Below are 56095 nucleotides of genomic sequence, written 5' to 3' on the forward strand. Positions count from 1 at the left end.
CAACAACAGGGGGTAGCCGAGCCGCAGGATCCGGGCGTCCCGTGGACTCGGCCCTGCGGGTCGGCGGAAGAAAATGAAGGCAGCCACTATCCAGAAAGCCCCAATGGCGAGGGTATTGACGAATAGCAGCACTCCGCCGTCGAAGGTCAGCGCCGCGAAGAATTGCAGCAGCAGCTGAAGGATACCGGAGAAAACCAGTGCATCCTGATAGTTGGGTGATACGGGCTGTGGGTGGAGCATCTTGCGCATTGGGTTCTACTCTTCCTCGTCCTCGCCGTCTTCGAATTTCTCATCCGCCCGGATCGCGTCGAGCTTCTCCTGGTAGCTCTTCTCGTCGAAGCCCTTCTTGCGCCGGTACATCGCGTCGGTCTCCTCGCCCAGGCAGGCGGCGATGCGCTCCTTGGCGTCTTGCTCGCTCATTCCGCCCGCAGTGAGGCGTTGCAGGGTCTTCGCGACATAGCGGGTCTGCGGGGCAGCCAGTTGCTGCTCCACCGCTGCGAGAAGGTCTTGGAAAAAGGCGTCGTGGTCCATCCGGCCCGCACAGCCTGTTGCAAGGGATCGGAGAAGTCAGCCGGAATCTGGCAGGCGGGATGCTCGCGGAAAAAGCCTGCCAAGTCTGAAATCACGGTCAAACTCCCGCCATGCCGCGCCTGATCCCCTTGCTCCTCTGCCTGCTCCTCGCTGCCTGTGGCGGCAAGAAGGACAACTCCCTTCGCATCGGCATGGAGCTGACCTATCCGCCCTTTGAGATGAAGGACGCGCAGGGCAATCCCGACGGGGTGGGGGTGAAGATGGCCGAGGCGCTGGCCAAGGAACTCGGCCGCCCGCTCAAGATCGTGCCGATGGAGTTCACCGGGTTGATGCCGGCGCTCCAGTCCGGCAGCGTGGATCTGGTGATTTCCTCGATGACTGCCAGCGAGGAACGCCGCAAGTCGATCGACTTCTCCGAGCCCTATGCCTTCACCGGTCTCTCGATCCTGGTGGGGAAAGACTCCACGATCCAATCGGTGGAGGATCTCAAGAAGGACGGCATCAAGCTTGCCCTGAAGGCCGGCACCACCGCCGAGATCTGGGCCAATGCAAACACCCCCAAGGCCAAGGTCACCACCTTCAGCGAGGAAAGCGCCTGCGTGCAGGAGGTGGCGCAGGGCCGGGCGGATGCTTTCATCTACGATCAGCTTAGTATCTACGCCTACCACAAGAAGAACCCGGACACGACCCGCCCGATCCTGAAGGCCTTCGTGGAAGAGAACTGGGGTGTCGGCATAGCCAAGGGCAATGACGAGTTGAAGGGCAAGGTGAATGCCTTCATTGAGAAGTTCCGCAAGGAGGGCGGCTTCGGGAAGCTCGGCGACCAGTATCTCAAGGACGAGAAGAAGGCGCTCGAGGGAATGGGCGTGCCTTTCATCCTGCGTTGAGCTGAACGGCTATGCGCACGGGAACGCAGCGGATTTGGAACGGCATCGCTGCGCTGCTGATTGCGGCGCTGTTTGCGGGCATCTGCACGCTGGTCTTCACCAAGCTTGGCGGGCGGACGGACTGGTCGAAGCTCTGGGAGTTCCGCGGCCTGTGGTTCAGCGGCTGGTTGTGCACCTTGCTGATCTCGCTCGGGGCTTTGGTCGGCAGTCTGATTGTGGGTCTGCTCCTCATGTTAGGGCAGCGCAGCCCCTTGCCCGCGGTGAAATGGAGCTGCCGCTTCTTCCTGGAGTTTGTCCGGGACACGCCGCTGCTGGTGCAGTTGCTGGTCGGCTATTTCGTGATCTTTGCGCCCTTCCTGTCCCGCACGCTGGATGGCATGGGCTGGAATGAGAAGATTGTCATTGGCATCATCCTGCTCTCGCTCTTTGAGGGAGCCTATCTCGGCGAGATCTTCCGCGGCGGCGTGGAGAGTATTCCGCGCGCGCAGTGGGAATCGGCACGCGCGGTCGGCTTCAACCGCAGCCAAGTCTACCGTCACGTCATCTTCCCGCAAGCGCTGCGCCGCGTGCTGCCGGCGGTGGCAGGGCAATTCGTCTCGCTGATCAAGGATTCCTCGCTGCTCAGCATCATCGGGGTGCAGGAGCTCTTCTACCAGGCCCGAGCTTACGGGACGCGAACCTACTCCGGCCTGGATGCCTACATTCCGCTGGCGCTGGGTTACCTGATCCTCACGGCCCCGGTGGTCTTCCTCGCCCACCGTCTCGAACGCCGCTTCCGCGATGAAACTTGAGATCCACGGCCTGACCAAACGCTTCGGCAGCCATGCCGCGCTCGACCATCTCGACCTCAGTGTCGATGGCGGCCGGGTGATCGTGCTGGTGGGCCCCTCCGGTGGTGGCAAGAGCACCCTGCTGAGAGTGCTGGGCGGCTTGGAAACACCGGACGCGGGCGAGGTGGTTATCCGCGAGAAACCGCTGCCACGCAGCGAGGCAGAGCTGCTCGCTTATCGCCGCCGGAATGGCTTCCTCTTCCAGCAGTTCAATCTCTTCCCTCATCTAACAGCCCTGCGCAATCTGACCCTGCCGTTGGAGGAAGTGCAGCGTCTATCGCCTGCCGATGCCAAGGCCACCGCTGAGGCTGCGCTCGACCGCTTCGGCCTGCTGGCGCACGCCCACAAGCGCCCTGCCGAGCTTTCCGGCGGCCAGCAGCAGCGCGTCGGGATTGCCCGGGCCGTGGCCGCGAAGCCGGAGGTCCTCTTCCTGGATGAGCCGACCTCCGCGCTCGATCCGGAGATGACGGCGGAGGTGTTAGAGCTGATTCAAGAGCTGGCGGAAGGCGGCCAGCGGATCATCCTGAGCACGCACGAGATGGGCTTTGCCCGCGCGGTGGGGGATCTCGTCGCCTTCCTGGCCGCGGGCAAGGTGGTGGAATCCGCGCCGCCTGCGCAGTGGTTCGAGAAGCCGCAGTCCGAGCAAGCGCAGCGCTTTCTCTCGCGGGTGCTAAGATACGTGTAAGTAGTCCGCACACGGCGTGTGTGGACTACTTCGGCAATTCCCCATCCATCGCCAGCAGCCACGGCGTGTATTCCGGCGGGATCGGCGCTTCGAACTTCAACCGCTGCTTGGTTACCGGGTGCTCGAAGCTCAGCCGCCAGGCGTGCAGCATCAGCCGCCCCGGCTTGGCCGTTTGGCGTTCCGGCTTCGCATAGATCGGGTCGCCGATCAGCGGGCAACCGCGGCTCAGGAGGTGCACGCGGATCTGGTGGGTCCTGCCGGTGTGCAGATGGCAGAGCACCAGCGCGCTTCCGGTCGAGCGATCGATCCCCAGCACTTCATAGTCGGTGATCGCCGGCTTGCCCCCCGGCGGATTGACCACCGCCATCTTCTGGCGGTTTACCGGATGGCGGCCGATGTGGGTGAAAATCGTGTCCTTCGCTGGCTCGGGCACGCCTTGCACGGCAGCCAGGTAGAGCTTCTCCATCGTGGTCCGCCCGGAAAACTGCTCCGACAGCGACTGGTGCGCCTGATCGGTCTTGGCCACTACCAGACAACCGGAGGTGTCCTTGTCCAAGCGGTGCACGATTCCCGGCCGCTCCACGCCGCCGATCCCCGAAAGCTGGCCCTTGCAGTGGTGCAGCAGGGCATTGACCAAGGTCCCGTCCGGATTCCCCGCCGCCGGGTGCACCACGATCCCGGATTCCTTGTCCAGCACCACCAGATGCGCGTCCTCAAACAATATGTGCAGCGGGATGTCCTGCGCCTGGGCCTCCGCCGGCACTGCCTCGGGCAGCGCGATACTAAGCAGATCTCCGGTCGCCACCGCATCCCGCGGCTTCGCCGGGTTTCCGTTGCGCAGGATGAACTGCTCGCGGATCAGCTCCTGGATCCGCGAACGCGAAAGGTCCGGCAGGTTCGCCGCCAGCCAAGCATCCAGCCGCATCCCGGCATTGTTTTCCACGCGGAGTTCCATTCGCGGCGGAGCGTCGGGGCAGGCAGGCGAGTTTGTCAACCAAGCCGGGGAGATGCGGCTGCGGAGAGCCCTGCCTGTTGAATTGTCTGGCGGGTTGCCCGGAATTGGCGCTCTTCGCATGAGTGGAAGACTTTCTCAGCGCAATCGACCGCCATGGCTGGGGCTTCCTGCCCGGATACGTGAGCGAAGGAGAGGCTCTCCTGCTACGAGGCGAGTGCGTGGATGCCTCCGAGAAGGGCCAATTCAAGCGGGCGGGCGTGGGCCGAGGCCTGAATCTGGAAGTCCGCGAGGACATCCGCAGGGATCAGGTGATGTGGCTGCAGGCGGGTGAGATGGCCGGGACAGATTCCTATCTGGCGATGCTGGAAGTGCTCCGGCTCGCGTTCAACCAGCGCTTCTACCTCGGCTTATTTGCATTTGAAGGCCATTTTGCCATTTACCCGGCAGGGGCCTTCTACAAGGCCCATCTGGACCGCCACGCCGGAACCAGCGACCGGATCGTGACGGCGATTCTTTACCTCAACCAAGACTGGCAACCCGGTGATGGGGGCGAGCTGAAGCTGTGGACGACGCCGGATGGCCGGGACGGCGCCTTCGTGCTCATCGAGCCGCGGATGGGCACGCTGGTGTGTTTCCTGGCCGGGGATTTCTGGCACGAGGTGCTACCCGCGACGAAGACCCGCATGAGCATCACGGGCTGGTTCCAGCAGCGCTGAGGCTGAGCGGGTTGAAGATTTGGCCTTCACCCGCTCTCCAAGAAGTTCACGGGATTTGAAGTTTCCACCCGGCACGCCCGTAGCTACGCTAGGCCATGCCAGAGGGGGAACCGGAGATCGCATACTGCCACGCCTGTGGACTGTCCATGGACGTGTCGCTGGTCGCCCCCTTCTCGAATGTCGAGTGCCCGTCCTGCCGGAAGCACACGCGGGTGAAGCGCGAGTTCGGGCCCTACACCTTGCTGCGCCGCCATGCAGTCGGCGGGATGAGCGTGGTCTTCATCGGCCAGGACAACACCCTCGACCGCGAGGTGGTGGTCAAGATCCTCAACGAGGAATACGGCGCGGACTCGAAGCGGATCCAGGCTTTCGAAGAAGAGGCCCGGATCACCGCTTCCTTCAGCCACCCGCACGTGGTCCGGGTGTTCACCACTGGCCGGGCCTTCGGGCGCTTCTACATCGCGATGGAGGTGGTCGGCGGGGGCCACATGGAGCATCACATCCGCGAGCGCGGCTCGATCCCGGAGGCGGAGATGCTACCGCTGGCGATCCAGGTGGCGGACGGCCTGAAGGCCGCCCACTCCGCCGGCCTGATCCACCGCGATATCAAGCCCGGCAATGTGCTGCTTGATGTCGCAGGCAATGCCAAGATCGTCGATTTCGGTCTCGCGCTGGTGACCAAGGGCGGCAAGGCCAAGGCCACCGAAATCTGGGCCACGCCCTACTACGTGCCGCCCGAGACCATCGAGGGCCTGCCGGAGGACTTCCGCTCGGATATCTACGCCTTCGGCGCGACCCTCTACCACGCGCTGGCCGGCAAGCCGCCCTGCGACGAGGAGTCGATGGACACCAACAAGCTGCGCGAGGCAAAGCGGCGGGTTCTGCCGCTGGCGAAGATGGCACCATGGATCAGCCTGGATACCTGCGCGGCGGTGGACCGGGCGATGGCCCACGATCCGAACCAGCGCTTCCGCTCTTACAACGACCTGCTTTCCGCCCTGGAGGTAGCGCGCCAGCGCCTCGCCAGCGGGGCTGCGCCGATCACTCCGGCCTCGGTGGCGCGGAATGCCGCCACGCGCCGCCGCGAGAAGATGTCCCTGATTGGCGCCGGTGCCTTGGTGCTGGCGGCCTCGGCTTTTGGAATTTACTGGGTCAACCACAACCGCGAGGTCGAAGTCATTCCCGACGCCAAGCCGCGCGAATCCGCCTTGAGTAAGACCGGCGAGACCGATGCTCCCGATGGCGCGCGTGCCGGGACCTCCTACCGCGAGGCCGGAGAGGCGCTCCGGGCAGGGGACTACGCCAAGGCCCGCAGCCTTTTTGCCACGGTCCGCGATGACCCGCATGCGATGGAGCCCACCGGCTCATGGGCCGCCTGCGAAGCCGTGCTCTGCGACTTCCTTGATGGCTCTTCCAACGAGGCACGCAAGGATGCTCGCGATGCGGTCACCCATGTTTCCAGTGCCAAGGGTGTCGATTCCAAGGTCAGCAACGAGTTGCTGGTGGCACTCGATAAGGTGAAGGAACTCCACCCGGTGCTACACTCGGAGGATAGTCCGCCTCTTACGGGTGCCTCGCTGATGGCCGCATTGCTTCACGGGCTCAAGAATTGGGAGCAAGGAATGCCGGAGGCTGCCCGCCCGCAATTCGAAGCGATCATGGCGGTCCAGGCCAAGGGGGCGGACGCTTGGGTTGAGCCCTACCACAAGATCGTAGCCGGCTATCTCACGGACGCTGAGACCTTGCAGAAGATCTCCGGCGACAAGCTGCCGGACGACGCCCAAACCTGCCGCAGCCTCGCCGATGAACTTCACGCCGTGCATGCCGGGCTGAAGACCAAGGGCCGGGCGCGATTCAACGTGCGGGCCCTGCAGCTCGATCTCGAAAAGCGCGCCCGCCTGCTGGAAGCCGGAGCTTCGGTGGATCACTCAAGCTCGCCGGCGTCCACGGAATAGGCAGCGCAGCGCCCTGTGGCGAGCGGACCCTCCTGTCCGCTCGACGGACGGCCGCCGCAGAAAATGCACGACGAGAGCTAACAAATCGTCATCGTGAGCAGCCGCACCTACATCTGCACCGCCTGTCGCACCGCCCGCCGCGCGGAGGCATGGCACGGGATGCCTTCGCCCTTGCGCTGCTCCCTCTGCCGGGGCTCGCTCTGGGAGCTGAGCCGCAAGTGGCGCATCCCAGCGAAGACCAATGACAAGGGCTGGAGCGAACTCGAGCAAATCGTCGCAGAGGAAACACCGCTGCGCGCCACCCTGCTCCGGGAACGCGGCCACCGCCTATTGCGCCAACTTGACGACAAACTCGGCAAGCTGAGGGTCCAAAATCCGAAGGGCCGGAACGACGCGCGTATCGCCGTCCTGCAGAGCCAGCGCGACAAGGTGCTTGCCGAATACTTCATGTAGCGGCGCGTCTATGACCGTCGCACTTCGGCGGCCGCAAGCCGCATCGTGAGATCCCCGCGGGTCGAGGCGAAGCCGACCTCTAATGTAGCGGCTCGTCTATGATTGTCGCACTTCGGCGGCCACAAGCCGCATCGCGAGATCCCCGTCCATTCTCCCGATCCCGATAGGGATCACAGCTCCAGTAGCCGGGGGTTGAGGCGCAGCCGACACCCCCGGTAAGGCCCCGCAAAGTCCACTCGATCCCGAAGGGATCGTAGCGAGTTTCGATTTACCAAACGCTCCCCGCGAAAGCTCTCAACCGTTGGAGTCAGCTACAGCTTTTCGGAAATGCTCTAGAAGTCGTCGGTCCGCCACTGGCGCGTCTCGTTGTCGAAGATGCATCCACTTCCCAGGATGAAAGGCCGCCAGTATTCAAAATAGAAGTAGCCGCGGTCCCCCCGATAGCTGCCGACACCAGCGAGAAGAGTCGGTGGTTCGGGCGCTCCGATCTCATTCAAGGTCTTGGGATAGCCCCCAGTCTTGGCTCGATATTCGTCCAACCGGGGCACAATACCGTTCACATAAGATTGGACCTCCCATACCCGGTAGTAGCCGAATGCAGTGGAGGAAAGCACGAGGATGATCACCCAGGCAAAGAGGGTCATGCTTGCCCTGAAGGTCTTTTCGAGACCGATCGGCACCTCGCCATCACGCCTGAGCCCGATGATCAGCCACACGGCCATCACCAGCCCGAGTGGCACGGCGAGCGCCATCCCCAGCATCGCGACGAGAAGGGGCCCTTGCCCGGTCGCGGAAAAAGAACCGGCGAGGGCGGCCAGCGCAAAAAGGACGATTCTGGAGTGTCTGGGCAAGCTCTGGCCAGAATGACAGCAAAAGGGCGGATTTCCCACATTTTTTGCCGGGTTCCCGGCGCTTGCCACGGGGGCGGGGATTCCTCAGCATTCCCGAAACATCCCCATGGCCGACTACACCGAAGCCGACATCAAGTCCCTCGATTGGCGCGAGCACATCCGTCTCCGCCCTGGCATGTACATCGGCAAGCTCGGTGACGGCTCTTCGCCGGACGACGGCATCTACATCCTGCTCAAAGAGGTCATCGATAACTCGATCGACGAGCACATCATGGGGCACGGCAAGGAGATCCGCGTCGAGATCGACGAGGAGGGCCGTGTGGAAGTCCGTGACTTCGGTCGCGGCATCCCGCTGGGCAAGCTCTACGACTGCGCCGCTCAGATCAACACCGGTGCCAAGTACGACAGCGAGGCCTTCAAAAAATCCGTCGGCCTGAACGGCGTCGGTATCAAGGCGGTGAACGCGCTCGCGGATTTCTTCGAGATCCAGGCCTGGCGCGATGGCCAGACCAAGGCGCTCGAGTTCTCCAAGGGCATCGTGACCGAGGACATGAAGGCGACGCGCAAGGAGGAGGCTCCTTCGGGCACGCGCCTCGCCTTTGAGATCGACCGCTCGATCTTCCCGGCCAAGGCCAAGTTCAAGGAGGCCATCGTCGAGAAGATGTGCCGCTACTACAGCTACCTGAACCCGGGGCTGACGATCGTCTTCAACGGCAAGAAGTTCAAATCGAAGGACGGCCTGCTCGACCTGCTGCGCGAGGAGATGGAAGGCGAAGCTCTCTACGAGCCCATCCACCTCAAGGGCAACGACATCGAGATCGCCTTCACCCACACCGTGGACAGCGGTGAAGAGTACTACACCTTCGTCAACGGCCAGAACACGACCCAGGGCGGCACGCACTTGCAGGCTTTCCGCGAGGGTTTCGTGAATGCGGTCCGCGGCTTCTATAAGAAGCAGTACGATCCCGCGGATATCCGCGCGGGTATCGAGGCGGCGATCTGCGTCCGCGTGGTGGAGCCGGTCTTCGAATCGCAGACCAAGACCAAGCTGGGCTCCGCCTCGATGGTGCCGGATGGCGAGTCGATCCGCACCTTCGTCAGCAACTTCCTCAAGCAGCACCTCGACAACTACCTGCACAAGCACCCGAAGGTGGCCGAGGCGATCCAGAAGCGGATCCAGGCCGCGGAGCGCGAGCGCAAGGACATGAAGGGCATCCAGAAGATGGCCCGCGACCGCGCCCGCCAGGCGAAGGTCCACAACAAGAAGCTCCGCGATTGCCGCGCGCACCTCGACTCGAAGCACAAGCAGCGTCTCGATAGCACGCTCTTCATCACCGAGGGTGACTCCGCCTCCGGCTCGATCACCAAGAGCCGCGATGTGGAAACACAGGCCGTGTTCTCGCTGCGCGGCAAGCCGCTCAATACCTTCGGCCTCGCCAAGAAGATCGTCTACGAGAACGAGGAGTTTGCACTCTTGCAGGCAGCGCTCGGCATTGAGGACGGCATCGAGGAGCTGCGCTACAATCGCGTCGTCGTCGCCACCGATGCCGACGTGGACGGCATGCACATCCGCCTGCTGCTCCTGACCTTTTTCCTGCAGTTCTTCCCGGAAGTGATCCGCGAGGGCCACCTCTACATCCTGCAGACCCCGCTCTTCCGCGTGCGCAACAAAAAGGAGACCATCTACTGCTACGACGAGGAAGCGAAGGAGAAGGCCCTGGGCAAGCTCGGCAAGAACGCGGAGATCACCCGCTTCAAGGGCCTCGGTGAAATCTCCCCGGACGAGTTCAAGTTCATGATCGGTCCCGACATGAAGCTCGACCACGTCGAGTTCGAGGAAGGGAAGGGGACCAAGGAACTCCTCGCCTTCTACATGGGCAAGAACACGCCGGATCGCCAGGACTTCATCGTCGGCAACCTGCGGGTCAATGTGGACCGGCAGGTGGCCTAGGCGGGGATCGAAAACCGCGTCCTTTTATGACTGAGGTGGTCAATTTGGACGATTGGAATCCCTCGGAGGAGACACTGAGGAAATGGGCTTATGCCGAGAACCTGGCTCTCGCCGACCAGGAGGAGGACCTCATTCTGCAGGAGGAAGCTTACTTGCCGCTCCTCTTGGAGTTGGCTGATGACCCCGCCTGTCCCAAGGCGGACTACATCCTTTCCTGCCTCGACCATTACCTCATGTTCCGGGTTCTCCTCGGTAAGGAGGAATTCGATCTGGCAATCGTAGAGAAGGGGGCGGTGCTAGCGGGGCGCGCCACTAGCGGTTCCATTCGCGATTGGGGGCAGCTTCAACAGCGTCGGCTGGAATACCGCCAGGGCACCGGGCCAGTCAGTCGGGAGACGGCTTTGGTCATGGCTCGTGATCTCCTGATCGGAATCTGCCGCCGTGCGGATCTTTCCCTTGTTGGCGAGCGAGACGACACTTGGGAGATCGAGCTTTCCGTGCCCCCGGAGAATCGTCATCGGGAGCGCCTCTCGATCGACAAGCAGACCGGGCGCTTTTCATTCTCCCGCTACGGTGAGGACTGGGGCTGTTAGAGGCGGGGAGCCCACTTCTCACTGCGCGCCCTTCAGCTTCGGATCATCCAGATCCAGGCGATAGAGGATCTGGTTGTAGTTGTACTTCGGCGTCGGCTGCGGCTTGTCGGCAAACTCCGCCGTGTAGGTCCCCTCGAAGACGATGAAGGAGGCATTCTCCGGCGTCAGCTCGGCATGGATCTTGGGATTGTAGAAGGTGTAGTTGTCATGCGTCAGCACCTTCACCGCCTTGCCCCAGGGGCCGGTGGGTGATTCCGCTTCAGCATACCAGATCTCGCCGTAGGCCGAGGGCTTGCCGAAGGTTTGCGTGAAGATCGAGATCCAGCGCTTGCGGAAGGGATTCCACACCACCGATCCGCGATGCGGCTTCACCTCCGAGCCATCCGCCGCCGAGCGCGGTGCGGTCGGCTCTTCGAGCTTCTCCCACGTGCTCGGATCACTCCATGCCTCATAAGTCGCCGGACAACGCGCGGTGGGGAAGGGATCACCGAACATCAGCCACTTCTTCCCCGCGGGATCGGCCCAGGTGAAAGGATGGCCACGCAGCAGCAACTTCGGCTTTGCTTCATCGCCCGCCTTCCAGATCGCGCGCACTTGCTTGAAGGCTTCTTCCTTCTGCTCCCAGCGGCACAGCCCGACCTCATACTCGTCGAGGTGACCCTTGATCTTCGAATAGAGTGCCACCAGTTGCGGCTTGCCGTCCTTGTCTGGCACACTGGCCATGCCGCCCAGCCAGGTCGGACCATCGCCTTGCATCTTCGCCACACCCCGCGGCTTGCCCTTGTCATCGCGGAAATGCTCATACGGCATCGCGAGCGGCGGCTCGAACTTCTTGATCGGCTGCGCATCCGTGAGCGCCGCCGTGGAATCGAACACGCCCAGCGGATAGCCCGGCAACGTGGTATCGCCCCATAGCCAGAAGAGCTTCGAGCCATGCCGCGCCATCAGCACCGAGTCGCAGCCGAACACTCCCGTCTCCGGCAGCGGCGCGGTGCCGCCGAGCTTCACGCTCTCCGCGAAGAGGCCCGCTCCTGTCAGGCGGCCCAAGCGCTTGGCGATATTGGTCCGCTCCACCTCGATCTTCAATTTCCCGCCAGCCTGCGGCGTCACCCGCACACCCTCGAAGCCGAAGCCGTCCTTCTTCACGCCATAGCCGTGACCCTTCACGTGGAAGAACACCTCGCGGCCTAACAGCTCGTTGTCCTCCAGCGCGATCAAGCCCGCGTTGTCGCTCACGAAACGTTCCTCATGCGTCGTCCGCAACTCCACCAGCGGCACCGGCCAGCCGTTCTCCTTGTCCACGATCTCAATCCGGCAAGGCTCCAAGGCGCTTGCGCAGGCAACACCAGAGAGAAGCAGTAAAACGTGTTTCGTCACGGGCACAGGAACGGCAGTACCCGACTGCTTCAATCACCGGGTTGTGTCAGTCGATCCTCAATCCTTCACGCACCTGAACCCCGTGTGATTCGTCGGCGACTCGCTGTCCTGCGAGTGCCGCGCCGCTGGCCGGTAGCGCATGCAGTAGGAGACGTGGCAGAGGAAGGAGCCGCCCTTGGTCACGTGGTGGACCTTGCCGTCGCCCTTCAAGCCGGTGTCGCGGTTCACCCACTGCACCGGGCCCTGCGGATTGTCCGGATCGCACTGGGTGAAATAAGCGGGATCGTAGAGGTCGTTGCAGATTTCCCAGACATTCCCCGCCATGTCGTAGAGCCCGTAGGCATTGGGTGGGAAACTCTTGGCGGGCGAGGCACCCTTGTAGCCGTCCTCGGCGGTATTCTTGTTGGGGAAGTCACCCTGCCAGGTGTTGGCCATCCACTTGCCGTCCACCTTCAGGTCATCTCCCCAGCAGTAGATCTTGCCCTCCAGTCCGCCACGGGCGGCGAATTCCCACTCCGCTTCGGAGGGCAGCCGCTTGCCGGCCCACTTGGCGTAGGCGCTGGCGTCCTCGTGGGTCACGCAGACCACGGGAAAGTTGTCCTTGCCCTCGATCGAGCTGCCCTTGCCGGCGGGCTGGCGCCAGTTCGCCTGCGGGTCCCACTTCCACCACTCCAGTGCGCGACCGGGGATGTTCGGGTTGCCTTCGATGTGGGCGTCCTCGCGGAAATTGATCGCTCCGTTCGCCAGCTCTCCCGCCGGCAGGCTGGCCCGCGCTTCCTCGGGGAAATCCTCCGGCTTCACGCTGCGCTCGGCGAAAGTCACGTAGTGGGTGGCCTTCACGAAGGCGGCGAACTGCGCATTCGTCACCTCCGTCTCGTCGATCCAGAAGGGCTTCACCGTCACCTTGTGGGCCGGTCCCTCCTCGGGAAAGTCCTTGGTCCCGTAGGGCGTTTCAAAGGTCCCGTCGTGGCCCATGGTATAGCTCCCTCCGGGCAGGTGGACCATCCCGTCCTTCTTCTCCAGCCCGGCGACCGGCGCGGGCAGCCCTGCGGTTTTGGCGGGGGCCGAGTCTGCTGTGGCGGCCTTCTCGCGGCAGGCGGGCAAAAGGGCGAGCAGCGGGAGCAAGAGCAAGGGCAGGCGCTTCATCGATCGATCCATGGCGGGTGACGGGCGAACCGTGGTCCTGAATGAATGTCGTGGCACGCGGTTTTGTTCGGAAAATCCCTGTCAGCGGCAAAACCCCGGGCCCGGATTGCGGTTGTTTGGTAAAGCCCGTGTTTTTCCTTGGTAAAACCTTGCGGTATTCCTCGACCACGGGCCAAGACCGCTGAAAATGGAATTATGGCCCAAGCGATTATCGATCCGGAAGAAGTCCGCCGCTTCGCCGCGGAATTGAAACGCTTCAATAACGAAGTCCGCGAGCGCACCACCTCGCTGATGTCGCGCTTTTCCGCCCTCGGGGACTCGTGGCAGGACCAGGAACACGAGAAATTCTCCGCAGAATTCCTGACCATGATGAAGACGATGAAGCGCTTCGTGGAGCTCTCCGACCAGCACACGCCCTACCTGCTGCGCAAGGCCGAGCGCATCCAGCAGTACCTCGACCAACGCTAACGGACTCTACCACGCCATGGACGGACAGGCACGGGTCGGCTCGATCGACGCAATCCAGGATTTCCGGGCGGTGCTCATCCGCTATGCCGAGCGCGCCCGCCGCGCCCTCGATGACGTGACCGGCGAGGTCAAGCGCACCCGCGGCTGGCTGGAGACCGAGCAGCGCCAGAAGTGGGAGGGGGAGTATCGCCGCCGCACCCGGGCGCTGGAGCAGGCGCAGCAGGAACTCTTCAGCGCCAAGCTGTCCTCCCTGCGAAACGACAAGTCGGCCCAACAGATGGCCGTCAAGAAGGCCGAGCGCGCCCTCGCCGAGGCCGCGGAGAAGCTCAACGTCATCAAGCGCTGGCGGCAGGCCTACGATGCCCGGGTGGAGGCCTTGGCCAAGCAGCTTGAAACCCTGCAGGACATGCTTTCCCGCCAGATGCCGAAGGGTGTCGTCTTCCTCTCGAATTCCGTCCGCAATCTCCAGGATTACGCGGAGGTCAATGCTCCACGCCCCGTGGCCGGCACTGCCACTGAAACTCAATCCGAAACGACCGAGCCATCGTCATGAGCCTGGGTGCCAGCAAGTCCCTTTTGAACGAGTCCACGCGCGAAATGTTCGCCCGTTGGGAGGAGCTTCGTCAGTCTTGGCGTGACTCCAAGTCGGCGGAGTTCGACAAGGAATACCTCGCTCCGCTACCCCAGGCCGTGGCCACTGCCACCCGGGTGATCGAGGAGCTCGATCTCGTGCTTTCCAAGATTCATACCGACTGTGACTGACCCGCTGCACCCCGACCGAATCAGCCAGCAACTGGGACAACTCCAGGAGCGCATCTCCGGCGTGGCCGGACGTGAGGCCGCCCTGAACCGCGCCCACGCCGCCAGCGTCCTTGCCGCCAAGCGCCAGGCTACCGCCGCCCGGGAGGCCGGTGCCGCGACCCGCGAGCAGCGTTTTGCCGCCCTCACGGCCGAGAAGGAAAGTTTCGAGTATGGGGTGAATTCCCGCTACGAGCGGCGTCGCGCCCGCATCAATGCTGCCGCGCAATCCGCGCATAGCGGCTTGGCCCGCCGGGTCCGCGAGGGCAAGGACCGCCAGGTCGGTCAGCGCCAGGGCGAGAGCCATCGCCTCAAAAAGGAAGCCAAGGACATCTTCGAGCGTGCCCGTCAGGATCACCGCGAGTTCTCGGACTTGGTTTCCACCGAGGCCGACGAGGTCCGCCGCCACGCGCGCCGTGCCTTGGGCATGCTCTGGATGTTCCAGCCACTGCTCACCCCGGTCCTGAAGAAGGGCAAGCTTTCCGGTGCCCGCGAGGCGGCGACCACCGGTGACCGTGAGATTCTCAAGCGCGAGGGCTCGGCCCGGGTCGCCGAGGCCCGCGCGGCCGCTGGCTCCCTCCGGGGCAATCCGCTCTACTGGTTCCTGAGCATCCTGCCGCTGCTCGGCTGGTTGTTCGCCATTACCACGCCGCTGGTGCCCGCGCTCCGCGAGAAGCTTTCCTGGATCACTGCGGTCGAGATTGCCGCCGGGTTCCATGTCCTTTCCCTGCTCTTGCTCTGGCCTGCCACCCGGCGTCTGGCCCAACGGCTCCAGGAAGCCCGCAATGACTTCAATGCCGCGATTATCGCTTCCGAAACCGCGGTGGAAAACTTGGGCGCTCAACTGCGCAAGGGCATCTCTGACCAGAGCGAGGCCCTCAGTGAAACCCTGCGCGGCAGCGATGACCAGGCTCAGGAGCTGATGAAGGAGGGCCGCCGCAAGATCGAGGCCCAGGCCGCGCGCCTCCCGGCCAAGGCCGAGGCGCTCTATCAGCGCAACCTGTCCTGGGTGGCCATGGGCATGGAGCATGCCGTCGCGGATCTGGATCAGGCCACTGCCGGCGAGGAAGGCGGCCGCGAGGCTAGCTACGAGCAGCAGATCCAAGAGGCGGATGAGACCCGCCGCGCTGGCTTGGAGAAACTGATCGCGGAATGGAACGAGCACGTGAAGCCGGTGCACCACGAGCTCTCCGGCTTGGGTGCCATCGCGGCGGAACGTTTCCCCGCTTGGGAGGAGAGCTGGGTGGAGACTTGGACTCCGCCGGAATCCTCGCAGGAGGTGATTCCCTTCGGCCGTCTGCAAGTATCCCTGCCGGCCTTGGCCGGTGGCATGCCGGAGAGTCCTGAGTTCACGCTGGACGGACCGGCGGATTTCACGGTGCCGCTGTCCTTGGGCTTCCCCAGCCGCGCGTCCCTGATGATCGAGGGTGAGGCCTCTACCGCCGCCGCCACGATCAATGAGGTCGTGCTGCGCGTGCTCGCTTCGCATCCCGCCGGACGGGCGAATTTCACGCTCATCGACCCCGTCGGCCTCGGCAAGGATTTCGCCGGGCTGATGCACCTCGGCGACTACGAGGAGACCCTGATCAACGGCCGCATCTGGACCCAGACCACCCAGATCGAGGAGCGCCTCGCCGAGCTCAACGAGCACATCGAGAAGGTCATCCAGATGTATCTCCGCAACGAGTATGCGACACTGGACGACTACAACCGCCACGCCGGCACGGTCGCGGAGAAGCACCGCTTCCTCGTCATCTCCGGCTTCCCGGCAGCCTTCAGCGAGACTGCATCCAAGCGCTTGCTGAGCATCGCCACCAGTGGTGCCCGCTGTGGGGTTTATCTCTTGGTCCACCGTGACTCGAACCAGCCCGCGCCCGATCCCGCATTGGCGGAGGCCTTGGATCGCGCCTGCCTGCGCGTGCTGCCGGGCAAGCAGGGACTCTACCTTGCGGGCCTGCCTGCGGGTGCCGATCAAGTCGAACTCTTGCCGCCGCCGCAGGGTGAGTTGGAAACCACGGTGGTCCATCGCTTGGGCAAGGCCAGCGTCGACTCAAACCGCGTGGAGGTGCCCTTCACCAACATCGCTCCAGAAGAGGCGGATTGGTGGAAGAGCAGCACCGGCGACGAGCTGCGCGTGCCGATTGGCCGCAGCGGCGCGAAGAAGTTCCAGTGGCTCGCGCTCGGCAAGGGCACCCGCCAGCACGCGCTGATCGCGGGTAAGACCGGTTCCGGTAAATCGACCCTCTTCCACGTGATGATCACCAACCTCGCGCTGAATTGCAGCCCGGATGAGGTGGAGTTCTATCTCGTGGACTTCAAGAAGGGCGTGGAATTCAAGTGCTACGGCCACAAGCGCCTGCCGCATGCGCGCGTCGTCGCCATCGAGTCCGACCGCGAGTTCGGCCTCAGCGTGCTGCACCGCGTGGATGACGAGTTGCGCCGCCGCGGCGAGCTCTTCCGCAAGCACGGCTCGCAGGATCTTGCCGGCTACCGCAAGGCCTCCGGCGAGACCATGCCGCGGACCCTGCTGATGATCGATGAGTTCCAGGAGTTCTTCACCGAGGACGATCCGGTCGCGCAGTCCGCATCACTTCTGTTAGACCGCATCGTCCGCCAGGGCCGTGCCTTCGGCATCCACGTGATCCTTGGCTCGCAGACCTTGGGCGGAGCTTACACCCTGGCCCGTGCCACCCTCGGCCAGATGGTCGTCCGCATCGCCCTGCAGTGCAATGAGGCCGATGCCTATCTGATCATGGACGACGACAATCCCGCGCCGCGCCTGCTGACGCGCCCGGGGGAGGGGATCTACAACGACAACGCCGGTGCCCTCGCCGCCAACAGTCCCTTCCAGACCGTGTGGCTCGGGGAAGACACCCGCAACGATCTGTTGGACAAGGTCGCCGCGCTGGCTGTCGAGCGTGGCCGCAAGCCCGGCTCGCTCGTTGTCTTTGAAGGCAATGCTCCCGCCGAACTCCGCGGCAACATGGAGCTCGCCGAAGCACTGCAAGCGCGCCCTGAGAAGAGTCCCGCGGAAGCCCGCGCCTGGCTCGGTGAACCGAACTCGATCAAGGGCCCGACCGAAGCGATCTTCGCTCGCCGCAGCGGTAGCCATCTGCTGGTCGTCGGCCAGTCGGACGAGCGCGTCTCGATGCTGCTGTCCCTCGCCATGTCCACCTTGGCTGCAGGTCAGCCTGCAGATGGTGCCCGCTTCATCGTGCTCGATTCCACCGGCACCCAGGGCCTGCCAGCACGCATCAAGCAGAGCATCCCGCAGGACGTGAAGATCACCAGCCCCACCGCGGTGACGGATGTCTTCTCCGATCTTGCCGCCGAGTTGGAGAAGCGCGCCGCCGGTGCCAGCGGCCCGGAGATCTTCCTGGTCATTCACGGCCTTCAGCGCTTCAAGAAGCTACGCCAGGAAGAGGACTTCCTCTTCTCCATGGACGACGGGCCCTCCGGTCCGAATCCCTCCAAGGTGCTCGCGGATATCGCCAGTGAAGGCGGCCCGCTCGGTATCCACCTCTTGGTCGGCATCGACACCTGGAACAACGTCGGCCGTTGGCTGCCCCGCAAGGTCATGGCCGAGTTCGAGATGCGCGTGCTCTATCAGATGAGCGCGAACGACTCCGCCAACCTCGTCGATTCGCCCGCCGCCAGCACCCTCGGCCTGCACCGCGCGCTGCTCTACAACGAAGCCCTCGGCACCATCGAGACCTTCCGTCCCTACGCCGAGCCGGATGCCGATTGGTGGGACGAGTTCTCGAACAGCATGCGCGAGCAGGTACCGAGCTGACCCCGAAGGGCAGCCCGATATCAACCGTAGGCGCATTCGTGAGAATGCGGAACGGTCCCTTGTGGCAAGGCCTCACCGGTGGCCCCCTCGTTCTCACGAACGATCCTACGGCAGGCAGGGGCGACGATTGCCTACTTCCTGTCCGCAGCCCCCAGCAAACTCTTGGTCAGATCACCGCCCGCCACCATCAGCTCCGCCACCGCCGCCTCGAGGTGGCGCTCCTTCACCGCGATCTTGCCTTTGCTCGTCTCCAGCGCGGCATGCACCGCCGCCTTGCGCAGCAACTCACGGATGAACGCCGCACTCACCCCCTCCAGTCTCTTGATCAAGCCACCCAGATTCTTGGTCTCGACCTTCAGACCCTTGCCATAGAGCTCGAACAGCCGCCGCCGGCAATCTTCATCCGGCGGCGGGATCTGGATCGCTTGGTCGATGCGGCCGGGACGCGCCGCCAGTGCCGGCTCTAACACATCCGGCCGGTTGGTCGTCAGGATGAAGAGCAAGTCCGCATCGTCCGCCAATCCGTCCATCTGGTTGAGCAATTCGAAGAGCACCGCATTGGCGCCAACCACCTGTTGCTCACGCTTCGTTCCGATGAGATCGACGTCCTCAAGAATCAAGGTGGACGGTTGCAGGACTCGCGCCATCGATACCGCCTTCTCGATCATTCCCATGTCTGCGCCGGTAAGGAGGAAGACCGTGCGCTCCGGCATGCGGCTGGCGAGATACATCGCGGAGTAGGTTTTGCCGGTCCCCGGCGGACCGTGGAAGAGGATGCCCCGCTTCAAGTGCCGCCCGGCGGCTTTCAGGCGTTGCGCCTGCCGGCTGAAGTCCACGGTGTGCCGCTCGATCCGTTGTAGCACCTCTTCCGGTAAGATCACCTCCTCACGCTGGATCTGCGGTAGCTGATGGAACTTCAGCGCGAAGCCCCGGTAGCAGTCACCGGCCATCGAGATCACTCCGCCACGGAAGGCCTTGCCATAGGTGGTCACGCTTTCGATCCGGCGCATCAATTCTTCCGCCAGACCGCGGTCGGCGGCCATCACCTCCATCTGAATCTTGGGCGTGGCGGTGAAGCGCTCTTCATCCAGGTGAATGGCCACCGGCATGCCGCGATATTTGCACAGCTTCATTCCGCGCTTCACACAGGCCAGCCGCTGCTTGCCCGGCAAAATTTCATCCACGTGCTGCACCGGCCCGGCATCGAATTGGTCGGCACTGGCGGGCCGGCAGAATTTCGAGAGTGAGGCCACGCCGTAGTCTTGGAAATTCACCACGCCGTGCCAGCTCCCCGACTTGCCGCCGATCTCTTCCAGAGCCTGGTACAAGTTCGGGCGTTCGTATTTTTCGAAGGTCCGCTCCAGCAAGGGCAGCGCACCCGGGTCACAGCCGAAATGCTTCACCAGCTTCTGGAACAAGACCGGCGCGGGGTCGGGGGACGGGTTCTTGGGCATCGTGTGGAAGACTCAAGCATCCCCGCGCCGGGAAATCCATCCCGCTCGGCGCTTCGGGCCGGATTCACGCAAACTTCATCCGAGTCTCCTTGTCACTCCCTCGATCGACCGCTAAGCGGACATAAGTGAAGCAGGGAAATCCCTATCTTGTGATCCTCGTCGTCGGCCTGGGCTTCGGGGCTGGCTTTGCCCTGCATCGCGGCACGCGCTCCACGGCTACGCCTGCGGATCACGATCCGGCCCCGCCACAGCGGACTTCCTCCAGCGGCACCAGACCGCCTTCGGCGGACAATCTCGAAGCCACCCGCTCCACCGACACCATCCAGGACCTGTTAGCCGCCGACCGCAGCTCCTTCGCCGGACGCTTCAGTCTCTGGTTGCTCGATGCCAGCGCGGAGGACATTGCCGCCTTCTGGGACCAGTACCGCCAGCGAAACTCCTACGAGACCGACCATTGGGATAAGCTCGTCATGTTCCGCCGTTGGATCCAACTCGATCCGGAAGGAGCGATAGCGGCGGCCAAGCGCGATGGTGCGGAGGAGTCGGCACTCTGGGCCCGCGCCATGCTCGATCCCATGTCGGTGTTGCCGGCAAAGCCGGGCTTTGGCAGTCGTTGGGACGATATTGCAACGTCTGCGGTCATGCGCTTCCATCCCGATCTGGCGCTCAAGATGATCCGGGACAACCCCAACCTGATCGCCGATTCGGATCCGGACAAGATCGCCAACGAAATCGCTGGGGACGATCGTGAGAAGGCGCTGACCTATCTGGTCGAGAATGGCCAGCTTCACCTGACTGAGCCGCTGCAACGCTGGACCCGGGAGGACCCGCAGGCCGCCTTCGCTTGGATGCGCCTGCACTGGGGGCTGGCGGAGATGAAGGATGACTTCCTGACCATGCTCGGCAGCGAGCATCCCGGCCTGGCAAAGGAGTTCGCCGCAGGGCTGCCGGAAGGTGCCATGAAGCGCGACCTCGCACAGCTTGCTTTCCGCGAGTTGCTCAAGTCCGATCCCGCCGCAGCCTTGGCCGCGGCGCGTGCCGAACCCGTCCCGCAGCCGGAGCAATTCGCTGCCTGCGCACGGTCCATGGTCGACAGTGATCCGCAAGCCGCGCTCGGCCTCATGGTTGAACTCTTCAAGCTCACCCCGAGCCCCACCGTCCGGACGATCCGCACATATTCGCCTTTGGACCCTACGGACTCCTCAAGCGAGGAGATACCTGGGCCCCGCGATTTGGTGACTGACCTCGTGGCTAGGGACCCACAGGCGACCATGGCTGCTGCCCTGCAGATGCCCGGGGACAAGACGCTGGTATCTCAGGCTTACTCCCTTTGGTCGGAGGACGGCGAAATCAGCTATGTCGGCGGCGATCCGCGCAGTCTCGCGGCCAATGCCTGGGTGCGGAGCGATCCCGCGGCATTCGCGGAGTGGTGCAATGGCCAGGAAGATCAAGACCTCCGGAGCTCGGGCCTGAAGATGGCCGCCGCGCAATTCAGTACCCAGGAGCGTTTCCCGCAAGCCATGGAATGGGCGATGGAACTCGTGGGTCAGGACGACTCCGCGGATGCTGCCGTGGATGTCTTCAAGCAGTGGTCGTCAAAGAACCCGGAGCAGGCTGTTAGATGGTTGGAGGAGACCGATCTCCCCGACGAGACGCGGGCCGCGATGCAGAAAACCCTCAAGCCGGCTGCACCATGAAGACCACGCCACAGCTTCCCTTGCTTGCAGTCTCCTTCGCCCTCGCCGCGATCGGCGGTTGGTTCGCGGCTGGCCAGGGCGACCAGCCGGCAAGTGCCCCTGAACTCGCCCCGGCGAAATCCGCGGACCGCAAGCATCCCGCCCGCTCGGCCCGTGAGATCCCGCCGGAGGTCGCGGCTCGCTTGGCACCGCTGCGCGCTGCCAAGGCAACGGAGGAGAAGCTGCGTGCCATGACCCTTCTGGCCCAGTCGCTGCCGGTCAGCGATCTCGCGGCGTGGTATGAAGCAGGCTGGATCCCGCGGCGCGAGACCGTGGAGTCCCTGCAGTTTTATCACATCACCGGCCAGCGCTGGGTCGCAGAGGATGGCGAAGGCATGCTGCGCTTCCATTTCGCGAAGGACCGCGCCCGCGCGGCCGATGTTTCTCAAGATTGGGGGAGGCTGGATCCCACCGCGGCCTTCAAGTTCCTCGACGCGCTGAAGGACCCTAAGGATTTCGCTCTGATCGCGGGTCCACTGTCTTGGGGCGCGGCCTACGGCGATCCGCGGCAGGCCTTGGCGCGAGTCCTGCGTTGTCAGACGGCTGCTGAGATCAGGGCTGGTGGCGAGAATGGGCACCTCAGGAATTCAGGCGAGTCCGAAGGAATGATCAACGTGCTGGCCCGCAGTGCCCCCGATCTCTTGAAGCAGGAAGCCGCCGGGTGGCCGGAGAAGTTGCGGCGCAGGGCCATGGATGAAATCACCCGCGGCCTCTTGGCAAAGGACTTCGCTGCCGGCGTCGCAAAGCTCGCAGGAGAAGCGGATGGCTTGGAACAGTTCCTCGGAGCCACCTGCTGGGAACTCAATGAGAAGTACGCCGCCTCTGTGGACAAATTGCCGGAAGGATGGCTGCCCGCGCTTTTGAACAAAAGCAACAAGCTTGCCGAATCCGATCCAGACCGCTGGTTTGCTGCCGACTACGCCGGGATGGGGATCACCGAAGAAAAGGCCCGCGGACTCCGTGCCGCCGCTGCCCGGGTACTTCTCTATCGGAGTCCTGAGCGCCTGCCCGAGCTTCTTGCCGCGGATCTGGACCAAAGGTCGCGCGACTACCTGATCGTGACCAGCCTCAGGCAGCTCTATGGGACGGATCCGGCGAAAGCCGCAGAGCTTCGCGACCAGATCGGCCTCTCCGCGGACATGGATGGCCTGTGGGGGAAGGCCTTGGCGGAAGCGCCTTCGAATGGTCCACCCAAGTACCTCGACTCGCCATCCCAGCTTGGCGAGATCACCTCATGGAGCCGCGACGACAAGGACAGGGCTGTCGTCAAGATGCAGGCTTGGGATGAAGGCCAGATCCAACAATCGCTCAAGGCTTTCGAAACCTTGCCCGATGGCGATCGCCACAGCATTGCCGAAATGCTGTCAGGCTTGAAAGGCGAACCGGCACCAATGCCCCTGCGGGCGGAAGGCATCCGCTACTTGATCACGGAGCAAGGCGACACCGGGTTGAAGGAGGATCGGAACTTCCGCTACTTCTGCGAATTCGCCGGCAAGTGGGGCGGCGATGAACCCGCTGCCGCAGCCCGCTGGGTGGAGTCGCTTCCCACCGGCGAAAAGCGCCTCTGGATGGTCAAGAACGTCGCCGCCTCATGGGGCAGCTACAATCCGCAGGCCGCCGCCAAGTGGGTCGATTCGCTCGGCCTCAAGGAGCAGCTACAGGAACTGGGGAAGAGGAAGTCGGAGGAATGAGTCCGGACTCGAAAAATCTCACTCCAAGTGCCCAGATCGGTCAAAACGGTATTTTTAAGATAAACTTTGGAAGCTTGCGCCGCTGGGGAGCCCGAACATATTCGAAATGATCCCTCCCATGAATGAACTCTTGCGATTGGCCTGCGCCTTGGCGCTGGCGGGTGTAGCTGGGACAGAAATTCCTGCGGCCCCGGCGGAGCCGTCCGCGGATGCCCCGGCTCCCATCAAGCTCAACTGGAGCCACGGCCTGATGACCTTGCCCGTGGAGATCCAAAACAAGAAGGGCCACCTGATGGTGGACACGGGAGCTGCGGCGACCAGTCTCTGCGACCGTCTCGCCAAGGAGCTGGATGTCACGCTCAAGGAGGTGGAAGGCGCGCAGGGCAAGGGCATCGCCGGGGACTTGGGCAAGATCATGGAGGGCAAAGTCGCCATCTCGGTGCCCGGCCAGAAGGCGGACGCATTCCCGAAGCTATCCGGCACCCATACCTTCATTCCCATCGCGGCGGTGGAAGGAGAGTCGGATGGCTTGGGTGTCATCGGCTTGGATGACCTTTCCTCTGCAGGTGCGCTACTCGATTGCGTCGACGGGACCATGCGCCTCGATCCTGCGGGATATTTCCGTGCACCGGATGGCTTGCTGGAAATTCCCATGACTCGTCGAACCATCGGCGGGGTCGCCAGGAAGGAGCACGAATTTCTGTGGTCGCTGCCGGTCCGCGTCAACGGGAAGGACGGCGTGATGGTGGTGGATACCGGTGCGGCGACGACGGTGCTGGACGATTCCTTCGCCAAACAAGCAGGCGTCGAACTCGCCAAGTCGAAGGCGGTCGCCAAGGGCGCAGGCGAGGGACTCAAGCCGCTGACCGAAGGGAACACCGAAGTGGTCCTGGGAGGAACGGTGAGCTTGGGCCGCATCACGGTGTATGGCACCGATCTCACGGCCATCAGCAAGAATACCCGGCAGTCCGATGGCAGCAAGGTCCCGCTCGCTGGCATTCTCGGCCTGGACCAGATCCACCGGGTTCATGCCCTTCTCGATTGCAAGCGGGGTGTGTTCTTCAGCGCCAAGGAGGCGAGCCCGGCCGAGGCCGCTGATACCCGTCTCATCGCGGTGGCACTCCATGCCTTGGTCGAGCACGGTGACCCGCAGGCGATCGCGATTCACGACGATGCCATCAAAAACCAGGGCCACCTCGAATTGTCTTCTCTGGAAGGTGGACAACTCATTGCCCGCGCCCGCAGCTTGGGGCTGCTCGGGGACAAGGCGGAGGTCGAGAAGAAGGCGGACCTTGCTACCGCCATCCAAAAGCTGGCCGAGCATGGCGACGAAGAAGCCAAGAAGCTTGTCACGGACGCGGCCGCCAAGGGCGGCAAGCTCGCACTGAAGCCCGAACAGGCCGAACAGCTCATCGCCCGCGCCCGTGAAAAGGGTCTGTTAAAATAGCCGTCGGGCTACTGATCATCGCACAGGCTCGCCGGGGTGGAGCTCCCACCCGGCGAGCCGTTGAGGATGCAGTGAAATGCGAGCGATAGGTCCTATATGTCCTATAAGACCTATTTCTACCTGATCTGAAGCACTTCTGGCAGCCCCTCACTTCACCGGCGAGAAATCAACCGGCTTCAGGAATACCGACTTCACTCCATCCGGCAGCACCGTCAGGGAACCACCCGCCGCATCCTCGGATGCCTTCTTCGCCGCCACCCACACCGGGTCCGCGCGGAAGTTCGTCCAGGAGCTGCTGGCTGTCTCGGCATCCTTGTGGGCCAGGAAGTAAAGCAGCGTGTTCTCCGCGCCGGGCTGCCCGCCCAGATAGCGGAAGTAGCTCATGTTGGTGATCCCGTGCTTCTTGAAGAGTTCGATCGTGTGGTTCTTGAAGCGCTGGTGCAGCGCCGGCAGGTTGCCCGGCCCGGTCGTGTAGGTCCGCATCTCGAACAAGCGATCGGGAGCTCCTGCCGCAGCAGGCGCAAAGCCTGGCGAAAACTCCGTCGGCATCAGATAAAGTTCATCGACCTTGCCGACCAGCTTGCCGTTGGCCTCGGACTCGGCCACCACCTTCTTCCACTCCTCGTCGCTGCCAAATTCCTTCCACGCCTTGTCCCGCGCCTCCTTGTCCGGATAGGCCAGCAGATAGACCAGCAGGTTGTCCGCGTTGTCCACCGGCACGAAGTAGGCCACGTTGGTCATCCCGTGTTTCTCGAAGAGCTTGCAGGTATGGTCGCGGAAGCGGGTCAGCAGCGCGTCCAGTTTGCCCGGCTCGGCATGATAGGTCCGCAGCTCATAGAGACGCTGCTTCTCCTGGGCGGTGGCGGTGAATGACATCCCCAAAACGGCAAGACCGACGGCGAGAGCTTTGAACATGGCAGCGAGACTCACGCCGCTCTCCGGCCATGGCAAACCCGAATCGCGGCTTGCCCGCAACGTCGACAGCCGGAATCCCCTCTGGAATAGTCCCGCCAGCCCGCGACGCGCCTGCGGGAACCTCCACAGCATGAGCAAGCTCCACATCTCCCAGAACGGCGAAGCCCCGGTCCAGTATCCCGAGCCGGAAGTGGAATCGATGTTCCGGCAGGGGCGGCTTGAGGCGGATGCGATCTATTGGAAAGAGGGAATGAGCGACTGGCGGCCGCTGCGGGAGCTTTTCCCGCCGGCGACCACACCGCCGCCTCCTCCGGCTCCGGCCCCTGCGGCCCCACTGTCGCCCTACGCGCCTCCTTCCGTGAATCCGGTGCCCGCGCCGCCGGAGCCGATTCCCGGGCGATACACCTTCACCAAGGATCCCCGTAAGCTCACCCGCTTGCTGAAGATGATGCTCTGGATCTACGGGATCATCCTGGCGCTCAACCTGCTGGGCCACTTCGCCCAATTGCAGCTCGCGAACAGCGGCTCAATCACTGCGGAAACTGCGGCTGCCAATGACTCCCGCCAGATGATGCTGGGGACGCTCCTCACCATCAGCTCCCTTTCGACCATCGTCGTCTTCGGCATGTGGATCTACCGGGCGAATCTCAATTGTCGCGGCTTCGGCGCGGAGCGCATGGAGTTCACCCCGGGCTGGGCGGTCGGCTGGTACTTCATCCCCATCGCGAGCCTCTTCCGTCCTTTCCAGTCGATGAGGGAGATCTGGCAGGTGAGCAGCAATCCGCGGCATTGGGCGCTTGAGAAAGTGCCATCCCTGCTGGGCTGGTGGTGGGGACTTTGGATCGCCCGCATCGTCTTGACCCAAATTGCTGTCGTTCTTTCCAAGCAGGTCAACGACGTGGAGACCCTGAGATCTGCCACGGTCATGCTGATCACCGCCACCGTGGAAAACCTCTTCCTGGTGGGAGTCGCGGTGATGCTGATCACGCGCATCACCGCCATGCAGGTCCGGCTGGTGGAAGAGAGCGAATAGCGCTCCAGGCGCGGACGGCTCCAGCGATCCTTCAGTGCCGGGAGAACCCCGCAAAATCGTCGTGCGGGATAGGGTTCAGGTGGAAGTTTTCGGGATAGTATCCGGCCCGGGCCAGAAGCTCCCGCATGACCGGCTCCTGGATCTCCGCCGCGTCGGCGGAGCGCCACAAGTGCGCCACCGTTGTGGCCAACAGCTCCGCCCTCTGCTGGCCGAAGCTGCTGCCATCGCGCGGACTTTCTCCCCAGGCGATGCCCGGTGCTACTTGACGCGTGAAGCGCGGGACCTGTGGCCGCAGATACCTTCCAAGTGATCGGCCTGACATCGCCAGGGCGCTGGTCGCCCGCGGGCGCGATGCCCGGTGGAGATAGATGATGAAGTTGTCGGCCCGGGCGAAATCCGCCGGATGCGCGGGGATCTTGAATTCGAAAGGTTCCTCCAGCGTCCGCAAGATCGCGGCGGTGGCACTGAAGCTGTGCGTGATGGTGCTGGGGCAGGCGTTCAGATAGATCCTGCACTGCTGTCCCTTGGCAGGCCCCTCGGTCCTTCCCGTGCCGAAGTAGCGGAAGTGTGGCTCCGGCTCACGGCTCGGGCGTTCGCGTAGCCCGGCCTCGTCAGCTGCCATGCTGATCGCGGCAGAGTAGCTCGCATGGCAATCCGGACTCAGCAGCAGGCGGTCGGTTTCCTCGGCATGCTCCGCGAAGCGGGCATAGTAGCCGTAGATTCGCACCAGCAATTCCTCCTCGCGGATACTGGTCCTTTCCGCAGCGGGGATCTCCCCGTGCAGCAGGTCCAGGATCTGGTCGATTTCGTTGCTAGCGGGCACCGGCATGTTGTGACGGTCGGCGATTCTTTCGATCAGCGTTTGCAGATTCCATGAATTCCCCGCGAAGCGCGGACCCTTAGTTTTCTCCCGGTTTCGTCCGCCCCTCGCCGAAATACTTCTCGCTGCGGTATCGCAGCCACACCCGCAGCTCCTGCGGCACCTTCTCCTTCTCCGCTTCCGTCAGCGTCTCATACAGCGCGATCGCCTTCTCCCGCTCACCCCGGCAAGCCGCATTCCGGTGCGCGTCCCACAAGCTCCGCGCCAAACGAATCCGCCGGTTGACCTCCTTCACCAAGGCGGCCCCCACCAGCGGCTTTTCATTCCCTTTCTTCTTCGGCGGCATCGCAAGTTCAGTCGCGCTCGTTTACTCCTCCGCCCGGAGATACACGAGCTGGGCGAGGTGCTCCATGGGTAATGGTGCCGGCACCACTGGATAGTGTTCATCCAGCGAACAGGGTGCCTGTAGATCGGCGATCATTTCGGCAGCCGCGGTGCTCAGGAAATCACGCGTGCCTTGATCGGGATCGCTGTTGAAGATCGCCCGGAAGCGCAGGATGCCTTTTCCCGCTTCGACGGATACGGCGCGCAAGCTGGAAGGCACATTGCCGAGGAGTGCCCGTTGGGCGGAGAGAGCAAGACCGGTCGCTGTGATCTCTCCTCCCATCTTGGATTACTCCGGCGCCTGCTCGTTCTCATCCCGCACCCGCGTCTCAAACCGCATCAGCTCCGCAATGAAGGTCAGCGGAACGTGTCCCGTCTCACCGTTACGGTTCTTGGCCAACAGCAGCTCGGCGCGTCCCGCTTCCGCCTCCTTCTCTTCCGGCGTCTCGGCGTAGTAAGCCGTCCGGTAGAGCAGGCCGATCATGTCGGCGTCCTGCTCGATCGTTCCCGATTCACGCAAGTCCGACATACGCGGCACACCCAGCGACTTGCCGGTTCGGCCTTCAGGACCGCGGTTGAGCTGTGCCAGCACCAGGATCGGCACACTGAGTTCCTTCGCCAGCGCCTTGATACCCGCGGAGATTTCACCGATTTCACGCTCACGTGAGTTCTGTGCCTGCTTCGATCCGGATTTCATCAACTGCAGGTAGTCGATCGCGATGAAGCCGAGTCCATCCTCGCGCTTCTTGCGCCGCGCCTTGGCGCGAAGCGTGTCGATCGAGATACCCGCGGTATCGTCCACGAAGAGCTTGGAGACCGCGATCTCTTCCGCAGCGCGCTTGAGCCGGATGAGCTGCTCCTTGTTCGGTTTGAAGCCCTTCCCGAGCTGCGCCATCGCGAAGCGCGCCCGCGAGAAAAGCAGACGTTGCACGATCTGGAACGCCGTCATTTCGCAGGAGAACACCATCGTTGGGATCTTCTGATCCACGCAGATGTGCTCCGCGATGTTCATCATGAACGAGGTCTTGCCCATCGAGGGCCGCGCTGCGACCACGAACATTTCACCCGGCTTCAGACCCTTGGTCATGCGGTCCAGATCGATGTAACCGGTCGGCGCTCCTTGCACCTCGAGGTTGCCGTGGAGCAGCGCCTCGAAGTGATTCATCACCTCCTGCACCGATTGCTTGATGTGGAAGCCGACCACACCTTCGCTGCCCTGGCGGATGCCCAGCACGCTCGACTCCACCCGGTCTAACAGGGTCAGCGTTTCCTCCGGGTTCTCGTAGGCCTCGCTCACCGCTTCCGTGCAGGTCCGGATCACCGAACGCAGCACATACTTGTCCTTCACGATCTTCAGGTGACCGTTGAAGTGCGCCGCGTTCGGCGCATAGGTGAAGATGTCCGTCACCGCCGCCGGGCCACCCACGTTCTCGAGATTGCCGCGGTCGTGCAGCAGCTGCACCAGCGACACCAGTTCGATCTCCTTGCTCGCCGCATTCAGCTCGCGCAGCGTCTCGAACAAGAGCCCGTGTGCCGGCAGGTAGAAGTGTTCCCGCGTCAGGCCCTCTTCCAGCGCCATCCCGATCCACTGCTCGGGATCCTTCAGCATCGAGGACAGGATGCTCTTCTCCGGCCCCAGCGCGTGGGGCATCGAGCGCGTCACATCCGACGCAGCGGCACCATTGGCGTCGGCAGCTTGAAGGGCGGGGGAGTCAGTAGGGCGGGCGGGCTTCGTATCGACGGCCATGGGTCAGGTGGTAAGGGCGACGCCGCGGAGAAGAGGACGACTTCTTGGGGGCGGCGGTGGGTTGTAGCAAGTCCGGTGCCCGGGGGTCAATCTGGGCAAGCTGTGAATAATTTGGGCACAAGGCTCGCAACTTCATGCACGCGGCCCTTCGCGAAAACTTGTGAACAAGGTGCGAAAACCTCGCCTCACCCATTCACAAGCCCCATGAGCCTTTTTGATAGAAGCTGGAGATCTTCACAGCCATGTGAACAAGTGTCCGACCATCTCCCTCGTTCCAGCCACCAAGAATCGTTCCTATGCGCGGTTTCCACTCACTTCGTGAATCGCTGTGAATAAGTCCTAACGCTTTCCGGGCACGAAAAAGGCGCGGTCCTAACGGAGCCGCGCCTTGTGAAAAACTTGCAGGGGAGATATCAGCCTTCTGCTTCCTCTTCGCCGTTCGCTTCGACGTTGATGGTGAGGATGGTGCTGACTTCCGGGTGGACGCGGACGACCACTTCGCTCTTGCCGGACTTCTTGATCGGCTTCTCCAGTTCGATCGCGTGGCGGTCGAGCTTGATGCCAGCGGCTTCGAGTTCCTTGTGGATGTCCAGAGCGGTCACCGAACCGAAGGCCTTGCCACCTTGGCCGAGTTCCAGCGTGAACTTCGGACGCAGCTTGGAAACCTTGCTCGCCAGTTCCTTGGCTTCTTCGAGCTCAACGGCTTCGCGCTTGGCGCGGCTGGCCTTGAGGTTCTCGACGTGGCGCAGGTTGGACTTGGTCGCTTCGTAGGCCTTGCCCTGAGGGATCAGGAAGTTACGGGCGTAACCGGCACGCACCTTGACGACATCCGCCTCGGCGCCGAGACCTTCGATCTTTTCTTTGAGAATGACTTGAGCGTTGGCCATGAGAGTCGTGGTTCGTTCGTTGGGGCGGCGGAAGTAGGCTCCCAGCGCCGCAGAGTCAAGGGAAGAAGCAAAACCGGGCGAAAAAGGCCCGTTTACCGGGCGATCTCCGCCGCCTTGGCCACCCGCAAGAGGGTCGACTCGCCCATGTGGGGCGCCAGGATTTGGAGCCCGACCGGCAGATTCGTGCCCTCCCCGGAGGGGACGCTGCCCGCCGGCACGGAGATGGCGCAGAGCCCGGCCAGGTTCGGCCCGAGGGTGAAAATGTCGGAGAGATACTCGTGCAGCGGATCGTCGGCATTCTCGCCGATCTTCCGCGCCGGGGCGGGTGCCACGGGGGTCAGGATCGCATCCACCTGCCCGAAAGCCGTTTCGAAGTCCCGGCGGATCAGGGTCCGGACCTTCTGCGCGCGGGCGTAGTAGGCATCGTAGTAGCCGGAGGAGAGCACGTAGGTGCCCAGGATGATCCGGCGCTTCACTTCCGGCCCGAAGCCTTCCTCGCGCGAGCGCTGGTAGAGGTCCGCCAAGTCCTTCGGCGCATCCGCGCGCTTGCCGTAGCGGATGCCATCGAAGCGCGACAGGTTCGAAGACGCCTCGGCCGGGGCGATGATGTAATAGGTCGCCACCGCGTGCTCGGTGTGGGGCAGGGAAATGTCCACCAGCTCCGCACCCGCAGCCTGCAGGCGCTTGGTCGCGGCCTCCACCTGCTCGCGGACGGCGGGGTCGATGCCCTCGCCGAAGTATTCGCGGGGGATGCCCAGGCGCATTCCCGCCACGCCCTTGTTGAGGTCCGCAAGATAGTCCGGCACCGGCAGGTTCAGGCAGGTCGAGTCACGACGGTCCGGCCCGGCGATCGCTTGCAGCAGCAGCGCCGCATCATCGACCGACTTCGTGAGCGGTCCGATCTGGTCCAGCGAGGACGCGAAGGCCACCAGTCCGTAGCGCGAGACCCGGCCGTAGGACGGCTTCAGACCCACCACACCGCAATGTGAAGCCGGTTGGCGGATCGAGCCGCCGGTGTCCGAGCCGAGCGCGGCAATCGCCAGATCCGCCGCCACCGCCGCCGCCGAGCCACCGGAGGAGCCACCCGGGATCCGGGACAGGTCGTGCGGGTTGCGGGTCAGCTTCAGCGCGGAATTCTCGGTCGCCGAGCCCATCGCGAACTCATCCAGATTCGTCCGCCCGAAAAGCACCGCCCCAGAGGCCTTCAGCAGCTCCGTGACCGTCGCGTCGTAAGGGGCGGTGTAGCCGCTGGCCAAGAAGCGCGAACCGCAGGTGCAGGGATGGCCGATGACGTTGATGTTGTCCTTGATCGCGATCGGGATGCCGCCGAGCGGTTTCGACAGGTCGGCCTGTGCCGCCATAGTGCGCGCTGCCTCAAGGTCTTGCGAAAGGTAGGAGCCGATCTCGCCGTCCTTCGCGGCAATCGCGGCCGCGAGGTCCTCGACGATATCGACGGCGCTGATCTCGCCGGCTTGCAGACGCTGGCGCAGCGCGGAAATGGTGGATGTGGACAGGGACATCGGGGAAAATCTCAAATCTCAGATTTCAAATTTCAGATCGCTGGGCCTCAGGCATCCGCGATCACTTTAGGCACCCGGATCTGCTCTTGGGCCCGGTCGGGGGCATTCGCCAGCACCGCCTCCTGCGGCAGGCTCGGGCGCGGCTCGTCCTCCCGCATCACGTCATACACCGGGGCGGGGTAGGAAGTCGGCTCGATGCCCGTGACATCAAGGGCTGCCAGCGATTCCGCGTGGCCCAGGATGGCATCGAGCTGGCGCTGGAAAACCTCGCATTCCTCGGCGCTGAGTTCCAGCCGGGCCAAGGCCGCGACGTAGCTGACGTTGATGTGTTCGGTGGCCATCGGCGGCGGATTGGAGAGGAAAGCCCCGGCCGGGGCAAGGATTGCGAGCAGCCCGGCGCGACATCCCCGCTTGAGGCCATTCGAGGGACTTGTCAGCGCCGCATGGCGGGCTAGGGTTTCCGGCATGCGTTTTTCAATCCTCCTCGCCACGGCATTCGCCGCCATCACGCTGCACGCCTGGGCAGGCACGCCCAAGCAGGCTGCGGGGATCCGCGAGGCCTATGACCGCGACTTCCAGCTCTGGGTGCTGAAGTTGAAGGTCGCCCAGACTTCCGAGGAGCGGTCGAAGGTGGCCGCAGCCCGCCCGGATGTGGGACCGCCCGCGCGTGAAATGTGGGCGGCGATCCAGACGAACCTCGCGGAGGACTGGACTTTGGATTCCGCCGCTTGGCTGCTGCGGGTGACCGCCGGCCAGCAGGTGAAGGACGCGAATGGCAAGCCACTGGTCAGCACCGTTTTCCCGGAGATCCGCAAGGCGATCGAGGCCCGCCACCTCGGCAGCAAAAACCTGACCGCCTTCTGCATGGCGGCGGTCGCCGCAGACGATCCAAACGCGCTGCCGCTGCTGGAAAAGATCGAGCGCGATAGCCCGGATAAGAAGACCCAGGGCGTGGCTGCGCTCGGTGCCGCGATGCTCCTGAAGAATCTCAGCGACGAGCCGGAAGTCATGCGCCGCCGCCTGACCCTGCTGCGCAAGTCGATCATCGAGAGCAGCGAGATCGAGATCAACGGCGTGAGCGTCGCCAAGATGGCGGAGGACGAACTCTACATCATTCAATTCCTCAGCAAGGGCCGCGTCGCGCCGGACCTCGAAGGCGTCGGCTCCAGCGGCCAGCCGATGAAGCTCTCCGAATACAGCGGTAAGGTGGTGGTGCTGCTGTTCTGGCGCTTCGAGGAAGACACCAATGGCCAATTGGTCGAAATGGTGCGTCTGATGAAGGAGCGCTTTGCCGGCAAGCCCTTCGAAGTCGTCGGCGTGAACCGTGATGCCCAGGCCCAGCTCGCCGATTTGCAGTCCACCCGCGGGATCAAGTGGCCGAACTTCTCCGACCCGGACAACAAGCTGGGTGCGCAGTACCGCGTGGCCTCATGGCCGCTCGCCTACGTGATCGATGGCAGCCGCAAGATTGCTTACGTCGGTGGAGTCAGTTCCTTCGTCGAGCTCACGGCCGCGGCGCTGCTAGAGGATAAGAAGTAGCCCGATAAGGAGCAGCGACCTTACTGTCGCTGGCGCTGGTCGAGCGAAGCAGCTCTTGGGGACCGCTCGGGGGACACTTCGCCTACTTTCCTTCCTCGGTAACCTCTCCAGTCGGGAGGCTCTTGCCAATGACGACCAACACGCTCCGCCCCGAGGGATAGCGCACCACCGCACAAGTACCGGCGGCAAGTTGCATGGCCATCTTGGTCGTCGTCCCGCCATCTTCCGAAGACTCGATCCGGAGTTCCGGAAAGCCCTCCCCGGCGTTCTCCAAGCGGGCGCTGATATCGATCTTCTCTCCCTTCCAAGCGATGCCCTCCGCCCCACTCCCGACTTTCCCCTGAATCGTCGCACCTTGCCGGAGCGCCTTCTCAAGAAGCTGGCAGGCAATCGTCTTGGACATCATGCCTCGCACTAGAGGCACTCCTAGCTCGGCGGCTGACTCGCCGGGCACGACAACGACATCCGCCACGAAGTCGGCGGGAATCGGCAGGATCCCCAGTTCGCCGGCGCGCAACTCCAGCATGGACTTCGCCTTGGCGGCGAAGTCCGTGGGCCGGCGGCTCGCCTTTCCCTCATCACTACCGGCCGCCATGGAATCGCCGGACTCGGTGGAGGAGGACGACCCCTTGCTTGACGCCCGGCTGCCTGCCGCATTCACGGCGGCCAGTTTCCAAGCCACCGGGACTAGTAGCAGCGCTAACAGAAGGCAGATCAGAAGGACCCAGGACCGTTTCATCACGACAACCAAGATGCGAGGGCTGGGCCGGAGCCATCAAGATTCTTTATCCGTGGTAATCTGTGTTCATCCGTGGTTCCTCCTGCCTTTGGTGAAAAGTCGCTCCGTTTTCTGAAGGCCATCGCCTCTTTGTTCAGACCGCGGGGCATTCGGATTCCCGCGGCGCTCAGCGCGTTTCACCGTCCTCGTCCTGGCAGCCGATGAGCCCGGCGGCCTCGCGTTCCAGCACGCGCGCGATCGACCAGTCGAGCCACATCCCGGTGCCCTGGCCCCGCGGATAGACGACGTCGCGATCGTAGGGGGCGGCCAGCAGCGCCCGCGCCCGGGCCAGTTCGATATTTGCCTGGGCTGTCTGGCCGAGCTGTCGCGTGGCCATGGCAGCTATCGCGTGAATCGAGGCAGTGCGCGCTTCGTTTGAATCCGGGTAAGACCAGCACTTCGCGCACCATTCCAGAGCCCCTTGGGAATCGCCGCTGCGGTAGGCCAGCATCGCGAGCGAGAGGGCGGTGAACGCACTCTGATAGGCATCCATGCTCTGGGGATGGGTGGGTGCGGAAAGGATCATGGTCAGCCTTTCCGCGTGTGGCTGCATCCGCGCCAGCAGCGCCTCGTCCGCTGGCATCAGCAGGCAGGCTTTGAGCAGGTGGCCGACGGCGGTCGGGTCCTCGATTTTCTCGCTGCGGTCGATCACGTCGCTGCGAAAGCGCTGGTAGTCGGCATATCTTCCCGCTTCCACCAAGGTAGGCCCGACGGAGATCAGCATCATGCTGGATTGCGACACTGGCGCTGGGTCACGTCGGTTGGCTTGCAGGAACATGGCGTAACAGTCGGCAGCCATGTTCGTGCGCTGGCGAATGGCATTCCAGTCGCCCAAGGCGAGGAATACGTTCGCCGCCTCCCGCGAGGGATCGATCGATGCCAGCGGCGTTTCGAGCAGCAACTGGTCGGCCTCCTCCATCCTGCCCTCGGCCAGGCGCATGGCCGCGAGCGAAACGGATTCGCGGGCCTTCGACTGCTGGAGCATGTGGGCCTCGTTGGCGCGGGCTGCTTCCGCGGTTTCACGCAAGCTCACTTGCACTTGCCGCGCCTCGCGCTCGCGCACGTAGAACCAACTGGAAACTGACAAGCCCGCGACCAAGGCCAGGGTCACGGCCGCGGCCGCCGCGAATACCAGCTTGTGGCGCCGCAAGAGCTTGCGGAGCAGGTAGACCTTGCCGGGCGGACGGGCTGACACCGGCTCATCATTCAAAAAACGCCGCAGGTCCGCAGCGAGGCCATTGACGGTATCATAGCGACCCGCCCGTTCCTTGGCCATCGCCTTGGCGACGATGCCATCCAGGTCACCCCGCACCGCAGTGACCAGGGTGGCGGCAGTGCAGTCCCGCGCCGTCGCCACCTCCGCGAGTTCCTCCGTGCCAAGTCGTGACAGCACCAGCGAGGGGGCGGGAGGCTCTTCCTCCCGCAGGATTCGCAGCATCTCGAACAGGCCTGCCCGGCTCAGCCGCTTGCCATCGAAGGGCGTCCGGCCGGTGAGCAATTCATGAAGCAAGACGCCGAGGCTATACACGTCGCCGCGGGTATCCGGGTCCTGCCCGCCTTCCGCTTGTTCCGGGCTCATGTAGGCCGGGGTGCCGATGAGTTGGCCGTGGGTGGTGGCGTAGGTTTCGTCGCTCAGCCTGGCTTCCACCGCGCGCGAAATCCCGAAATCGATCACCTTTGGCAGCGCCGCTCCGTCTTGGTCCGAGACCAGCACGTTCGAAGGCTTGATGTCACGGTGGATGATGCCCTTCTGGTGCGCATGCTGGATCGCTTGGCAGACTTGGATGAACAGCTCCAAACGCTGCCGCAGCCCCAGGCGCTTCGTGTCACAGTGGCTGGTGATCCTATCCCCGAACACCATCTCCATCACGAAATAAGGCCGGCCGCTGTCCGTCGCACCGGCATCGAAAACCCGTGCGATTCCCGGATGATCCATCAGCGCCAGCGTCTGCCGCTCCGCTTCGAAGCGGGCCATCACGCCGGCACTGTCCAGCCCGGAGCGGATCACCTTCAGGGCCACCCGCCGTTGTACCGGTTCGAGCTGTTCCGCCATGTACACCACCCCGCAACCGCCTTCGCCGATCCGCTCTAACAGAAGATAGCGGCCGACCCGCGAACCCGGGGCATCCTCGACCGGATCAAGCTGGCAAGACAAGGCACCGCTCTCCATCTCCTCCGCCACCTCGAAGCTTACCGCGGCACGCTCGATCGCGGCGTTGCGGAAAAAGGCCTCGGCGAATTCCTGCTCCTCCAGCCACTCCGTGACGCGGGTCACACGTGCGGCATCAGCGCTCACGCCGCAGGCCATGGCCAGGAAAACCTGGCGGGCCTCCGCATCGTCAATGGCCGACGCGGCCTCGAACAGGGCCTTGTCGATCTTTCTGGAGGCGTCGCCGTTCATGGTTCCCGCATCGGCAGCGTCGGAGTGGCGTTCCTCTTCAGGGGCGCGGCTGGTCCGGCCAGCTCGCGCATGATTCGCATCAGGCAAACCTTGGCAAAGGCCCAGCGGCCCTCGACCGTGAATTCGCTGATGCCGAGCGTGAGGGCGGCATCCTTGTTGGAAAGCCCGCAGAAAAACTTGAGCATCACGATCTCCGCGCTCTCAGGATCATCGCCTTCGAGCCGCTTCAGGCCCTCGTCCATCAGCAGCAGGTGCTCGCCCGGCTCCACCGCCGCGGGATCGAGGTGCGCAAGATCCTCACGCAAGCAGCCGCCGGCTCCTTCGGGCGATGACTTCCGGCGGGCGTGGTCGACCAGAATGCGGCGCATCGCCACCGCTGCGCTGCGATAAAATTGGCCGCGGGATTCCCACTTCTGCCCGCTACGGTTGAGCCGCAGCCACGCCTCGCGAACCAAGTCAGTCGGCTCCAGGGTCTGCCCGGCGGCCTTGTCGGCCATCTTCGCCGCTGCCATCGCGCGCAGCTCCTCATGGACCAGCTGCAGGAGCTGCTCGGAGGGCGGCTCTCCGCTGGACTCGGGAGCCTGCGGGCTTGGGTTGGGCATGCCCGAAAAATAGCGGAGATCCGGCGTTCGGCCAGCCTTTGACCCGGCATAAAATGGGCGGGAAAACGCGCTTCAGCCCTCCATCAATTCCGCCGCCAGCCAGCGCTCGAAGGCAGCATGATCGTTCAGGTCGTACTGCCAGGAGCGGAAACCCCAGCGCTTGCCGGTCTCGATGTTCGGGCCCAGGTCGTCGATGTAGCGCGTCTCCTTCGGCTTCAGCCCATGCTCGCGGATCGCGTATTCGTAGATCCCATCGTGCGGCTTGAGGCCCTTCGCCTCGTGGGACAGCACCGCGCCGCTGAAGTGTTTGAAGATCGGGTAATTCTCGAAGATCCAGGGGCAGTGGATCCCGTTGGTATTCGAAAACAGGATCAAGCGGTGCCCGCCGGCGGCCAGGCTCTCCACCACCCGCCACATCGGCTCGTTCGGCGTGAAGATATTCCGCCAGGCATGCAGGAAATGCTCCTCCTCGATCTCCGCAGCCAGTTGGCCGATCGCCCAAGGGATATACTCCGCGTTGGAGATCGCGCCGCTTTCGAAGTCGTCCTTCTTCTCCAGCAGGGTGGCCAGCCGGGTCTCGACATTGTCGGTCCCCGGCGGCAGCAGAGCCGCGAGCGAGCGCTCGAAATGGAAATCCAGGAGGACCTTGCCGATATCGAAGAGGAAAGTCATGCGAGGCGGCAGACTGGGGCAGGGCAGACGGGCTTCCAAGCGCCAATCCGGCCCGGGTCAGATGGCAAAATGCGGAAATGCTGCCACCCGGGCATTAGCGCTCGATTGACTCTCTATCAAATGCTTGTTCATTTGGCTCCCGATGCCCAGCCAGCCCTCTCCCCAGTTGCCGGACGAGACGATCTCGGCGTGGCTGCGCGCCCGCCGCGGGCATTTCGACGAACTCGTCGCAGGGGTGGAGGACTACGCGATCTTTATGATGAGCCGCGAGGGCATCATTCTCGATTGGAACCGCGGCGCGGAACGGCTCAAGGGCTACACGGCGGACGAGGTAATTGGCCGCCATTTCACCCTGTTCTATTCGGATGAGGACCGCGCTTCGAAGTTCCCTGATGAAGAGCTGAGAATTGCTTCAGCGGAGGGGAGCTTCTCGATCGAGGGCTGGCGCTACCGCAAGGACGGCTCGCGCTTCTGGGCCTCGGTCACGATCACCGCGATCCGCTCGGAGGGCGGTGAGGTGGAGGGCTTCCTCAAGATCACCCGCGACCTCACCGAGCGGAAGGCCGCCGAGGAGAAGCTCCGCCGCAGCGAGGAGCACTTCCGCTTGCTGCTGGAAAATGTGGTGGATTACGCGATCTTCATGCTCGATCCGGAAGGCCACGTCATGACCTGGAACTCCGGGGCGCGGCGGATCAAGCAGTACGAGGAAGAGGAGATCGTGGGGCGCCACTTCTCCATCTTCTACCCGCCGGAAGCGATTACGATCGGCCTGCCGGGTGCCCTGTTAGGCAAGGCGCTCAAGGAGGGCCGCGCGGAAGACGAGGGCTGGCGCGTCCGCAAGGATGGCACCCGCTTCTGGGGCAATGTGGTGATCACCGCGCTCTACGATGGGAGCGGCGAACTCCATGGCTTCACCAAGATCACGCGCGACATGAGCGACCGCCGCCAGGTGGAGCAACTCCGCGAAACCGGCCGCCGCAAGGATGCCTTCCTCGCCACGCTGGCGCATGAGCTCCGCAATCCACTGGCACCGATGTTGCCCGGCGTGGAGCTGATCCTGAATGCGCCCGGCGATATCGCCGCGGTAAGCGGCGTGGGCGAAATGCTCAAGCGCCAGGTCGACCAGATGGCCCGCTTGATCGATGACCTCCTGGATATGTCCCGCATCACCGCGGGCAAGATCAACCTGCGCCGGGCGGTCCTGCCGCTGCGCCAAGTGGTGGACATGGCGGTGGAGGCGGTCACCCCGCTTGTTGAAGAGCGCCAGCATCGCCTGACGCTCGGGCTTCCGGATGAAGCAGTGATGATCGAAGCCGATCCCAGCCGGATTTCGCAGATTATTTCCAACCTGCTTTCGAATGCGGCGAAGTACACGCCGCCGGGCGGGGTGATCGAACTCAGCGCCAGTTGCCTCAGCGAGTCGGTCTTGGAGATCAAGGTCCGCGACAATGGCATCGGGATTCCCAAGGCCTTGCAGCAGTCCGTGTTTGAGCTCTTCGACCAAGGCGCGAGCGGCTCGTCCGAGGGCCTCGGCATTGGCCTCACTCTCGTGCGCAACCTCGCGGAGATGCACGGTGGCAATGTCAGCGTCGCCAGCGAAGGGGAGGGGAAGGGCTGCGAGTTCACCGTGCGCCTGCCGGTGTTGGCGGGAAGCGATGCCACCATCGCTTCGGCCCTCGTGTTGGAGCCTTCGGTCCTGCGGAAGCCCGGACCGGCCCGCGTGCTGGTGGCGGACGATGGCCGCAGCGCCGCCGATATCCTTGCCATGTTCTTCCAAATGGAAGGCATGGAAACGGTGGTCGCCTACGATGGTGCCCAAGCAGTGGAAGCTGCCTCGAAATTCGCCCCGGACTTCGCCTTCCTCGACCTTGGCATGCCCAAGCTCGATGGCTATGAAGCCGCCCGCCGCATCCGCCGCATGTACCCGCGTGTCTTCCTCGCCGCGCTCAGCGGTTGGGGCGCTGCCGACGACCGCCGGCGCTCTGCGGAAGCGGGCTTCGACGTGCACCTGCTCAAGCCCGCCAAGCCGGATGACTTGCGCGAAGTGCTGCGCGGGCATGAGGCTCCGAGCTTGTCGTCTTGAGCCAATCGGGACCGCGGCTTTGAAAGCCGCACGAACCACCTCGCGACTTTCCTCCGCATGTGACGAAGCCGCCACCTCTCCGTCCCCCACTTGCAAGCTTCTGCACCTTCACCTAGCACGCCGGGGGTGCGGAGATTTCTCGATACCGTTCTGGATTACCTGCTGTGGCCGCTCCTGTTTGGCGGAGCGGTCACACTGATGGCCTACGGCACCGCGCTGGGCCACGGCACCCTGGCCTTCAATCTCACCTACCTGCTCCTCGCGCTGCTGCTCTGCGTCCTCGAGCGGATCCGGCCGCATGAGGAAGACTGGCACCACTCCGACGGCCAGGAGATCCCCGACCTCGCCCATACCCTGCTCACGAAACTCTCCGTGCAGGTGCTGATCATTTCCGCCACCGCCATCGGCCTCGCCAAGAGCATCGGCGATCAACCCAGCGGCGGCATCTGGCCGAACCATTGGCCGATGTTTTTCCAGGTCGTGCTTGCACTCGTCGTCGCCGAATTCGGCCTCTACTGGGCCCACCGCGTGGCCCACGAATGGATGCCGCTGTGGCGCTTCCACGCCGTCCATCACAGCGCGAAAAAACTCTGGTTCTTCAATACCGGCCGCTTCCACTTCATCGATACCTTCAAGAGCATCGTCTTCACCGTGCCCTGCACCGCCCTCGCCGGCGCGCCCGGTCCGGTCATGGTCCGGGTCGGCGGCATCACCGCATTCATCGGGATCCTTACCCACTGCAATATCCGCATGCGCTTCGGGTGGTTGAATTACATCTTCAACACGCCTGGCCTGCACCGCTGGCATCACTCGATGGACCTCCGCGAGGGCAACAAGAACTACGGCGAAAACCTCGTCCTCTGGGACCTGATCTTCCGCACCTACTTCAACGACCAGGCCCGCCGCCCCCCGAGTGAAATCGGCATCCGCGAGGCCATGCCCCAGACCTTCTTCGGCCAACTCGCCGCGCCCTTTTACTGGAAGCGATATCAGGCCGCGCAGAAGAAACTGCGGAAGCAGAAGAAGACGACTGAGGCTTCGTAGGTGCTCGGCCTCGTTATTGGGAGTGTCCAACCACGAATGAGAGATCCAGTTCGGAACTAATTTTCCTGCCTTTCATCCGTGTCCATCTGTGCCCATCCGTGGTTCCTTCCGCCTCTAACGAAAAGTCACCCGGGTTGTTGAAGTTGGTATAACCGATCGATCCAATTTCCACGGACCCCATCGATACTCAGTAACATCCATAGCGCCCATAGTGGCCTCGATACCCATACCCATAGCGATAGGGCACGGGCCCGTAGTAGTAGCCCGGACCGTAGTAGGAATGGTGATTATGCCCGAGCGCGTAGCCGAGCAGCCCCGCGGCCGCCACGCCGGCGATTGCCAAGCCGGGATCGACGCCGCTGCGATAGCCGTAGCCGTAGGGCGGGGCTTGAGGAGGGGCCGGCTGCTCTGGCCCGGGAACTTGATAGCCCTTCGCATCCGTATAGGCGGGGGCCGACTGGTAGCTGCGAGGGTAGGCCGCGGAATAGCATCCGATGCTCGAGGCGCAGAGCGCGACCAGCACCGCCGCTCCCGCCACCCGCAGCCCGGGTAAATGCTTTTTCATCCTCCCTTATTCGTTCCTCAGCCGCTGGGATTCAACTCGAAATTCAGGCTGCCGGCCAAGGGGAAAGCCCGTCTGGAATGGCGCTATATGGAGTGCGGTGGCACGACACCGCTTTGGCTCCGGGTTGGTGACGTCGCGGCAAACGGCTCCGGATTGCCCAAGAGTGAGCTTGGCGATGGGCGCTTCGTTCACGCTGCGGGAAAGGGCTACGAATTGAAGAATGCCAGCGCCCCCGCAGCCAAAGCGGTGTCGTGCCACCGCACTCCATAAGACGCTCCCTGGATTCGGCACCTGCTGGAGCGCCCGGCCACGGAAACCGCCTCAATCACCACCCATTCGACCCGCCACCCTGCCGATCAGCTCCCGGGCCTCCGCCTCCGTCCCATAGATCTTCGGAATCACATTCCTCACCCGCTCCGCGATTCCCCGGAGCATCTCCGCCGCCTTGGCCGAGACCGCGGCATCGCTCACCGCCTTGTCCTCATCGCCGTCCTTCGCCGCCGCGAAGTGATTGGCCAGCTTTGAGTCCAGTTCGATGGCGCGCAGCTTGTCCACCATCCTCACTCGCCGCCGCAGGACCACCTTGCCGTCCTCACCCTCCCGCGGCATCTCCAACTTCTCCCAGAACTCCTGACAGAGCCGCGACTCCGGTCCGATGCTTCCTATCGGGGTCTCGACGACCTCCGCCAGGAAGGTCCGCTTCCGCACGATCGTCAGCAGCGCGACTCCCAGGCCATCCGCCATCTCGCGGATCTCCGCGACCCGCGCCGCGACGTGCGGCTTCTTGAGCAGGGCACTGCCATTGGCTTCTGCACCGTGTCCGCCTGCGCCGAGATAACCTGCCTCGCCGTAAGCTCGCGGGGCGCCTAGTCCCTGCGCCACCAGTTGGGCGAATTTCTCCTGCTTTGGATTGAGTCGTGTTTGCTTGTCTTTCATCTCTGGTCTCCGGGGATTCCTTGCCCTCAGGCTGGCCAGATTGGCGGATGGCACCGCTGGTTGGACACGGGCGCATCTTTGGGGGGCGCTGGGGCGTTGCTCATCGGAACCAGCGAAAACGCCTGCGATCCGCCATCGCACCTGCATTTCACATCCCCGCCATCGCAGTTTCATCATCCGGAGCCAGCTTCCCTCTAGCTCCGCTTTACGGGGCTCTTATGAAGCGCCTCCTCATCCCTGCTTTCTGCCTGTTTGCCGCGGTGGTCTCCGCCAGCGCCAGCGAATCCCAGCTCACCCTCACCTGGCAGCCATTGAGCGGCATGGGTGCCGGCGGGATCCGGATCTGCCAAGTCCCCTGCGATGACTTCTACGGAAACGGCGGCACAAGCACGGTGGTGAGCCTGATCTCCGCGGCCTATGCCCCGCCAAGCAACAATCCCAAGCTGCGCAGGGAGGATATCAACTTCGCCTCCATGAGCGGCGTGAAGTTCCAATCCACGGACAGCTACGAGGAAAAGCAGGAGCTGGTGATGGATGCGACTCAGTTTCGCCCCCTCAAGGACTACGGGATCTCGCGGGAGGAGATCATCCGCGCCTGCCTCGAGTGCCTGCGCCGCTGCCTGCACGAAAAGGTGATGAAGGTCCCGCTGACGCTGAAGGCCGCAGACTCCGACAAGGCTTGGCTGGAGCCGATCATCGCGGAGTTCAACAAGCACGACCGGACGAAGGTCTTCTACACGCAGCGGGAGTGAGCGCTGGCTTGGCGCTCCGGATTCCATTTCCCTCCATGAAACGCATCACCTTCTTCCTCTCATTGCTGCTTTCGCTCACCGGCAGCGCGCTGGCCGGGGAATCGTCACTGGCCAAGACCTGGCAGCCGCTGATGTCGCTGGGCGAATCGGGCCTCTATATCCGCGAGGTGACCTGCCACCAGTGGAACTACCCGGGCCCGGGTGCAGACATCCACCTGATCGGCGCGAGGAATGTGCCGCCGACCGATGACCCGGAGCACGCGAAGGAGGACATCAATCTGGCCTCCATCTACGGCCTGGTCTTCGAGATCGGCGGCGCGGATGACGCGAATCCGGAGGTGACCCTGAATACGACCAAGATGAAGGCGACGTCGGAGGATGGCCAGGAGTGGCGCGTGAGGGTGCTACGCGCTTCGCTGGAATGCGTGCGCCGCGTGGCGGTGGAGCACAAGCTGAAGAAGGTGCCGCTGGCACTGAAGGCGAACGACGCGGACAAGCCCTGGTTGGAGCCGATCATCGCGGAGTTCAACAAGCATGACTTGAGCAAGCCGTTCGCAGAGCGACCGGACAAATGATCTCGGCGTGCGTGTCGGAGCTCAGGAGCATCTGCCTAGAACTCCCCAAGTGGAATCCGGCGCGGATGTTAAAATGCGAAGCGCCTCCATAGGGCCAAAGGCCCGCCCCATACCAGCCTAGGGCGATAGCCCTAGGAACCGGACCAAACAAGAATCCAGAGGGCTGAAAGCCCGATCCAAGCTGCCGCTGCCTGTCTAACAGATTCAAATTTCAAGGACGGACCCCATCAACGCATCGCTCACCGTCAGGACCTGCCGCCCATTGTCCATGTTCTCATGGGTTTTCCTTCTTCGGATTCTGCTGCTGTCGCTCCTCGAGAGCCTTGGATTCTTCTTCCGTCAGGGTTCGGACTTGCGGCGTCGCCCAAGCTTCATCCGCGGTTTTCGTGGTGGGCACCAGGACCAGGCCGGCACCGGCACGGAGGAAGTTCGCCTTGCCCGCGATGTAGAGGTCGAGCTTGCCCTCGTCATGAATCTTCAGTGCATCCGAACGCCAAAGAGTCAGAACCCCGTCCACCTGCCGCGCGGCCCACTCACCTTGGAGCCCGGGAATCTTCTCATGCTTGAGCACGATCTTGTCGCCGTCCGTGCTGTAAGTGCCGGCCAGCGGATACTTCAACTCGTCACCCGCAATCTTCGCATCCGAGCTGAACCAGTAGCGGAACTTGCCACCCTTGAGCTCAAGCACGATCGAGTGATCTCCGTAGGTCACAAACACGCCGTCGGCAGGAATGGCGGGTGCAATCTTGGCTTGGTCAGCAGCGGCAGCCGGGAAGATCATCCCGATCGCGAGGATTGTGGCTTTCATCGAGGGGTAGACCCAAAAGGGAAGATCTCCTTAGGAATCTCCTTGGGAAAAACCATTCCTTGAAATGGATCAGTAGGAAGTTCAGTCCTGAATGGCACGTCGATGAGGTCCCCCGACGCATGGACTCGCCGAGATCAATGGAAGGGTTCAGGTGAAAATGCGAGAACTGACCCCCGCACGCGCTTCATCCGGTGTCATTCTTTGCTGACCCGGCTCCATCCGCCCAATCACGCGATTTTGCGTGAGAAAATCGCGCGTTTCATATGCTCCACGGTTTCCGTTTCCTCCTCATCCATCGAGGACAGGATCCCTGCCAAATCGTTCGCGATTTCCTTTCGCATGTGGGCCACCATTTCCATGCCCTTCGACGTGATGCGCACCATGATCTTGCGCCGGTCTTCCAAAGCATGGGTGCGTTCCACGTAGCCCAACTTCTCGATACGATCCACCAAACCGGTTGCGGCTGCGGTTGAGTGCCCCATCTTTTTCGCGATGTCCGTCATCGTCAGATAGTCTTCGCTGGAAAGATAGGTCAGCAGGAAGAATTGGGGATACGACAGGTTGCCGCGGTTCAACTCTTTCGAGAGGTTCAGGATGCAGCCGCGCTGGGTGAACAAGACGAAGTCTGCGAGACGGCCGGCATCAGCCTTGAACGAAGCACTCTGGGTGCCCGAAGGGATCAGTTTCATGGGGGGATGTTTGGGGAACCCTCCGCGGGGGTGGGGAGGGGAAAGCAATTGCTTGCTGACGGTCGGACCCTTCCAGAATTCCGGACTCGGCGATATTACGTAATCGCGTTGAAATGGGGATCGCGGCATCCGGCTACTCACCGACGGCAGACCCCATTCATGTTCCGGAATCGCTGGGGTCAGTCCTTGAATCTTGCAAAGCTGGCACCGACATCGTTCAGGAGTCGTCGAATTCAAAATTCAAGAACTGACCCCATCCACACGCATAGCAACCGTCCAGCAACCCCATGCCGGACAAATTCGCGGCTCCCAACGGGCAAGCAGCTTTTCAATTGCACTTCAACCACACCTCCGTCGCGCCCCTTGGAGCGCTTCTGAGGTTCTCTAACAAAATGCACCTCTACCTCTCATCGTATCTTATCGGCGATCAAGGGCACAACCTTGCGCACCTCGCACGAGGCAAGACTGCTCTGGTGGTTTCTAACGCACTTGATTTCTCAAATGATTCCGAACGCCTCAGGTCTGGAATGGGGCGGGAGCTTGGTCGATTGGCCGACCTCGGAATTCCAGCAGAGGCATTGGATCTCCGGGATTATTTCAGCTCCCCGAGCACCCTTTCGGAGAAGCTCGCTGCTGCTGGCATGTTGTGGGTGCTCGGAGGCAATACCTTCTTGCTACGCAAGGCGATGCACCTCAGCGGACTCGACCAATTGATCCATAGCAAGGTTGACGACGAGCATTTCCTCTACGGAGGCTACAGCGCTGGTATTTGTGTTCTTTCCCCTTCGTTGAGAGGCATTCACCTGGCTGATGAACCGGAAGCTCAGTCCTACGGATATGAGCACCCCACCATATGGGAAGGACTTGGCCTCATTGACTACTATATTGTGCCTCACTACAGATGTGACCACTTTGAATCCGAAAGCATGGAGGCTGTCGTGGACTACTACCGTGAGAATGATCTTCCGTATCGAGCAATTCCGGATGGCGAAGTCATCCTCGATGCAACGCACAACAGAGAACAAACCCTTGCTCCTGACGCCTCGGTCGGTGGGTCAGTCCTTGAATCTTGAGAGGTCGGCACCACTATCGTTCACGAGTCGCCCAATTCAAAATTCAAGGACTGACCCCATCCAAAGGACTTCAAGAAGGGTAAACCTTGGAAAAAGAAGCGGGGGCTCGACTCTTTCCCTAATAATGGTGGTGAGGGTCTATGGAGTGGCTTAATTTCGATGAGACCGAAAATAAATTTTAATATGAATCGTAAAATCTTTTTAATTGGGGCTATTGCGGCAAGCGGATTGCATGCTTTTGCACAAGATTCGGATCAAGTCTTGCGGGAGAGTTATGTTTCGTCCGCGAAGAATATGGCCTGCAGGGGGATTGTGGAGGGGGTTGTCAAGGACTTCGAAGGAAGGCCAGAGAAGGCAAAGAGATGCCTGGTGATGTCCGCTGAAGGTCATCTCGACTTTCAATGGGTTGTTTGGGTTACCGATGTGGGGGGTGTTCGAGTTGCGGGAAGTTTTAGTCCTTCGGAGAATCGGTGGCATGTAATATTAGGTAAAAGTAAACAGGGTGAAAGCATAATAAAATCCGTGATTGATTCAGTTGATAAAATTATCGCTGAAAAGCCGGAGGAGGGAAGTTCTGATGATATTCGAAAAAGTGGAATTAAAATTTCGATCCGTTCTTTTAATGGTGATAAGGCCGACTTTATTCCTTTATGGGATATGAAGGATTCACAGGAGAATCCGCAATGGTTGGAGGCGAAAAAACTAGCGGAAAAGCTTATGGAGGGCAGCGATTGAAGGAATGCTATTGTTGTTGTGTAAACGTTACCTAAGCTGCCGTGCGGTTGGCGCTGCTCCGGGCACCTCCATCGTCGCAAGAATTGCTGCGACGATGACGAGCTGCCTTCCGGTAGGGCTGCCTGGCCTCAGGCAGCCGCGGGCGATCCGCGAGGACCTCAACAATCTACTAAGCTCTCGGATGCCCCGACCGCTCGCGGAGCGCTGAAGCCGGCGCGCGCTACCGAAAGGCAGCCTACCGAAAGCCGCCCAAATTTAGCGCCATTCAGGACTGACCCCATCGGCGAATTTCGGTGAATGACCCATTACTCCACACATCTGCGGCCACCGCAGATTGAAACATCAAACCAGCAGCACCTTATGATCAAAGCCTCCTTCAGTCAGCTTCAGATACAAATGGAATGAGTAATTGGCGAATGGCCAGTTCCCTTTGACCCTGCAGTCCCCCGCACCTGGAAAGGACCATTGCAGGAGATGCAAGTAGCCGTCCGCAAGCAGATCCGCTGAGACTCCCCTGGCGCTCGGGTGATCATAGTCCAGGAAGGGCAGCCCGCCAATCTTGTGCGGTACTCCGGTGCTCGGATCCTCGGGGTCACTCGTCTCTTGCCCGACCGTCACGCGATAGCCTTCAAGCTCCGACTGGAATGGAGAGGCCTCGGCCCGGGCGGCAGCGGGGTGAAACAGGCATTGAACGAGTTCGGAACCAATCGCCTTGTGGATATTCCGCGCGAAGAAACAGGGGTTCTTGTAATCCAGATAATCGAAGGCACAAAAAATCGACATTTCCTCAGTCCTGCCCTCGGAAATCGGGAAGGTCCCGAAATACTGGGTCCGCTCATTCGGGAATTCCGGGACAATGCCCAGGGGCGGCAGCCCGCCAATCCGGAAGCCAAGCGAGCTGTCACCCTCCGCAATATGCAGGGGCCAGCATCTACGGGCATTTGATCTTAAGCTCGTAAGCATAGTTGAGTGCCGTTCTGTAGATGGGATGAGCTTCCCCACCTCGCCGGTGCGATTCACCGCCGCTCCACCCGGGTGACGAGAACCTCGTTCACGAATGGGCATCGGCCTGCGACACGCGCCGCCCCTCCAGCAGGTCGCTCCGGCGGCGGGCCAGTTCGGCCAATTCCCCGGCAGTCTGGCTCAACTCAGGAACCGCGAACATCTGGTCGAGCAAATACGCGGTCATCTACTTCCGCTCCTCGGAAGTCCGCGTATCGATCATTCGTTTCAGATCCGCAGTGCTCATCGGCTGTATCGAGTGAGCATACCAATTGTCTGAAGTTTGTCGAGAAGTCGGCTGGCGGTAGGGCTGCCTTTCGGTAGGGCTGCCTGGCCTCAGGCCGCCGCGGGCGATCCGCGCGTACCTCAACCGTCTTCTACGCTCTTGGATGATCCCCACATCGCTCGCGGCGCGCTGAGGCCAGCGCGCCCTAGCGGGCCTTTGGCCCTGAAGAAGCCGTCACTAATCCTCTCTGCCAGGCTAGCCCTCTCCGCTCGTCGAGCTCTCTTCGCCCCGCTTCTCCAAGCGCTGCAAAATATGCCGCGCCGCGCTGATCGCCCCGGCATTCCTCCCGTGCGCCGCCAGCTTGCGTTTCATCGAGCGCCACAGCGTCGCGTTATCCGCCAGCATATCCGCCACCGCACTGCGCAAGGCCTCGGGACTCTCCGCCAGCATCCCCGCGCCGATCTTCTCTAACAGCCGTAGGTTGCCTTCCTCCTGCCCGGGCACGAGGTGATGCACCAGCATCGGGCAACGCGCCGCGATCGCCTCATGCACCGTCGCTCCGCCGGCCTTGCCGACGACGAGGTGGTGGGAGTTGAGCAGGGCGGGGACCTTGCGGGTCCAGCCCTTGAGCTTCACGCGGCCGGGGAAGGCATCCTTGATCTCCTTCGCCTTCTTGTAGAGGTGGCGGACATTCCGGCCCAAGACGATGGTGATCTGCGTCCGCGGCGAGGTCTGCAAAATCGCCTTCGAGATCCGGCGGACGTGCAGGCGGCGGCCGGTGGTGAAGTAGAGCACCTTGAAGGGCTCGCAGGGATCATCCGCGGGCACGGGCTCCATCCGCGAGAAGGCGGGATTGACCGGGAAGCCGGTATCGACCAGCCGCTCGGCGGGCACGCCGTCCTTGATCATCGCCTGGCGGGTGTAGGGATCGGAAACCAGCCACTCGCCGGTCGGGGCCTTGATCCAGGCGGCGTTGATCTCGATCGAGTCGGTGACGACGGTGTAGAGCTGGGGCGGATTCGGGTTTCCCTCCAGCAGGCGCTCGAGGAAATAGGGGTAGAGCGGGTAGGTGGAGACCACCGCGTCCGGCTTCCAGTCCGCGACCAGCTCGCCCAATTTGCGCTCCGGCTTGCGCATCAGCGGCATCCGCTGGCGGGAGAAGTCGACCTTGTCGGTGGAGAGGTAGACCCGGTACCAGAGCCGCGGGGCGCGGGTGGTCATGATCCGGTAACCCTTGCAGATCCAACGGGTGCTGACCGGCGCGCCGAGCATGCAGGGATCCGCCACCTGGGTCTCCGCGCCCGCCTCCTGGAGGGCCAGGGCCAGATTGCGGGCGGCGCTGTTGTGGCCTTCCCCGAAGGCGGCGGTGCAAATGAGAATCCGGGCTGGCATCGTCAGGCGTCGCCGCGCTTCTAAGGCAAAGGCAGGCATTGCGTCGAACGGCATTTGCAGCTTTTGTCCCCCCGTCCGAGATTTCATGCCCGACTCCGATCCCACCCCAAAATTGCGCGTCGTCGATGACGACGGGTCGGACGCGCCGCAATCGGTGGTGCGCTTGAAGCCACAGGGCGGCCCCGGCACGCCGGCACCCGCCGAGCCGAGCCTGAAGGTGGCGCCGATGCCCGCGCCGGCGGAAGCCCCGGAGCGTCTGGAGGTTGAGGGCCGTGAAAATTTCGACGGCCGCAGCATCGAGCCGGGGATCGAGGCGATCCTGGAGACGCCCGAGGAGCAGGAAAGCCTGGAGCAGGCATGGGGCGGGGAAGGCACCCGTCTCAAAGGCCTGCCCTACGGCTGGTTTGTCCTGATCTCGCTGCTGGTGCTGGGGGCGGGCGTCTGGTCCTTCCGCGCGATGCGCCAAGGCGAGGCCAAGGTGGAGCAAGCCCACGAAGGCGCGCGGGAAAAGGAGGCCGAGGACGAGCACGAGGATGCGGTGGCCCGCCGCCTGGTGGACGCCGTGGAGAAGACCGTCCGCGACTACCTGGCCGCGGATACCATGAGTGCGATCTTGCCCTTGGTGCGGGACCCGGAGCGGGTGAAGCCGCTGATCGAGGACTTCTGGAAGCGCAAGCCGCCGGTGAAGACGAAGTACCTGCGTCTCGGGCTGTTCCGGCCCGAAACCCTGGATGGCAAGCCTTTCTGGGTGGTTCAGGCGGAGGTCGGCGGTGGCCAGATGCAAAGCCTGCTGCTTGAGCAGATCGGCGACGACCAGGTGAAAGTGGATTGGGAGACCAACGTTTGCTACCAGCCGATCCCATGGGACCGCTACGTGAAGGGGCGGCCGACCGGGGCCATGGACTTCCGGGTCTGGATCACCCGCGATGTCCATTTCAGCCACGAATTCTCCGATAGCGGGAAGTGGCGCTGCTTCCGTCTCAGCACCCGGGATTCGGATGAAATGCTGTACGGTTATGCGCAGGCAGGCAGCGAGGTAGTGCGGGCGCTGGAAGCTTACTGCGACAGCGCGCCCGGCAATGTGGCGACCGCGATCCTGAGCTTGCGGGTGCTCGAACAGAGCGCTTCCCCGCGCGGCGTGGTGATCGAGAAGATGGTAGAACCGCGCTGGGTCAAGGTCGGTGCCCGGTCCGCTGAAACGCCTTGATTGCGGCAGGCCTTCCCGGCATTGCGGCCCGGCGCGACGAATCTTGCCCGTCCCTCCCGTAGAGTCATCCCCGCGCATTACGAGCCTATGCCATCAGAATCCGAGCCCGCGACCCAATCCGGCGAGAACAGCCCCGCGAAACCTGTGAGCGAGCGGCGCAAGGAGCTGAAGGGCGCCGGGATCGCCGTCGGCATTTTCCTGGTCTTCCAATACGCGGTCGCCCTGATGCAGCTGGCCGGTGGCTCGGGCGGGATGGACAACAAGTTCAGCCAGCTCGCGCGGAAGGATTACCTCAACTTCGTGATCGGCCAGAACCTGTTGGTGCTGATCGCTTATGCGCTGCTGTGGGTGGCGGGGATCTTCATGATCATGCCCGCGCTGGTGACCTGGCGGAAGCGGATGAAGTGGCGTGGCCGTGGCTCGGTGGTGATTCCCGCGCTGGTGCTGGTGGTGCTGGTGCACGGCTACTTCATGGTGCGGATGATCCACAGCCGCCCCTACTTCATGGGCGACGCCAAGTTCGGGAATTTCTACTGGGCGATCCTGAATGCCCCGCCGGAATCCCTGCGGCCGGCGGTGAATCTGGTGCTCTTCGACGTCCTGCCGTGGGCGGTGCTGGCGGTCGTGGGTGGCTGGTGGCTGCTGCGCTTCAAGCCGCGCACGCGGATCGCGCTGGTGGGCGTGCTGCTGCTGGCCACGGGCGGGATTGCCTGGGCGCTGGCCCCGCACAAGACCGGGGAGGGGACTACGGCGGATAAGAAGCGGCCGAATATCATCATCATCGGCTCGGACTCCCTGCGCGGTGACCGCCTGGGCTTCTCCGGTTACAAGCCGGGCCGCAGCGATGGCGCGGCCGCGGCGGGAGTCTCACCGAACATCGATGCCTGGGCCAAAGAAGCCGTGCGCTTCGAGCACTGCTACACGCCGATTGCCTCCACACTGGAGTCCGCCGTCACGGTGATGTCGGCGAGCTACCCGCACACCCACGGGATCCGCTACATGTATCCGGCCCAGGATCAGGTGAAGAAGACCCAGGCATCCATCCGCACCATCGGCAGTGTGCTGGCGGAGAAGGGCTACGACACCGCCGCGATCGGTGACTGGTGTGCGGGCTTCTACCATATGATGCCGCTCGATTTCCAGGACGTCGCTGTTTCTGACTTCGACAACTTCCGGATCTACATGAGCCAGGCCGTCTTCATGGCGCACTTCGTGGTGCCGCTGTATTTCGACAATCGCCTAGGATACGCGATCTACCCGCAGATCCACTCCTTCGCGCAATTCGTGACGCCCGCCGTGGTGACGCGGCGGGTGGAGGACAAGCTGGCGGAGCAGGCGAAAAGCGGACGGCCCTTCTTCTGGCACGTCTTCTACTCCTGCAACCATCTGCCCTACCGCTGCGCGGAGCCGTATAATACTATGTTCTCCGACCCGAAATACAAGGGGGCGCATCAGACCGGCGTCGCCTTCGACATCAATGAATTCGTCAAGGGCACCCAGATGGAGAACAAGCTCTCCGCGCTGCCGGAGGCCGATGTCCGCCAGATCCGCTCGCTCTACGACGGCTGCACCCGCCAGTTTGACACCTGCTTCGCCAGCATCCGCGAGGCGCTGCGCAAGAATGGCCTCGAGGACAACACGATCGTGGTGGTCACTGCAGACCATGGCGATGACCTCTACGAGCCGGGTGTGACCCTGACCCACGGCATGGGCTTCAATGGCGCGGATCATTGCTCGCACATCCCGATGGTGATCCGGGCTCCGGGCGTCTACCCCGCGGGAGTTTCCGAGCAGATCCGCAGCATCGACCTGGCGCCGACCTTGCTGGATCTGGCCGGGGTCCAGCCACCCGCCCAGTGGGAGGGCAAGTCGGTGGCGGGCTGGATGCGCGGCACGGACAAGCCTGCCGACCGGCCCTTTTTCGCCGAGACCAGCCTGCCGTGGATCCAGTTCAAGGTCCCGGGCATCGAGCGTCCGAAATTGCCTGGCGTGGAGGACATGGTGATCGTGGACGCCAACTACAATTATCAGTTCGTGGTCCTGCCCCAATACGACCAGCCGGTGATCAATGCGAAGCAGCGCTGCCTGCGGACCCGGGACTGGAAAGTGGTCTGCACCCCGTGCAGTGAGGGCAACCGGCACTTCGGGCTTTTCCACATCAAGGAGGATCCGGACAGCCGCCGGGACCTCTCCGCCGAGCGTCCGGAGGTGCTCGCGCCGATGCAAAAGGCGCTGGAGTCGTGGATCGACAAACGCGAGGAAACGCTGATCCCGGCGATTTTCCCCGGCGGAGAACCCTGATCCCGGCGGATTGCCGCTTGAGTTTCGCGCGCGGGCGGAAATGCTTCGGCCCGCTCCCCCGGCAAAAGTCCGCTCGTCTCCATGAAGAAATTCGCCCTGCTACCGATCGCCGCCCTTGTTTCCACCGCTACGCTCCACGCGCAGCAGGTTCCGAAATGCTTCGAGGGACTGCTGAAGCCCGGGGTGCCGGTGAAAGCCGAAGTGGTCGTGCCGACGCCGCCGCCGGAGCTGAACAAGTATGTTGCCAAGGTGGAAGCGGCTGCCCGCAAGAATCCCGATTGGTTCATCGAGTATTCCAAGACTGGCAAGAAGGGCGTGCCGCTGCCCTACGACGAACGCCTGGGACTGACCAAGGAGGAGTATGACGAGTATCTCAAGCTTTGGGCGAAGCGCGAGTTGCGCCCGACCGAGGGCGTGACACTGCTTCTGCGCTCCGAGCCGGAAGGTCGCTGGGCGCTGGGTTCCAGTGGCAGTGTGTTGCCGACGCTGGTGACGCTGAAATACGACTCGAAGGAGGACGCTTTCTCTTCGCCCAACGGCACTCTCAAGCGGATCGACGACGTGGCGGCCGATGTCAACAGCACCCTCGGTGCCTGGACTGGCGCGGAGTGGCGCTACCTGGCGGAAACCACGCTGGCGTCCACCAAGGAGAACGTGGCGGTCGGCAAGACCGGAGACGGCAAGTACGGCCTGCTGATCTACAGCTTCCAGGAAATCTCCGCGCAGGGTTCGCCGCTGGGCGAGCGCAAGTTCGTGATCCGCTTCCCGCTCGGTGCCGCTGGCATTATCGAGCCGAAGCCGGCAGCGACCCCGGCACCGGCTCCGGGCACCAAGCCCACGCCCGCACCCGCGCCGAAGCCGACCACCAAGCCGAAGAAGAAGTAAGGAATGCCCGGTGACCCGAGCCGCGTGCCCCGACGGAGACGCAGGCTCCGCCGGATCGTGCTCGGCTTGCTGGCCGCGCCGCCGCTTTTGCTCGGGCTGCTGAATCTCGTGCTCGCCACCCCATGGGGACGGGCGCGCGTGGCGGCGCAGATCACGCAGCGCTGCGGGCTGGAAGCGAGCCTCGGCCACGCCTCGTGGACGCCATGGAGCGGGGTTTTCTTAGGCGAGCTGCGCCTGCTCCAGCCGCCGCCGCTGCGGGACACGCTGGATCGGCCGGTCTTGGAATTGCGGGGTCTGCGGGTGTTTCCGCAGTGGAAGCCGCTGCTCAAGGGGCATTTGCGAGTGGCGGAGATTCGAATCGAGCGGCCACGCGGGGCGATTGCGCTGGAGATGCTGGCGAGCATAGCAGGGAAGCTGAGTCCTCCCCACGAGGGGCCGCCCTTGGCGAGTGCGGCCCCGGAGGCACCGCCGACCGCCGTGCCTGATCCCCATGGCGCGCCGGAACCACCGGCAGCAGGCAAGCCGCCGCCGGTCGCAACTTCGAGCCCGGCTGTGCCCGTCTCCGCCCCGGTCACAGCCAAGGAGCCGCCTGCCGGAGCTTGGCTGGAGCTGAGTGATGCGGACTGTGATTTTTACCTTTCCGGGCAGAAGCTCGCGGGCTTTGCCGGTTTCAAGGGGCGGATTCCGATTGGTGGGCCTCAGGCGTCCGGCAATCTGAGCGTGGCGGCGGTGGAGGCTCTGGAGCAGGAGATGGGGGCGAATCTGGCCCTGCCGGTCGCGTGGGCGGGACCGGCCTTGCGAGTCGGGCCGGGGGAGGTGGAGCTGGCGGGCATTCGCGCGCAGGTGGAAATGGTCCTCGGTCGCCTGCCAGGCATCCCCTTCGAGGCGGATATCCGGACCGAGAAGCAGCCGCTGGATCTCTCGCGTGCGATTCGTGAACTCAGCCCGAAGGCCGCCGAATTCGCGGCGGGAGCGCGGATCCGCGGGTTGCTGCTGGCACCCGGCAGCTGGCAGGGAATCGCTGCCACGGAGATGAAGGAACTGGCGATGAAGCCCGCGGTGCAGACGCTGGAATTCCACGATGCCTCCGCCAGCGTGAGCTTGCAGGGCGGTATTCTTAATTGCCCGGATGCGCGCATGATCGGCGATAGCGTCTCGCTGCTTGGAAATGGCTCGCTGCGTGGCGGCGAATTGGCGGCGGTCTTGCGCATGGTCGTTTTGCCGGAAGTCGCCCAGACATGGCAGCAGCGGCTGATCCCGGCAGGTGCGGTGGTGCCGCCCGTCTTCCACACGATGGACACGCCGGCGCGGCTCTACATTGATCTACGATGGGTATCGTACCCGGGTGGCCGCGGCATTGAATTCGGCGAAGGCGGGCCGGTCTTGAAGCCGGGGCAGGCCCTGCAAGTCTTCGCGGGGGCGCAGTGATCGCGGGTTGCAGCGCGGCGCATGACTTGGCATCGTCCGGCCGTGCGCATTATCGCCGGAACTGCAGGAAGACTCGCCATCAAGGTGCCGAAGGCCGTTACCCGCCCGACCACGGATTTCGTCAGGCAGGCGATGTTTTCGATCCTGGGTCCGGCGGTGGAGGGTACGGCCGTGCTTGATCTCTTCGCCGGCTCCGGCGCGATCGGCCTGGAAGCTCTCAGCCGCGGCGCGAAGTCCTGCGTCTTCGTCGATGAGCACCGCCAGGCGGAAATCGTGATCCGCGAGAATCTGGCCAAGGCGAGGCTGGAAGGCGGGCGGGTGGTGCGGGCCGATGTCCATGCCTGGGTTACGAAGGACCTCGGGATCTACGATTTGATTTTTGCGGACCCGCCTTATGCGAAGAACCCCGGCGACCGGGACCACCTGAAAGCGCTGCTGGCAAATCCCGCCCTGCCCCCGCGGCTGGCGGAGGGTGGCTGGCTGATCGGCGAGTGCGCCACCTCATCCCGCTCTCCGGAAGGCCCGGGCTTCGTGCTGCAGGACCGCCGTGAATATGGCAACAGTGCCATCCTGCTTTACGCTGCGGCCCCTGCTTCCTAGTTTTTCCGGAGATGCCGTTCCGCCTTGTCCTCGGGCTCTATCGCCTGTTGCTGCCCTTGTTCTTGTTCACCGCATTGCCGGGCTGGCTGATCAGGATGGGACGCCGCGGTGGCTTTGGCAGCGGCTTGCGCGAGCGCTTCGCGATCTACACCCGGCCCGAGGAGGAAGAACCCTGCGGC

Annotated in this window: 55 protein-coding genes (2 of these 55 only partly in view); 29 read left to right on the top strand and 26 right to left on the bottom strand. The window is 63.2% G+C overall.

Annotation, left to right across the window (positions count from 1 at the left end):
• Positions 1-240: the 5' portion of a hypothetical protein gene (locus tag BV071_RS28690; RefSeq protein WP_265595017.1), read on the bottom strand. The gene continues 54 nt to the left of window position 1, outside the view; only the first 240 of its 294 coding nucleotides appear in the window; it begins with the start codon at positions 238-240; the stop codon falls past the left edge of the window.
• 15 nt (positions 241-255) lie between these two features.
• Positions 256-531 carry a hypothetical protein gene (locus tag BV071_RS28695; protein WP_052574007.1) on the bottom strand — a complete coding sequence of 92 codons (276 nt, stop codon included), beginning with the start codon at positions 529-531 and terminating at the stop codon, positions 256-258.
• Positions 532-641: 110 nt separating this feature from the next.
• On the opposite strand from BV071_RS28695, the gene BV071_RS28700 reads away from it, so the two are divergent.
• Genes BV071_RS28700 through BV071_RS28710 form a run of 3 tightly spaced genes read left to right on the top strand, consistent with a single transcriptional unit; the run spans position 642 to position 2933 of the window.
• A complete protein-coding gene (locus tag BV071_RS28700) occupies positions 642-1418 on the top strand; it encodes a transporter substrate-binding domain-containing protein (RefSeq protein ID WP_035614864.1) in 777 nt (258 codons plus the stop codon).
• A gap of 11 nt (positions 1419-1429) precedes the next feature.
• Positions 1430-2209, top strand: coding sequence for an amino acid ABC transporter permease (locus BV071_RS28705; protein ID WP_035614867.1), 780 nt, complete (start codon positions 1430-1432; stop codon positions 2207-2209).
• Positions 2199-2933 carry an amino acid ABC transporter ATP-binding protein gene (locus tag BV071_RS28710; RefSeq protein WP_035614870.1) on the top strand — a complete coding sequence of 245 codons (735 nt, stop codon included), beginning with the start codon at positions 2199-2201 and terminating at the stop codon, positions 2931-2933. The genes BV071_RS28705 and BV071_RS28710 overlap by 11 nt, the downstream gene beginning before the upstream one ends.
• Positions 2934-2958: 25 nt before the next feature.
• On the opposite strand, the gene BV071_RS28715 is transcribed toward BV071_RS28710, so the two are convergent.
• On the bottom strand, positions 2959-3888 hold the full coding sequence (locus BV071_RS28715; RefSeq protein ID WP_035614872.1) for an RluA family pseudouridine synthase: 930 nt from the start codon (positions 3886-3888) through the stop codon (positions 2959-2961).
• Between the two features lie 122 nt (positions 3889-4010).
• Between BV071_RS28715 and BV071_RS28720 the strand changes: the two genes are divergently transcribed.
• From BV071_RS28720 to BV071_RS28730, 3 genes are all read left to right on the top strand, one after another.
• Complete coding sequence (locus tag BV071_RS28720) at positions 4011-4604, top strand: 2OG-Fe(II) oxygenase (RefSeq protein WP_052574008.1); 594 nt, start codon at positions 4011-4013, stop codon at positions 4602-4604.
• A gap of 95 nt (positions 4605-4699) precedes the next feature.
• Positions 4700-6559: a serine/threonine-protein kinase gene (locus tag BV071_RS28725; RefSeq protein ID WP_081886300.1), complete on the top strand. Its 1860-nt coding sequence runs from the start codon at positions 4700-4702 to the stop codon at positions 6557-6559.
• A 93-nt stretch (positions 6560-6652) separates the two neighbouring features.
• The gene (locus tag BV071_RS28730; RefSeq protein WP_035614876.1) at positions 6653-7012 is read left to right on the top strand and encodes a hypothetical protein; all 360 of its coding nucleotides are present in this window, start codon (positions 6653-6655) and stop codon (positions 7010-7012) included.
• Positions 7013-7344: 332 nt separating this feature from the next.
• Here the strand turns inward: BV071_RS28730 and BV071_RS28735 are convergent, their stop codons facing one another.
• On the bottom strand, positions 7345-7863 hold the full coding sequence (locus BV071_RS28735; RefSeq protein ID WP_265595018.1) for a hypothetical protein: 519 nt from the start codon (positions 7861-7863) through the stop codon (positions 7345-7347).
• Positions 7864-7969: 106 nt separating this feature from the next.
• On the opposite strand from BV071_RS28735, the gene BV071_RS28740 reads away from it, so the two are divergent.
• The gene (locus BV071_RS28740) at positions 7970-9814 is read left to right on the top strand and encodes a DNA topoisomerase IV subunit B (RefSeq protein WP_035614882.1); all 1845 of its coding nucleotides are present in this window, start codon (positions 7970-7972) and stop codon (positions 9812-9814) included.
• Between the two features lie 26 nt (positions 9815-9840).
• The gene (locus tag BV071_RS28745) at positions 9841-10407 is read left to right on the top strand and encodes a hypothetical protein (RefSeq protein WP_035614885.1); all 567 of its coding nucleotides are present in this window, start codon (positions 9841-9843) and stop codon (positions 10405-10407) included.
• Positions 10408-10425: 18 nt separating this feature from the next.
• On the opposite strand, the gene BV071_RS28750 is transcribed toward BV071_RS28745, so the two are convergent.
• Both BV071_RS28750 and BV071_RS28755 read right to left on the bottom strand, forming a co-directional pair.
• The gene (locus BV071_RS28750) at positions 10426-11784 is read right to left on the bottom strand and encodes a hypothetical protein (RefSeq protein WP_265595019.1); all 1359 of its coding nucleotides are present in this window, start codon (positions 11782-11784) and stop codon (positions 10426-10428) included.
• Positions 11785-11841: 57 nt separating this feature from the next.
• Positions 11842-12930, bottom strand: coding sequence for a formylglycine-generating enzyme family protein (locus tag BV071_RS28755; RefSeq protein WP_035615040.1), 1089 nt, complete (start codon positions 12928-12930; stop codon positions 11842-11844).
• Between the two features lie 195 nt (positions 12931-13125).
• On the opposite strand from BV071_RS28755, the gene BV071_RS28760 reads away from it, so the two are divergent.
• Genes BV071_RS28760 through BV071_RS28775 form a run of 4 tightly spaced genes read left to right on the top strand, consistent with a single transcriptional unit; the run spans position 13126 to position 17989 of the window.
• Complete coding sequence (locus BV071_RS28760; protein WP_035614890.1) at positions 13126-13398, top strand: WXG100 family type VII secretion target; 273 nt, start codon at positions 13126-13128, stop codon at positions 13396-13398.
• Between the two features lie 16 nt (positions 13399-13414).
• Positions 13415-13951 (top strand): hypothetical protein, encoded by a 537-nt coding sequence (locus tag BV071_RS28765; RefSeq protein WP_035614893.1) that lies wholly within the window; start codon positions 13415-13417, stop codon positions 13949-13951.
• Positions 13952-13995: 44 nt separating this feature from the next.
• A complete protein-coding gene (locus BV071_RS28770) occupies positions 13996-14160 on the top strand; it encodes a hypothetical protein (protein ID WP_265595020.1) in 165 nt (54 codons plus the stop codon).
• A complete protein-coding gene (locus BV071_RS28775; protein ID WP_035614899.1) occupies positions 14153-17989 on the top strand; it encodes an FtsK/SpoIIIE domain-containing protein in 3837 nt (1278 codons plus the stop codon). The genes BV071_RS28770 and BV071_RS28775 overlap by 8 nt, the downstream gene beginning before the upstream one ends.
• Before the next feature lie 131 nt (positions 17990-18120).
• Here the strand turns inward: BV071_RS28775 and BV071_RS28780 are convergent, their stop codons facing one another.
• Positions 18121-19443: an ATP-binding protein gene (locus BV071_RS28780; RefSeq protein ID WP_052574010.1), complete on the bottom strand. Its 1323-nt coding sequence runs from the start codon at positions 19441-19443 to the stop codon at positions 18121-18123.
• Positions 19444-19592: 149 nt separating this feature from the next.
• On the opposite strand from BV071_RS28780, the gene BV071_RS28785 reads away from it, so the two are divergent.
• The 3 genes from BV071_RS28785 (at position 19593) to BV071_RS28795 (ending at position 24317) form a co-directional block, all read left to right on the top strand.
• The gene (locus BV071_RS28785; RefSeq protein WP_035614902.1) at positions 19593-21140 is read left to right on the top strand and encodes a hypothetical protein; all 1548 of its coding nucleotides are present in this window, start codon (positions 19593-19595) and stop codon (positions 21138-21140) included.
• The gene (locus tag BV071_RS28790) at positions 21137-22870 is read left to right on the top strand and encodes a hypothetical protein (protein ID WP_035614905.1); all 1734 of its coding nucleotides are present in this window, start codon (positions 21137-21139) and stop codon (positions 22868-22870) included. The genes BV071_RS28785 and BV071_RS28790 overlap by 4 nt, the downstream gene beginning before the upstream one ends.
• Before the next feature lie 118 nt (positions 22871-22988).
• The gene (locus BV071_RS28795) at positions 22989-24317 is read left to right on the top strand and encodes an aspartyl protease family protein (protein ID WP_265595021.1); all 1329 of its coding nucleotides are present in this window, start codon (positions 22989-22991) and stop codon (positions 24315-24317) included.
• 147 nt (positions 24318-24464) lie between these two features.
• Here the strand turns inward: BV071_RS28795 and BV071_RS28800 are convergent, their stop codons facing one another.
• Positions 24465-25232: an NIPSNAP family protein gene (locus tag BV071_RS28800; RefSeq protein WP_035614910.1), complete on the bottom strand. Its 768-nt coding sequence runs from the start codon at positions 25230-25232 to the stop codon at positions 24465-24467.
• On the opposite strand from BV071_RS28800, the gene BV071_RS28805 reads away from it, so the two are divergent.
• Positions 25231-26265, top strand: a complete 1035-nt coding sequence (locus BV071_RS28805) for a DUF4328 domain-containing protein (protein WP_035614913.1) — start codon at positions 25231-25233, stop codon at positions 26263-26265. The genes BV071_RS28800 and BV071_RS28805 overlap by 2 nt on opposite strands.
• Before the next feature lie 31 nt (positions 26266-26296).
• On the opposite strand, the gene BV071_RS28810 is transcribed toward BV071_RS28805, so the two are convergent.
• The 7 genes from BV071_RS28810 to gatC form a co-directional block, all read right to left on the bottom strand.
• The gene (locus BV071_RS28810; protein ID WP_035614916.1) at positions 26297-27094 is read right to left on the bottom strand and encodes a T3SS effector HopA1 family protein; all 798 of its coding nucleotides are present in this window, start codon (positions 27092-27094) and stop codon (positions 26297-26299) included.
• 70 nt (positions 27095-27164) lie between these two features.
• Complete coding sequence (locus tag BV071_RS28815) at positions 27165-27431, bottom strand: hypothetical protein (protein WP_035614918.1); 267 nt, start codon at positions 27429-27431, stop codon at positions 27165-27167.
• 21 nt (positions 27432-27452) lie between these two features.
• Positions 27453-27752, bottom strand: coding sequence for a hypothetical protein (locus tag BV071_RS28820; protein ID WP_035614921.1), 300 nt, complete (start codon positions 27750-27752; stop codon positions 27453-27455).
• Positions 27753-27758: 6 nt separating this feature from the next.
• Positions 27759-29216, bottom strand: coding sequence for a replicative DNA helicase (gene dnaB, locus BV071_RS28825; protein ID WP_035614923.1), 1458 nt, complete (start codon positions 29214-29216; stop codon positions 27759-27761).
• 413 nt (positions 29217-29629) lie between these two features.
• Positions 29630-30103, bottom strand: coding sequence for a 50S ribosomal protein L9 (rplI, locus tag BV071_RS28830; protein WP_035614925.1), 474 nt, complete (start codon positions 30101-30103; stop codon positions 29630-29632).
• A gap of 92 nt (positions 30104-30195) precedes the next feature.
• Positions 30196-31623: an Asp-tRNA(Asn)/Glu-tRNA(Gln) amidotransferase subunit GatA gene (gene gatA / locus BV071_RS28835; RefSeq protein WP_035614927.1), complete on the bottom strand. Its 1428-nt coding sequence runs from the start codon at positions 31621-31623 to the stop codon at positions 30196-30198.
• Positions 31624-31670: 47 nt separating this feature from the next.
• Entirely contained in the window at positions 31671-32090 is a 420-nt protein-coding gene (gene gatC / locus BV071_RS28840) for an Asp-tRNA(Asn)/Glu-tRNA(Gln) amidotransferase subunit GatC (RefSeq protein WP_265595022.1), read from the bottom strand.
• On the opposite strand from gatC, the gene BV071_RS35940 reads away from it, so the two are divergent.
• Positions 32089-33162, top strand: a complete 1074-nt coding sequence (locus tag BV071_RS35940; RefSeq protein WP_035614929.1) for a redoxin domain-containing protein — start codon at positions 32089-32091, stop codon at positions 33160-33162. The genes gatC and BV071_RS35940 overlap by 2 nt on opposite strands.
• A gap of 82 nt (positions 33163-33244) precedes the next feature.
• Here BV071_RS35940 and BV071_RS28850 read toward each other — a convergent pair whose 3' ends face one another.
• From BV071_RS28850 to BV071_RS28870, 4 genes are all read right to left on the bottom strand, one after another.
• On the bottom strand, positions 33245-33901 hold the full coding sequence (locus tag BV071_RS28850; protein ID WP_265595023.1) for a hypothetical protein: 657 nt from the start codon (positions 33899-33901) through the stop codon (positions 33245-33247).
• Between the two features lie 166 nt (positions 33902-34067).
• Positions 34068-36341 carry a serine/threonine-protein kinase gene (locus BV071_RS28860; protein WP_035614936.1) on the bottom strand — a complete coding sequence of 758 codons (2274 nt, stop codon included), beginning with the start codon at positions 36339-36341 and terminating at the stop codon, positions 34068-34070.
• Complete coding sequence (locus tag BV071_RS28865) at positions 36338-36943, bottom strand: ECF-type sigma factor (protein WP_052574011.1); 606 nt, start codon at positions 36941-36943, stop codon at positions 36338-36340. The genes BV071_RS28860 and BV071_RS28865 overlap by 4 nt, the downstream gene beginning before the upstream one ends.
• A 72-nt stretch (positions 36944-37015) precedes the next feature.
• Positions 37016-37615, bottom strand: coding sequence for an HAD-IA family hydrolase (locus BV071_RS28870; RefSeq protein ID WP_035614938.1), 600 nt, complete (start codon positions 37613-37615; stop codon positions 37016-37018).
• A 142-nt stretch (positions 37616-37757) separates the two neighbouring features.
• Here BV071_RS28870 and BV071_RS28875 point away from each other — a divergent pair, with 142 nt between their 5' ends.
• Positions 37758-39698: a PAS domain S-box protein gene (locus BV071_RS28875; RefSeq protein WP_052574012.1), complete on the top strand. Its 1941-nt coding sequence runs from the start codon at positions 37758-37760 to the stop codon at positions 39696-39698.
• A gap of 126 nt (positions 39699-39824) precedes the next feature.
• Complete coding sequence (locus BV071_RS28880) at positions 39825-40742, top strand: sterol desaturase family protein (protein ID WP_035614941.1); 918 nt, start codon at positions 39825-39827, stop codon at positions 40740-40742.
• Between the two features lie 187 nt (positions 40743-40929).
• Here BV071_RS28880 and BV071_RS33900 read toward each other — a convergent pair whose 3' ends face one another.
• Complete coding sequence (locus BV071_RS33900; protein WP_052574013.1) at positions 40930-41307, bottom strand: hypothetical protein; 378 nt, start codon at positions 41305-41307, stop codon at positions 40930-40932.
• Positions 41308-41628: 321 nt separating this feature from the next.
• Positions 41629-42243 carry a terminase small subunit gene (locus BV071_RS28895; protein WP_035614945.1) on the bottom strand — a complete coding sequence of 205 codons (615 nt, stop codon included), beginning with the start codon at positions 42241-42243 and terminating at the stop codon, positions 41629-41631.
• Positions 42244-42461: 218 nt separating this feature from the next.
• On the opposite strand from BV071_RS28895, the gene BV071_RS28900 reads away from it, so the two are divergent.
• Complete coding sequence (locus BV071_RS28900) at positions 42462-42995, top strand: hypothetical protein (RefSeq protein ID WP_035614948.1); 534 nt, start codon at positions 42462-42464, stop codon at positions 42993-42995.
• A gap of 35 nt (positions 42996-43030) precedes the next feature.
• Positions 43031-43570 (top strand): hypothetical protein, encoded by a 540-nt coding sequence (locus tag BV071_RS28905; protein ID WP_035614951.1) that lies wholly within the window; start codon positions 43031-43033, stop codon positions 43568-43570.
• Between the two features lie 274 nt (positions 43571-43844).
• On the opposite strand, the gene BV071_RS28910 is transcribed toward BV071_RS28905, so the two are convergent.
• Positions 43845-44378, bottom strand: a complete 534-nt coding sequence (locus BV071_RS28910) for a hypothetical protein (protein WP_035614953.1) — start codon at positions 44376-44378, stop codon at positions 43845-43847.
• Between the two features lie 227 nt (positions 44379-44605).
• On the bottom strand, positions 44606-45067 hold the full coding sequence (locus BV071_RS28915) for a MarR family transcriptional regulator (protein ID WP_035614955.1): 462 nt from the start codon (positions 45065-45067) through the stop codon (positions 44606-44608).
• Positions 45068-45459: 392 nt separating this feature from the next.
• Here BV071_RS28915 and BV071_RS28920 point away from each other — a divergent pair, with 392 nt between their 5' ends.
• Both BV071_RS28920 and BV071_RS28925 read left to right on the top strand, forming a co-directional pair.
• Entirely contained in the window at positions 45460-46140 is a 681-nt protein-coding gene (locus BV071_RS28920; protein WP_035615055.1) for a Type 1 glutamine amidotransferase-like domain-containing protein, read from the top strand.
• Positions 46141-46323: 183 nt separating this feature from the next.
• Positions 46324-46875 carry a hypothetical protein gene (locus tag BV071_RS28925; RefSeq protein ID WP_035614958.1) on the top strand — a complete coding sequence of 184 codons (552 nt, stop codon included), beginning with the start codon at positions 46324-46326 and terminating at the stop codon, positions 46873-46875.
• Positions 46876-47217: 342 nt separating this feature from the next.
• Here the strand turns inward: BV071_RS28925 and BV071_RS28930 are convergent, their stop codons facing one another.
• The 3 genes from BV071_RS28930 to BV071_RS28935 all read right to left on the bottom strand — a co-directional run bounded on the left by BV071_RS28930 (position 47218) and on the right by BV071_RS28935 (position 49534).
• Complete coding sequence (locus BV071_RS28930) at positions 47218-47658, bottom strand: hypothetical protein (protein WP_035614959.1); 441 nt, start codon at positions 47656-47658, stop codon at positions 47218-47220.
• Between the two features lie 268 nt (positions 47659-47926).
• The gene (locus BV071_RS35945; RefSeq protein ID WP_265595024.1) at positions 47927-48064 is read right to left on the bottom strand and encodes a hypothetical protein; all 138 of its coding nucleotides are present in this window, start codon (positions 48062-48064) and stop codon (positions 47927-47929) included.
• 294 nt (positions 48065-48358) lie between these two features.
• Positions 48359-49534: a hypothetical protein gene (locus tag BV071_RS28935; protein ID WP_035615057.1), complete on the bottom strand. Its 1176-nt coding sequence runs from the start codon at positions 49532-49534 to the stop codon at positions 48359-48361.
• Positions 49535-49580: 46 nt separating this feature from the next.
• Between BV071_RS28935 and BV071_RS28940 the strand changes: the two genes are divergently transcribed.
• The 6 genes from BV071_RS28940 to BV071_RS28970 all read left to right on the top strand — a co-directional run.
• Positions 49581-50702, top strand: coding sequence for a hypothetical protein (locus BV071_RS28940; RefSeq protein WP_035614961.1), 1122 nt, complete (start codon positions 49581-49583; stop codon positions 50700-50702).
• A gap of 87 nt (positions 50703-50789) precedes the next feature.
• Positions 50790-53003, top strand: coding sequence for a sulfatase (locus BV071_RS28945; protein WP_035614968.1), 2214 nt, complete (start codon positions 50790-50792; stop codon positions 53001-53003).
• Between the two features lie 81 nt (positions 53004-53084).
• The gene (locus BV071_RS28950) at positions 53085-53888 is read left to right on the top strand and encodes a hypothetical protein (RefSeq protein ID WP_052574015.1); all 804 of its coding nucleotides are present in this window, start codon (positions 53085-53087) and stop codon (positions 53886-53888) included.
• A 57-nt stretch (positions 53889-53945) separates the two neighbouring features.
• Complete coding sequence (locus BV071_RS28960) at positions 53946-55316, top strand: hypothetical protein (protein ID WP_052574016.1); 1371 nt, start codon at positions 53946-53948, stop codon at positions 55314-55316.
• 21 nt (positions 55317-55337) lie between these two features.
• Complete coding sequence (rsmD, locus tag BV071_RS28965; RefSeq protein WP_075091033.1) at positions 55338-55916, top strand: 16S rRNA (guanine(966)-N(2))-methyltransferase RsmD; 579 nt, start codon at positions 55338-55340, stop codon at positions 55914-55916.
• A gap of 11 nt (positions 55917-55927) precedes the next feature.
• Positions 55928-56095 carry the 5' end (the start) of a glycosyltransferase N-terminal domain-containing protein gene (locus BV071_RS28970; protein WP_052574018.1) on the top strand. It continues 1104 nt past the right edge of the window, so the window shows 168 of its 1272 coding nt (coding positions 1-168); its start codon is at positions 55928-55930; its stop codon lies off the right edge, out of view.

This window comes from Haloferula sp. BvORR071, assembly GCF_000739615.1.
Taxonomy (GTDB): domain Bacteria; phylum Verrucomicrobiota; class Verrucomicrobiia; order Verrucomicrobiales; family Akkermansiaceae; genus Haloferula.

Excerpts from the sequence above, each read along its gene's own strand:
- BV071_RS28695 (WP_052574007.1), bottom strand. The coding sequence starts at position 531 with ATGGACCACGACGCCTTTTTCCAAGACCTTCTCGCAGCGGTGGAGCAG.
- BV071_RS28700 (WP_035614864.1), top strand. The coding sequence starts at position 642 with ATGCCGCGCCTGATCCCCTTGCTCCTCTGCCTGCTCCTCGCTGCCTGT.
- BV071_RS28705 (WP_035614867.1), top strand. The coding sequence starts at position 1,430 with ATGCGCACGGGAACGCAGCGGATTTGGAACGGCATCGCTGCGCTGCTG.
- BV071_RS28710 (WP_035614870.1), top strand. The coding sequence starts at position 2,199 with ATGAAACTTGAGATCCACGGCCTGACCAAACGCTTCGGCAGCCATGCC.
- BV071_RS28715 (WP_035614872.1), bottom strand. The coding sequence starts at position 3,888 with ATGGAACTCCGCGTGGAAAACAATGCCGGGATGCGGCTGGATGCTTGG.
- BV071_RS28725 (WP_081886300.1), top strand. The coding sequence starts at position 4,700 with ATGCCAGAGGGGGAACCGGAGATCGCATACTGCCACGCCTGTGGACTG.
- BV071_RS28740 (WP_035614882.1), top strand. The coding sequence starts at position 7,970 with ATGGCCGACTACACCGAAGCCGACATCAAGTCCCTCGATTGGCGCGAG.
- BV071_RS28745 (WP_035614885.1), top strand. The coding sequence starts at position 9,841 with ATGACTGAGGTGGTCAATTTGGACGATTGGAATCCCTCGGAGGAGACA.
- BV071_RS28755 (WP_035615040.1), bottom strand. The coding sequence starts at position 12,930 with ATGAAGCGCCTGCCCTTGCTCTTGCTCCCGCTGCTCGCCCTTTTGCCC.
- BV071_RS28760 (WP_035614890.1), top strand. The coding sequence starts at position 13,126 with ATGGCCCAAGCGATTATCGATCCGGAAGAAGTCCGCCGCTTCGCCGCG.
- BV071_RS28765 (WP_035614893.1), top strand. The coding sequence starts at position 13,415 with ATGGACGGACAGGCACGGGTCGGCTCGATCGACGCAATCCAGGATTTC.
- BV071_RS28770 (WP_265595020.1), top strand. The coding sequence starts at position 13,996 with ATGTTCGCCCGTTGGGAGGAGCTTCGTCAGTCTTGGCGTGACTCCAAG.
- BV071_RS28780 (WP_052574010.1), bottom strand. The coding sequence starts at position 19,443 with ATGCCCAAGAACCCGTCCCCCGACCCCGCGCCGGTCTTGTTCCAGAAG.
- BV071_RS28790 (WP_035614905.1), top strand. The coding sequence starts at position 21,137 with ATGAAGACCACGCCACAGCTTCCCTTGCTTGCAGTCTCCTTCGCCCTC.
- BV071_RS28795 (WP_265595021.1), top strand. The coding sequence starts at position 22,989 with ATGAATGAACTCTTGCGATTGGCCTGCGCCTTGGCGCTGGCGGGTGTA.
- BV071_RS28805 (WP_035614913.1), top strand. The coding sequence starts at position 25,231 with ATGGCAGCGAGACTCACGCCGCTCTCCGGCCATGGCAAACCCGAATCG.
- BV071_RS28800 (WP_035614910.1), bottom strand. The coding sequence starts at position 25,232 with ATGTTCAAAGCTCTCGCCGTCGGTCTTGCCGTTTTGGGGATGTCATTC.
- BV071_RS28810 (WP_035614916.1), bottom strand. The coding sequence starts at position 27,094 with ATGCCGGTGCCCGCTAGCAACGAAATCGACCAGATCCTGGACCTGCTG.
- BV071_RS28815 (WP_035614918.1), bottom strand. The coding sequence starts at position 27,431 with ATGCCGCCGAAGAAGAAAGGGAATGAAAAGCCGCTGGTGGGGGCCGCC.
- BV071_RS28820 (WP_035614921.1), bottom strand. The coding sequence starts at position 27,752 with ATGGGAGGAGAGATCACAGCGACCGGTCTTGCTCTCTCCGCCCAACGG.
- dnaB (WP_035614923.1), bottom strand. The coding sequence starts at position 29,216 with ATGGCCGTCGATACGAAGCCCGCCCGCCCTACTGACTCCCCCGCCCTT.
- rplI (WP_035614925.1), bottom strand. The coding sequence starts at position 30,103 with ATGGCCAACGCTCAAGTCATTCTCAAAGAAAAGATCGAAGGTCTCGGC.
- gatA (WP_035614927.1), bottom strand. The coding sequence starts at position 31,623 with ATGTCCCTGTCCACATCCACCATTTCCGCGCTGCGCCAGCGTCTGCAA.
- BV071_RS35940 (WP_035614929.1), top strand. The coding sequence starts at position 32,089 with ATGCGTTTTTCAATCCTCCTCGCCACGGCATTCGCCGCCATCACGCTG.
- gatC (WP_265595022.1), bottom strand. The coding sequence starts at position 32,090 with ATGCCGGAAACCCTAGCCCGCCATGCGGCGCTGACAAGTCCCTCGAAT.
- BV071_RS28850 (WP_265595023.1), bottom strand. The coding sequence starts at position 33,901 with ATGAAACGGTCCTGGGTCCTTCTGATCTGCCTTCTGTTAGCGCTGCTA.
- BV071_RS28860 (WP_035614936.1), bottom strand. The coding sequence starts at position 36,341 with ATGAACGGCGACGCCTCCAGAAAGATCGACAAGGCCCTGTTCGAGGCC.
- BV071_RS28865 (WP_052574011.1), bottom strand. The coding sequence starts at position 36,943 with ATGCCCAACCCAAGCCCGCAGGCTCCCGAGTCCAGCGGAGAGCCGCCC.
- BV071_RS28870 (WP_035614938.1), bottom strand. The coding sequence starts at position 37,615 with ATGACTTTCCTCTTCGATATCGGCAAGGTCCTCCTGGATTTCCATTTC.
- BV071_RS28875 (WP_052574012.1), top strand. The coding sequence starts at position 37,758 with ATGCCCAGCCAGCCCTCTCCCCAGTTGCCGGACGAGACGATCTCGGCG.
- BV071_RS33900 (WP_052574013.1), bottom strand. The coding sequence starts at position 41,307 with ATGAAAAAGCATTTACCCGGGCTGCGGGTGGCGGGAGCGGCGGTGCTG.
- BV071_RS28895 (WP_035614945.1), bottom strand. The coding sequence starts at position 42,243 with ATGAAAGACAAGCAAACACGACTCAATCCAAAGCAGGAGAAATTCGCC.
- BV071_RS28900 (WP_035614948.1), top strand. The coding sequence starts at position 42,462 with ATGAAGCGCCTCCTCATCCCTGCTTTCTGCCTGTTTGCCGCGGTGGTC.
- BV071_RS28905 (WP_035614951.1), top strand. The coding sequence starts at position 43,031 with ATGAAACGCATCACCTTCTTCCTCTCATTGCTGCTTTCGCTCACCGGC.
- BV071_RS28910 (WP_035614953.1), bottom strand. The coding sequence starts at position 44,378 with ATGAAAGCCACAATCCTCGCGATCGGGATGATCTTCCCGGCTGCCGCT.
- BV071_RS28915 (WP_035614955.1), bottom strand. The coding sequence starts at position 45,067 with ATGAAACTGATCCCTTCGGGCACCCAGAGTGCTTCGTTCAAGGCTGAT.
- BV071_RS28920 (WP_035615055.1), top strand. The coding sequence starts at position 45,460 with ATGCACCTCTACCTCTCATCGTATCTTATCGGCGATCAAGGGCACAAC.
- BV071_RS28925 (WP_035614958.1), top strand. The coding sequence starts at position 46,324 with ATGAATCGTAAAATCTTTTTAATTGGGGCTATTGCGGCAAGCGGATTG.
- BV071_RS28930 (WP_035614959.1), bottom strand. The coding sequence starts at position 47,658 with ATGTCGATTTTTTGTGCCTTCGATTATCTGGATTACAAGAACCCCTGT.
- BV071_RS35945 (WP_265595024.1), bottom strand. The coding sequence starts at position 48,064 with ATGACCGCGTATTTGCTCGACCAGATGTTCGCGGTTCCTGAGTTGAGC.
- BV071_RS28935 (WP_035615057.1), bottom strand. The coding sequence starts at position 49,534 with ATGCCTGCCTTTGCCTTAGAAGCGCGGCGACGCCTGACGATGCCAGCC.
- BV071_RS28940 (WP_035614961.1), top strand. The coding sequence starts at position 49,581 with ATGCCCGACTCCGATCCCACCCCAAAATTGCGCGTCGTCGATGACGAC.
- BV071_RS28945 (WP_035614968.1), top strand. The coding sequence starts at position 50,790 with ATGCCATCAGAATCCGAGCCCGCGACCCAATCCGGCGAGAACAGCCCC.
- BV071_RS28950 (WP_052574015.1), top strand. The coding sequence starts at position 53,085 with ATGAAGAAATTCGCCCTGCTACCGATCGCCGCCCTTGTTTCCACCGCT.
- rsmD (WP_075091033.1), top strand. The coding sequence starts at position 55,338 with ATGACTTGGCATCGTCCGGCCGTGCGCATTATCGCCGGAACTGCAGGA.